Raw genomic sequence first — 47925 nt, 5'->3', positions numbered from 1 at the left:
CCGCTCGCTCGCTACGGCGCTGTTGAGGGCGCGCTCGCGAGCGGCTTCGCTACCGCCGAGCTACACCACGTCTGGGGACACGACCCCTGCAGGCGCTGTGGTGGGATGCAAAGGGCGATTGGGCTAAGGCGCACGAGTGCGCGCAGCAGCGCGACGATACGGCGGGCATGCACGTGCATGCCTATCTCCACCGCAAGGAAGGCGACCAGTCGAATGCGGAATATTGGTATCGCCGCAGCAAGGCGGCGCCGTCGACCTTAACGCTTGACGACGAATGGCAAGAGTTGGCACGTACACTTTTGCAGCAAAGCTGACGCTTGCTCAGTCATTGTAAAATAGCCGGTCCTGCATCCACTCTCCGGGGTTTCAGCTGGCGCCCTGTGGCTTGTCCCTGCGGTTCCATTCCGCATTGCGCGCCTGCGCCTCTTCGGCGATCAGCTTGAACTCCCGCATCTTCGCAGCTTCGATGGCGAATGCGCGGCTTGGCAGGACGCCAGGGTCCTCCTGACTGTTCTGAAACTGAAAACGGGCCTCCAGTTCGGCCCATATTCGCTCGGGTGCCGTATCCTTGCTGGCAAGCAGCGCAACGACCAGCGCCAGAGTCTCGCGCTGGGCGTTCAGCCGCCCTTCGATCTCTTCATTCGGCAATTCGGACATGCGGGTCGCTTCCAGTTTCTGGCTCAACGGCAAAATCGCACCCTTGTTCCGGAACTCGGGGCTGGCGCGGTCCGGCTGGGCAGCAGATGCTCGCAATCGCAATCGAGATGATCTCTCCTCCTCGATCCTGTTGACTCGGGCCGATGGCACTTCTCGCGCCGCTTGCGTCCAGCCTCTTCGAATGCAGCATGCGGACAAATCTTGAGAGCCTGAAGCGAATTCTCGAGACCGCAGCAGGTGATGCTTTGTTGCAGACTGACCCGCAGCCGACGCTCGGCGGTCTGCCCCGCAACGATCAAAGCCTGTCATCGAGAACGACCATAGGCTGCTGCGAGCACCGGAACAGCTGAGAAGCCTTGGCGTTGTTGGCATCTGGGATCTCGAGCGGACGCTATGAAACCTTCTGATTTTTAAGCCGTTATCGCCGGATGCCCGAGGCTAAATTTAAGCTGAAATCGGTTGACGGCGCCCAATCGCGCGATGCCGAGAAGTCGCGCCGCGAGAAACAGTCGACTGTCGAAGTCGCGTCCGAGGTCGTCGGCGAGCCCGCGCCGCCGCCGGATGTCACCGAACCCGATCCTGAGCTGACACCTGAAGAGGCCGAGCGGGCGCGCAAGAGATACCTGCTTAAGCGCTTCTGGATCAGCGCGCGCGGTTACTGGAGCGGCAGTGGCGACAGGGTCGCCTGGCCGTTGACGATCGGGCTGTTGGTCCTGATCGTCGCCAATGTCGGCTTCCAGTATGGGATCAATGTCTGGAATCGCGCAATTTTCGACGCCATTGAGCAACGCAATGCCCACACCGTATATTGGCTGAGCGCCGTATTCCTGCCACTCGTGATCGGAAGCGCCAGCCTTGTGGTGGCACAAGTCTTCTTTCGCATGAGGATACAGCGCCGCTGGCGGTCCTGGCTCACCACCGCGGTCATCGCGCGCTGGCTCGCAAGCGGCCGCTACTATCAGCTGAACCTCGTCGGCGGCGATCATAGCAACCCCGAAGCCCGCATCGCCGAGGATTTGCGGATTGCCACCGAATCGCCCGTCGATTTCATCGCCGGTGTCATCGTCGCATTTCTGTCGGCCTCGACCTTCATCGTGGTGCTGTGGACGATCGGCGGCGCCCTGACCCTGACGATTGCAGGTTCGACGGTCACCATTCCCGGCTTCCTGGTCATCACCGCAGTGCTCTATTCCGCGATCACGTCCACTTCGATGGCGGTCATTGGCCGCCATTTCGTCCACCTCTCCGAGGGAAAAAATCAGGCGGAAGCCGAGTTCCGCTACACGCTGACGCGCGTGCGGGAAAACGGCGAGAGCATCGCATTGCTCGGCGGCGAGGAGGAGGAGCGCAGCGGCATGGACAAGACATTTGCCCATGTGCTCAGGCAATGGGCGCTCCTTGCAGGCCAGCACATGCGCACGGCGCTGGTGTCTCAGGGGTCGAGCCTGTTTGCGCCTGTCGTGCCGGTCTTGCTTTGCGCTCCAAAGTTCCTCGAAGGCAGCATGACACTTGGACAGGTCATGCAGGCTGCCTCGGCCTTTGCCATCGTGCAGGGCGCGTTCGGATGGCTGGTCGACAACTATCCCCGTCTCGCCGATTGGAACGCCTGTGCACGGCGCATCGCCTCGCTGATGATGTCGCTCGACGGGCTCGAGCGCGCGGAACAGAGCAACACGCTGGGACGCATAAAGCGCGGCGAGACCGGCGGCGATGCGATGCTCAGCCTGAACAATCTCTCCGTGTCGCTCGACGACGGCACCGCCGTGGTCAAGGAAACCGAGGTCGTGATCGAACCAGGCGAGCGGGTGCTCGTCGCCGGCGAATCCGGCTCGGGCAAGAGTACGTTGGTGCGGGCCGTCGCGGGTCTGTGGCCATGGGGTAGCGGCAGCGTCAACATCCGCGCCGACAGACGGTTGTTCATGTTGCCGCAACGGCCCTACATCCCGACCGGGACGCTTCGCCGCGCTGTCGCCTATCCAGGCGCCGCCGACAACTGGACGCTGGATAAGATCAAGGCTGCCCTCGACAAGGTGGGACTCGACTACCTCAACGACCGGATCGAGGAGGACGCGCCATGGGACCAGACCTTGTCGGGTGGCGAAAAGCAGCGCCTCGCCTTCGCGCGTCTTCTGCTGCACCGCCCCGATATCATCGTGCTGGACGAGGCAACGTCGGCACTCGACGAGAAGAGCCAGGACAAGATGATGGAGATGATTATTCGCGAATTGCCGAAGGTCACCATCATAAGCGTAGCGCACCGCGCCGAGCTGGAGGCCTTCCACAGCCGCAAGATCACATTGGAGCGGCACAAGGGCGGCGCAAAACTTGTCAGCGATATCGAACTCGTCCCGCGCAAGGACAGACGGAACTTGCTCATGCGCCTTCTGAGGCAACGGCGCGCCAACGGAAAGCCAGCGCGACCTTGAGCAAAGCGGCGCTGCCCTACGCAAAGAGTGAGGCCGCCGGTCGGAGCAGGCGGACCATCGCCGATTCGAGTCACTGCCCGCATCTGGTCCTGAAAGCACCAGCCGTGGTACCTTGATTCCGGGCAGCTGCTGCTGCCGGAACGTCGATGGCACGAGCGCATTTCCATGTCCGGTGCAACGCCGAGGCCAGCTGTGAAAAACCCGGGTTGATTTCAAAAGCCCCGATTGATTTCGAAAGCAAAGGGACCAGCAATGACAATCGCCAAGAACACGATCTGCCTTTGGTACGACAAGGACGCCGAGGCTGCGGCCCGCTTCTATTCCGAGATTTTTCCCGACAGTTCGGTGAAATCCGTCCACCGCGCTCCCAGCGACTACCCGTCCGGCAAGGCAGGCGACGTGCTGACGGTCGAGTTCACGGTCGCCGGCATCCCCTGTCTCGGCCTCAATGGCGGGCCCGCGTTTAAACACAACGAAGCCTTCTCCTTCCAGATCGCCACCGACGATCAGCAGGAGACCGACCGCTATTGGAACGCCATCGTCGGCAATGGCGGCCAGGAAAGTGCCTGCGGCTGGTGCAAGGACAAATGGGGCATCTCCTGGCAAATCACGCCGCGCGTGCTGACCGAAGCGATGGCCGCCGGCGGCGATGAAGCAAAGCGCGCATTCAAGGCGATGATGGAGATGAAGAAAATCGACGTTGCAGCGATCGAGGCGGCGCGGCGCGGCTGACAGTTCGGGGGTGGCCCGACGCGAAAAGATCAGGGCAGAGCGGCCGGAAATGCTGCCGGCCCATCATCTCCAGGCAGGCGTGCGATGGTGCTGAACTGCGCTGCGTTTTACGACGCCGAACTGCGACGGCACAACGAGGTCTTCAGGGCTGCGGTCAAGGTGGGAACGCGCGATCGCGTGCTCGATATCGGATGCGGTTCGGGACAATCCTCTCGTGATGCTGCCCGTGTCGCGGTGGAAGGCAGCGTGCTCGGCGTGGACGTATCGGCCGAGATGCTCGAGATCGCCCGGAAGTGTAGCGCGAAAGAGGGATTGCGAAACGTCGCCTTTGAGCGCGGCGATGCGCAATTGCTGGTATTTCCGCCTGCCGGCTTCGATCTGTGCATTAGTCGATTTGGAGTGATGTTCTTTGCCGATCCGGCGGCGGCGTTCGCCAATATCGCCCGGGCGATGCGACCAGGGGCACGTCTTGTGTGGATGGTATGGCGATGCCAGGACCGTAACGAGTGGGCAACTGCCATTCAGCGGGCAATTGCGCCGGGGACCGCCATATCGGGGGGCGCCGCCACCCCGTTTTCGCTTGGCGACCCCGCCATCACCGCGGAGATCTTGCGTGCATCCGGTTTTGTTTCGGTCGACTTTGCCGAAGTGCATGAGCCGGTCTTCTACGGCCAGGACGTCGATGTGGCCTATGACGCTTTGCTTGGCCTGCAACTGGTCAAGGATCCGCTCGCCCGCGCAGATGTGGATGTCGACGCGCCGCTGCGGCGGTTGCGCGATCTGCTCGACGCGCATTTGACCGCGGACGGTGTGCTTTTCGACTCGCGTGCCTGGATCGTCACCGCGTTTCGGGCGAGCCGATGGTGACTGCGCGATGTAGACGATCCTGTTCTCTCGGCCTTCCCGTCAGTCCATTTGCGGCGCGACTTCTGAGAGCAGCCAATCCCGAAAAGCCTTGACTTTGCGCTGACGGATCGCCTCTGGCGGGTAGACGAAATAGAAGCTGGAGGGGGATTTCAGGGCGTGGCCGAAGGGGCGGACGAGCCGCCCGGCGGCAAGGTCGGCCGCAACGAGCATGGTCCGGCCGAGCACCACCCCCTCGCCTTGTGCGGCCGACTCCATGGCAAAGGTGGCAGAGTCAAAGGTAATCCCGCTCTGCGGGTCAACGCCCTCGACCCCGGCGCTTGCTAGCCAGGTCGCCCAGTCGATCGGAAAGCTGTCACGGATCAGCGTGTGGTGTTTGAGGTCCTGAGGCGTGCGGAGCGGATGTGCACCCTCAAGAAGCTTTGGGCTGCACACTGGAAACACCTCCTCGCCGGTGAGGAACTCCGACGTTAGCCCCGGATAGTTTCCGTTGCCATAACGGACGGCAACATCGATGCCGTCGCCGAGGAAGTTGGTCAGCTTCCCGCTCGTCGAAACCCGCACATCGAGGTCGCCATGCGCACGGTGAAAGCGATAGAGGCGGGGCACCAGCCATCTCCCCGCGAAGCCATCGGAGGTGCTGACGTTCAATGTCGAACTCGAATAGCGGGCTGTTGCTGCAGCGGTGGCGGTGGCCAACTGGGCGAGCGCCTCGCGCACCGCCCGCGCATAGGGCTCGCCAACGGCTGTCAGACTCACCGAACGCGTACCGCGCTCGAACAGCTGCACACCGAGCTGATCCTCAAGATTCTTGATCGCCCGGCTGATCGCACCGTGGGTGACATGAAGTTCCTCTGCCGCCTTGGAGAAACTCAACAGGCGCGCCGCGGCCTCGAAACTTGGCAAGGTGGTGAGGGGAGGCAGCTTCCGGGGCATGGATCGATACCTGTACGTGTGAGTGATGCTCACACATTGTCGCCGATAAGTCGTTTGTCGTCCAGGCCAGAAGCCGGCATGTTTGCTCGCGTAATCAGTCATTCACCGCCGCTGCAAAAGGCGAGTTTGATGTGACTGATACTCTCGCTGACGAAAGTCGCGGGGCAACTGCTGAAACCAAAACTGCCGCCACTCTGGGAGAGCACCATGAACGCCAAACGAGTTGAACCCATCGTCGACGTACTGACCGGCATGGCCGGCCGCATCCTCGCCTCGAGCAGCCGGCGCCGGACCGGGCGGCAGATTGCACGCTTCTCGACCCGCCGGCTCGAAGACCTCGGATTTGCCCGCGACTGGGACGGCTCGGTCTATCGGCCGTCGGACTACCGCTAGCCTGAACGAAAGCAACAGCGGACAGGCTCTTCGCAAAAGATCGCTGTCGCAAGGAATTAATGGAGAACGGACATGGCCACCATCCACCCATTCCTCTGGTTCAACACCGATGCGGAGCAAGCTCGCGATTTCTATCTCTCGGTCTTCAAGAACAGCAAAGCGCTCCAGACCATCGAATACACCGACTGGGTGTCCGGAACCAACAAGACGGTCCCGCATGCCACCTTCGATTTCGAGCTCGAAGGACTGCACCTTACAGCGCTCAACGCCGGGCCGCAGCCGCCTTTCAACGAGCGGCTCTCGCTCTACATCGAGACCAGGGACCAGGCCGAGACCGACTACTACTATGAGGCGCTCACCGCCGGCGGCGGCAGGGCACAACCCTGCGGCTGGCTCACCGACAGATACGGCGTCTACTGGCAGGTCATCCCGGAAATCCTGCCGCGGCTCAGTGCCGATCCGGACCGCGAAAAGGCCAACCGCGTCCGGCAGGCGATGTACGGGATGCGCAAGATCATCATCGCCGACCTCGAAGCCGCCTATGCCGGCAAGGCCTGACCCTCACCGCAATCGCAACGAACGGAGAACCCTCATGACATCGCTCGTGGACAGGAAAGTCATCGTCGTCGGCGGTAGTTCCGGCATCGGTCTCGGCGTCGCGGAAGCTGCTCTCAACGGCGGAGCGAAGGTCGTGATCGTCGGACGCTCGCCCGAGAAACTGCTGGCTGCCGAACGGACGCTCAATGCGGGCCGCGTGACCAGCGTGGTCGCCGACATGACCGACGAAGCGGACGTCGCTCGCCTGTTCGACGAGGTCGGTCCCTTCGATCACCTCGTATCGACCGCCGGAACACTGCCGCCCGGCGATCCGATCGGCAGTACCGACATGGAGGCTGTGCGAGGCTTCGTCGATAACAAGCTGATTGGCGCTGTCATGCTCTCCAAGCATGCTGTGCGCACCCTGAAAGCCGGCGGCTCGATGACCTTCACCTCGGGAATAAATAAGGATCGGCCGCCGGTGCCGGGAGGCTCGGTCGTCTCCGCGATTGCCGGTTCATTCAGCTACTTCGCCCGCGCCCTGGCGCTCGAACTGGCCCCGACGCGCGTCAATGTCGTGTCGCCCGGATGGGTCGACACACCGATGTGGGACATTGTTGGAGAAGCCAAATCCAGCTTCTTTGCCGACATGGCTGCCCGGTTGCCATCGAGAAAAATTCCGACCGCTGCGGACGTCGCCGCCGCCTACCTCTACCTCATGGAAAGCGACTTCACGACCGGCGAGACGATCCGCATCGATGGCGGCCATAACCTGATCTAGCCGCCATTTGCACGCCGCCTGGATGGGCTGAGCCGGCATGACTGCTAGACCGGTGCACTGCTGCCGAAGGCGACGAAGGCCGGCGGGTCATGCCGGCGTCGCGCAATCGGGGTTTACATCGGCAGCCAGGTCCCTAGTTTTAGCGTTTCGCGCCGCGCACCTAAGTGTGTGGATGATCGAGGACGGGACCGTGAGCTCTGGCCGGCCCCTCGAAACTTTCAAAGGATGGCTATCATGACACAGGCCAAGAATGGCGACACCGTGCGCATCAATTACAATGGCCGCCTGGCTGACGGCACTCAGTTCGATTCTTCCGGCAACGAACCGCTGCAATTCACGTTGGGTGAAGGACAAGTGATCGCCGGTCTCGAAACCCATGTCGAGGGTATGGAGGTGGGCGCGAAAAGCACCGTCACCATTCCCGCCGACGCCGCCTATGGCCCCCACCGCCCCGAAGCGGTCATGACCGTCGACCGCGCCCGCGTACCAGACAACATCAATGTCGATATCGGCGCTCGACTGCAGGTCAGAACCCCGGAAGGGCGCCCGATGCCGGTAACAGTCGTCGGCGTGGACGACACCAGCGTCAAGCTCGACGGCAATCATCCGTTGGCCGGGCGCGATCTCGTGTTCGACGTTGAACTGGTCGAGATCGTTCAGGCGGCGTAGGGCACGGCAAAGCGCGTGACGGCCATGATTTTCGGGTGACGCATTTCGACCGGCGGTTCCGGCGGTGCGTCACCTGTTTGGAGGCAAAGACCGCGACGGCGGAAATCGTGTAGCGTGCAGCAACCCATAGAGACATTCGGCATCTGGAATGTCCAATTCAGCGTCGCGGTCTCGAAGACCTGTGGAAGGGTAGTGTCTCAGTTTGAAATTAAGACGACGGTCCATCGTAGTCAGGCGGTGGCGGCGTGCCTGGCCACCGAAGCACGACTTCCTCGCAGGAGTCTTGCATGCGCATGACGCGGACGGCGTTGCCGATCACATCGGCGGGGCGCTTCTGGCCTTTAGGTCCGGTGGGCAATTGCTGCCTCCTGAATTGGCCAGCGCTTATACGCGACGACCCAGAGAATGATTATCATTCCCAACGGGACCACAGAGAGAAGCACCCACGCCCGAGACATTCTTAGTCGCCCAAACAGCACCCACGCGGGGATTGCTGTGAGGACTGTCAACAAGGCGAATGGTAGCAACTGAATCGGATCTGACATTGGGTGCCTTCCATGCTTTCCGCTGAGCACATAGGCGGTTTCGCCTAGGCGAGCAAACCGGGATAGGCGCTTTCGCATATTTCAAATTTCAAACTGAGACACTACCTTTGGAAGACCTCGCTTGACAGCCGACTTCTCGTGACAGCAAAGTCTCGTGATGCGGGCGATTGGTTGGAATAGAATTGCGCGTGCCGGGGCAATCGTGCTGATGATTGGCACAAATGTTCCTGCGCCGGCACGTTCCGACTCGCTCCTTCTCACAAGCCCGTCCCAGCCAGCCAATGTCGGCGATGCGATGCTGGCGGCTGCCAATTATCATGATTCCGGCGACTATGACCGCGACCTTGCCGCTGTGGCGAAGCAGGCAGGCGACTGGGTCATCAAGCGCGCAATGGAGGTGCCTCGCCCCGCACTGGTGCTCGATATCGACGAGACGGCTTTGGCCAACTGGGAAGTGATCACACGTGACAATTTCGGCCGCCCGATCGGCGGCGCCTGCGACATCGCAATCGATGGTCCCTGTGGCTGGGCCGCCTGGGATCAGCTTGCGAAGGATCCGGCCATCGACGCCGTGCTGGAGGTTTTCCGGCAGGCGCGAACGGCGAAAGTCGCGGTGTTCTTCATCACCGGACGTCCGGAGGACCAGCGTCAGGCAACCGAACAGAACCTGCAGTCGGCCGGCTATGCCGGCTACGAGCACCTTTACATGGTCCAGCCTGGGGCCAAATACGGCTCCGCCGCAGATTTCAAGTCACCCATAAGGGCCGAAATCGAAAAGGCCGGCTACACGATAATTGCCAATGTCGGTGACCAGCCATCCGACCTGTTCGGCGGGCATGCCGAGAGGCTGTTCCTGCTGCCAAATCCGTTCTACCGGGTTCGCTGACGGCCTGTACGGCACAACCCCGGATCCTTGCGGAGCACCTACTAAGGTATCAAGACGACCTTGCCGGTCGCGCCGCGCTCCTCCAGCAGGCGATGCGCCTGGCTGGCCTGGTCGAGCGGGAAGCGGCCACCTTTGGTCACCACAAGCTGACCACCAGCGGCCAGATCGAAAAGCTCCAAAAGGCCGTCACGGAGCCCGTCCCTAGACAGCAACGGCAGCAGGGCAAAACCCTTCAGCGACTGGTTGCGGCCGATCATCGCCTCCATCTCCGGGGCGCCGAGCGCGTATCTGCCAAGTGCTGCAAACACCAACTCTCCGCGAGGTGCCAGAGCCTCCAGCGCAACCGCCGTCAGCGGGCCGCCGACAATGTCGTAGATGATGTCGACGCCGGCGCCGTCTGTGGCTGACCGGACGTGCACCGGCCAATCCGTGTTGCTGTAGTCGACGGCAGCATCGGCTCCCAGCGACAAAGCAAGGTCGAGCTTGGCCTTGCTGCCGGCTGCCGCGATGACACGGCTCGCGCCGGCGCGCTTGGCAAGCTGGACGAGCAACGAACCGACGCCGCCCGCGGCAGCGGCGACCAGCACCGATCTGCCGGCCGGCGGGCTTTGCCGCGATAGATACAATGCCGTCAGTCCTTGCACCATCAATGCCGTCGCGTTTTCGAACGAGAGCGAATCCGGCAAGGGCACGGCCAGGCTTGCGTCGATCGTCACATACTCGGCATAGCCGCCAAACGGGCGGCTCGAGGCGAACAACGACGCGGCGACGCGCGTGCCGAGCAAGGAAGCGTCCACCCCCTGCCCAAGCGCCTCCACGATCCCGGCGGCCTCGACGCCAGGGATCATCGGCAGTTGCGGCGTCACCGCATAGCGATCCGCGCGCATCAGCACTTCGAAGAAATTCACCCCGGCCGCATGAACGCGGACCAAGACCTCGCCGGCTTGCGGCTCAGGCTTCGGCACCGCGACTATGTCGAGAACGTCGGGCCCGCCGAAGCGGCTCAGTTGAATGGCTATCATCGCATGCACCGATCGCTGTTGGCATCGGCCGCTGTTTGCCACTATCTGCCTGGCTTCGACTACATACCGATTTGTCCGCTGCTGACCGGGAGGTGACCATGGCCAAGCTGATCAAGAGACTGCCGGCGCTGCCGGCGGAGCGCGCGCTGAAAGTGATTTCGGGCCGCTGGAAGGCGGTCATCCTGTACCATCTCTTCGACGGCCCCCGGCGGCTGTCGGCGCTGCAGGCGCTGATGCCCGATATCACCCAGAAAGTGCTGATCCAGCAGCTTCGCGAAATGGAAGAGCACGGCCTCGTCCGCCGCGAGATCTTTGCCGAGATACCTTCGCGCGTCGAATATTCGGCGACGCGGCTCGGCCTCAGCCTCGAGCCGATCCTGCTGGCACTTTGCCAGTGGGGCCAGCATCACGCCGACGAGCTGAATGAGATGGACCGCCTTGCCGATTGCATCATCAGACCACGGCAAGCGCAGTACGCCCATGCCGTGTGAACGAAAAGGGCGGCGCATGCGCCGCCCCAATGCTTGGGAGAATTAATCCTTGGGAGGACTGCTCGAACCTGTGCTCAGGCCGCCTTGACTTCCTCGGCGACGGCATCGGCCTGACGCGCCGTCTTCAGCACCCTGGCCCACCATGCAATGTCGTTGACCAGCGCGGTTGCCGCCTGGTTGAGGTGCTCGAACTCATCGAGCTTCTTGTCGCCTTGCTTGACCGCAAGGAAATCGGCCCAGGAGATGTGTACGGCGGACTTCACCGGCGCCATCTGCAACTCGACCGCATGCAGCCTCAGCTGCTCGACCGCGCGCGCGCCACCGACGCTGCCATAGCCGACGAAGCCGGCCGGCTTCTTGTTCCACTCGTTGGCGGCGTAGTCGATGGCGTTCTTCAGCACGGCCGTCGGGCCATGATTGTATTCCGCAGCGGTGAAGATGAAGCCGTCGAATCCGGCGACCTTCTTTTGCCAGCGCTGCGCCACTTCGTTCTGCGACGGCGCCCAGGCGGAGGATGCGACCTCATCGAAGAACGGCAGCGGGAAATCGCGCAGGTCGACGACTTCAACGTCGATGTCGGCGTGCGACTTGGCTATCTTGGCAATCCATTGGGTCGGGACGTCGGCAAAGCGGGCCGCGCGGGTTGAACCAATGATGATGGCGATTTTGGGTTTTGACATAGAGGGGGCTCTCCTTACGGGAATACTGGTATCGTTTAGATACCTGAGCTATATGAGTAACTGGCCGCTCAATGTGCAAGGAGGCACTTTTTTGTTACCAAGGCACCCGCACCGCACCGAGGACTGCCGCGCCATCTCGGAAATCCTGCAGCGCGTCGGCGACAAATGGACGGTGCTCGTGGTCGGCAAGCTTGGCAACGGGCCGCTGCGTTTCAACGAGTTGCGCAGCGCGGTCGGCGGCATTTCGCAAAAGATGCTGACCACGACCTTGCGCGGGCTCGAGCGCGACGGCTTCGTTACGCGCACCGTGTTCCCGACCATCCCACCGCGGGTCGACTACGAATTGACCGATCTTGGCTACGAACTGCTGGTGCCGGTCGATGCGCTCGGCGAATGGGCACGCAAGAACACCGAGCGCGTCAAGGCGGCGCGCGAGAAGTTCGACGCCATGCACAGCTGAACCCTTGTGCTGCAAGGGTTTGAACCTGTCGGGGAGCCTCGGATGAGCGCTACTGCTGTAACTGCATCTTGCTCTTCGGCAGCTTCTCGATCCGGTTCCATTTCGGGTTGGGACTGACCACCCTGCCGCCAATCGTGCAGGTCGTGGTCGTCTCCTTGCGGCAATTGCTCACCGTCGTGCCGCTGGTGTCGCATTTCGTCGCCGAGCAGATCTCGCACTTGGCCGCTTGCCCGTTGATGGTGCGGTTTTCCGACGTGCAGGTGGCGCCTGGATCGCCTTTTTTGACCTCGGCCAAAGCGCTTGCTGACGACAGGCAGAGCAAGGCTGCAAAGGCACCCGCCAGGGCAGCGTTCAGCATGTGTTGACGCATTGTCTTTCCTCCCAAGATCCCGTCGGTCGCGCTGCAGGCGCGCATGCGGGAACCCGTTAGCCAAAGACCACGCGGGATCGCTGTCCGCATCCCCCGCGCGGGAGAGACGGCTGTTTAAATCCGTCTTCTGGAATCAGGCCGGGTCAGCCTTCGGCCGGAACCGCCTTCGGCTTGCCTTCGCCGTCCAGCGCCACCATGACGAAGTCGGCATGGGTGACCTTCTCCATCAGGTCGGAGAGATAGCGCTGCGCCCAGGCCTCGACCTTGAGCGTCATCGAGGTGCGGCCGACGCGTTCGACATGCGTATAGATGCACAGCGTGTCGCCGATCTTCATCGGTTTGGCGAAGGACATTTCCTTCACCGCCGCCGTCACCACGCGGCCCTTGGCGCGCTCGGCGGCGCGGATGCCGCAGGCGAGATCCATCTGCGCCATCACCCAGCCGCCAAAAATGTCGCCTGCCGCATTGGCGTCGGAAGGCATGGCCAGCGTCCTGAGCGTCAGATCGCCGATCGGCCGCCCGTCCGCGTAATGCACCATTTGGCCAATCCTCTCGAAGCCGATTGTCCCGATCCCGTATCGTCATGGCACGGACAGGTCAACGCGCCACTGAACAGGTCGCGGCCTGAGGTTCGGCTATCGGTCGACAGTGTTGAAAAGATGCTGTGCGGAGCTAGACGAGCGCACCAGCAGGATTGCATTCCATGGCCGAGGTAAGAAAGCTTACCAATAGGCGTGCTTCACAAAGCGGGCCAGGGCGTTGGGACGTAGGCGTAGGCGTTGCCCTCGCGAATAACATGACCGATGCCTGGAAAGGGCAGGTGCATGCCTGCGACGAGCAGGCCATCCGCCGACACCATGTCGAGCACCTTCTTGCGTGTGGCGATTGCGGCCTGCTGGTCCACGTCGAAGGCGATTGCCCATTCCGGATGCGCAAATTGCAGCGCGGAGGCGTGGATTACGTCAGTGAAGAGCAGCAGGTTGGCGTCACCAGAGCCAATTCGAAGCGCGAGATGCCCCGGCGTGTGTCCGGGCGCAGGCAATGCCCTGATCCCGGGCGCGATCTCGACCTCGCCTTCGATCTTCCGGACCTTGCCATGGTAAGGCACCAGCGATTTGCGCGCTATTTCGAAGTACGGTTTCATCTGGTCGGGCGCCTTGGACCGGATCCCGTCATCGTGCCAGAAAGCGAATTCCGGCGCGGCAACCACGACCTCCGCTGCCGGGAAGGCGGCCTTGCCTCCAATACCGACAAGGCCGTTGGCATGGTCGGGATGGAGGTGGGTGATGATTACCGTGTCGATTTCTTCCGGCCTGACGCCAGCGGCGGCGAGCGCCTCGGGTATATGTCCCAGTATAGGCCCCATCGCCGATGCCGTGCCGGTATCGATCAGCACCCGTCTGTCGCCTTTGGTGACAAGGTAAGCATTGACCGAGGTCGGGAGTGGTTTTGGCAGGAATGCCTTTGCCAGCAGCGCTTCGGCGGCAGCCGTATCTGCGGAAGGGAAGAGTTCGAGGCCGAGATTGAGGTAGCCGTCGCTCAGTGCTGTGATCTCGAGGTCGCCGAGCATGAACCTGTCGGCGCTCGCAAGCGAAGCCGGAGACCGGGCGGCGATAGCCGCAGCGTTGCTCCCAAAGAGGCTGATCGGGGAAAGTAGCAGGGCACCGGCACTAAAGGTGCCGATGCCGAAGGTTCGACGGTCGATATTCATGGTCTTGTCCTTCGAATTGCAGATGAAGCTAGTCCCAGACTACGTCGTCGCTGCCGGGGCGGATGCCGACCGCTCGGACCGCTCTTGGGCGGGGGTCGGCGCGGTTCATGGCCAACTCCTTGCGACATCAATAATCCGCCTCACAAACTGCGGGAATAGCGATGGGATGCAGTTCACTGCTGCAGATTATGCAGCAGTGAACTTAAGCGAGTAAGGCCGCTGGTTCGGCCCTCCGAACGGCCTCGCTGAGCCCCGGCTTCACCTACTGGACAGGTTGCCGGGGCTCGAGCGCTCGGCGCAACGTCGGCGCCTCTTGCTCGATATAATCCCACAGACGGTTCGAGATCGGCCCGTGCGGCCGGTCGCGGCGGCGCGCCACCACCAACTCCTCGGTACGGCCTGGCAGATGACGGCCGGCCATGGATTGCAGGCGTCCGTCGCGCAGTTCCTCCTCGATCAGGAAGCGGGGCATGTGGCCCCATCCGAGGCCCTGCAGGATGATTTCCTTCTTCATGCCCTGATCGGCCACCATGCATTGAGGCGCACCCTCGATCATGAAGTAGTCTTGTTGCGGTGAATGGCGGGCCGTGTCGCGCATGACACATTGGGTGAACGCGTGCATCTGATCCGGCGTGATGGGGTGCTTGATGCGCTCCGGCAGAAAGCCCGACGCCACTACTGGGACGAAGGGCACCTTGCACAGATCGATCCATTCCACCCGCGGATCGCTCTTGTCGATCCAGTGCAGGATCAAATCGGCTTCGTCGTCGAAGAGGCGCTCCCACGGGCCGCCCACCGCCTCGAAATGCAGATGCAGGCGTGTGCCCGGACACTGGGCGAAGAACCGTCCGAGCATGCCCAGTGCCTGTGGGCGCGGGCACAGGTCGCCGATCACCACATGGATCTCGCTTTCTTCGCCCATTGACAGCTGAGCAGCATGAAGCCGCAAGCCTTCCAGCTCGCGCAGCAGCGATTGTGCCCTGTGATGGAACGACAGCCCTGCCTCGGTGGGGCGCACGCGATAGCCGCTGCGATCCAAGAGAACGAGGTCGAGTTGCCGCTCCAGCTTTGCAACGGCTGCGAACACCGCCGGGTGCGAGCGATGCAGCATGGCCGCCGCAGGCTGAAAGCCGCCGCAGCGGACCACGGCATCGAAGCATTGCAGGTCGTGCAGGGTGAATTCGGCCATGTCAGCTTCTATTACAGAGATAGTCCTATCTTTGTAATATCATCAAAAGCGCGCCGCAGCTAGGCTTTGCCACACTCAACGCTCCAAGAAGGAAGGTGTATTCACCATGAATGAGCTGGATTTCGTGACCGTCGGCGATGGTACCCGCATCGCCTACCGCATCGACGGCGACGCCGGGAAGCCCGTGCTGATGCTGTCGAATTCAATCGCCACCACACTGCGGATGTGGGAAATGCAGGTCAACGAACTGTCGAAGCATTTCCGTGTTCTGCGCTATGACTTTCGTGGCCACGGAGGGTCGAGCGTTCCGGCCGGCGCTTATTCGCTCGACCGGCTTGGCCGCGACGTGATCGAGTTGCTCGACGCCCTGGGCATTGAACGCGTACACTTCCTCGGTCTGTCGTTGGGCGGCTTCGTCGGGCAGTGGCTCGGCATCCACGCGCCCGAGCGGATCGAGCGCTTGATCCTGAGCAACACCTCATCCTACCTCGGACCGGCAAAGCAGTTTGACGAGCGGATTGCCGCCGTGCTGCAGGCGCCGGATATGTCCGAAACCGCCGAGATGTTCCTGGGCAACTGGTTTCCTGCGCGTATGCTGGCGGCCAACGAGCCCGTCATCGAAGAATTTCGCACCATGCTGCTGGCCATCGACCGGCAAGGCTTGGCTGGCTTGTTCGCGGCGGTTCGCGATGCGGACCTTCGCCGAACCGTAGCGCTGATTTCCAGGCCAACGCTGGTGATCGCCGGCCGGCACGACACTGTGACAGCCGCCAGCCATAGCGAGTTGATCGCGGCGATGGTGCCCGGCGCGAAACTGGTTGTCCTGCCCGCGGTCCACTTGTCGAATGTCGAGTACCCCACCGAGTTCATGGAGGCCGTGCTTGGTTTTCTGCGCTGAGATGGAGCACGACAGGGACGCTGAGTGAAACCCCGGTTTGAACATCCCCGCATGGACCGCAACCTATGATGCGCTAGCGCGCAGTGCAGGCTAGACTGGGCAATATCAATAGCGGATGACGGCTGACATGGAACTTGGCTTTCGCCCATTAACGCCCGATCTGTGGCCGGCGCTCGAGGACCTGTTCGGTGACAGCGCCGTCTGCAGTCGCTGTTGGTGTATGTACGGACGGATCGGCAGTTCTTATCGAAAGCGACCCGGCGAGGAAAACAAGGCAGCGTTCCGGCAGGCCGTCCAGCATGGTCCGCCTCCGGGTTTGCTCGCTTTCGACGGCGATACGGCTGTCGGCTGGTGCCGGGTGACGCCGCGAGATGCCCTGCCCTGGCTCGATCGGCTATGGCAGCTCAAGCGCGTGGACGACAGGCCGGTCTGGTCCCTGTCCTGCCTCTACGTGCGAAAACGATACCGCAGGCGGGGCGTAACATTCCAGCTGATTGCGGAAGCACTGGAAGTCGCAAGGCGCGCAAATGCTCCGGCACTCGAAGCCTATCCTTTCGAGGCCGACGTATCGCCGAGTGCTTCCGGCAGCGGATATGCCTCCACCTTCGCGCGCGCCGGGTTCAGGGTCGTCGCTCGCAGAACGCCGGCCCGCCCGATCATGCGCTATGATTTCAAGATTGCCGATCTTCGTCTGTGATCGCAGCTTGAAGTTTCGGCTATGGGTGGAAAGTTGCCATCCAGCCGCTATTGCGCCCGCTTCGCTGTCACCGGCGAACATTACTGAACGCAAACAGATTAATCAAAGCCGTAGCGAGGCTCACCGACATTGCAACAGCAAGACTAGACTTCCGCAGCGGATCGCAGCTTGGCAAGTCTCACGTCTCCGGCCGAACGAACTGGCTGGCGACCTTAGGTTGTAGGCGCGAAAGTCACCGTCGGGCGTGATTACCAACTCTGTGATGTTCGCCCGTTGTTTTCGATGTGATAGATCAGGTTGACAAGGTAGACCCTAGAACCCGTCAAAAGTGGGTAAATGGAGCTATTAGGGACAATGCGTTCGCAGGAAGAATGGTCAAGCAATGAAGACGCTCGTGCATACAGAGAGCTCCGAACCCTAGTCGATAAATGGAAACGCCTCGGGCAGAAGACCTATCCGGATGGAACCGAGTGGATTGGCCATACCCCACATCGAGCGCCTCAAGCGTATTTGCATCAGCTGTACGCACCACTTGACGCCATCGGAATTGGGCAGATGGAGTCTGAAATTTCGCGTCGACTCCCAGATAATTTCCGTTGCTTTCTCATGCTCCACAACGGGATAGGTCTGTTTGCGAATTATATAAACGTCTATGGGCTGCGACGTAGCTGGTCACGCACAAATTTAGTGGAGGCAGGTCAACAACCCTTCTCCATACTGGAACCGAATGTGCAGAGACGACCAAGCAATGCACCAGACGAAGTTCTTTTTATTGGTTCGCTCGGAAAAAATAGAAATTTAATTGGCATGAATCCGGACGGGAGGGTCTTTCGCTGGGAGAGTGATGATCCTCTGTTCGGTTCGATCAACTCCTACTCAAGCGTGTTCACCTTCCTGCTGGAAGAAGGCAATGAGGTTGCGGCCTTGTTCGACCCGGATGGGCGCAGACGCGACTGAACTCGGGCAGCAGGCGTCAGGCTGACATTCAAACTGAATATCCCCGGTCGCTTTTTTCACATCGGATGCCGGAAGACCCGGCGACGCCGCCTCGCGCCCAAGCCTAGGTTAGAGCCGAATTCCGGAGCCAGCCGCAGCCACCATGCAGACCTATGATTTCATCATCGTTGGCTCCGGTTCGGCCGGCTCGGTCCTGGCCGAAAGATTGTCGGCTTCCGGCCGGTCGCTAGAGCCACTTGGTAAAGTTTTCGATGCGATGGATGCGTTCGACAGGTTAGACCCTACGGACCCGTCGAACTGGGTAAATGGAGCCTATTAAGGATATTAAGGAAATGCCTAAGCAGGAAGAATGGTCAAGCGAAGAAGACGCTCGTGCCTACCGAGAGCTCCGAACCTTGGTCGATAAATGGAAACGCCTCGGATACAAGACCTATCCGGATGGAACCGAGTGGATTGGCCATACCCCGCATCGAGCGCCTCAAGCGTATTTGCATCAGCTGTACGCACCACTTGACGCCATCGGAATTGGGCAGATGGAGTCTGAAATTTCGCGTCGACTCCCAGATAATTTCCGTTGCTTTCTCATGCTCCACAACGGGATAGGTCTGTTTGCGAATTATATAAGCGTCTATGGGCTGCGACGTAGCTGGTCACGCACGAATTTGGTGGAGGCGGGTCAACAACCCTTCTCCATACTGGAACCAAATATAAAGAGACGACCAGGCAATGCACCAGACGATGTTCTCTTTATTGGTGCGCTAGGGGACAATGACGATTTAATTGGCATGAATCCGGACGGGGGGGTCTTTCGCTGGGAGAGTGATGATCCTCTGTCCGGTTCGACCAAGTCCTACTCAAGCGTGTTCACCTTCCTGCTGGAAGAAGCCAATGAGGCGGCGGCCCTGTTCGACCCGGATGGGCGCGAACACGACTGAACTCGGGCAGCAGGCGACAGGCTGACATTCAGACTGAATATCCCCGGTCGCTTTTTTCACAACGGATGCCGGAAGACCCGGCGACGCCGCGTCGCGCCCAAGCCTAGGTTAGAGCCGAATTCCGGAGCCAGCCGTATCCACCATGCAGACCTATGATTTCATCATCGTCGGCTCCGGTTCGGCCGGCTCGGTCCTGGCCGAAAGATTGTCGGCTTCCGGCCGCTTCTCGGTGCTGGTGCTCGAGGCCGGCGGCAGCGACCGTCGCTTCTACGTGCAGATGCCGCTCGGCTACGGCAAGACCTTCTTCGACCCGGCGGTCAACTGGAACTACAAGGCCGAGCCGGATCCCGGCCTGGCCGGCAATGCCGACCACTGGCCGCGCGGCAAGCTGCTCGGCGGCTCGAGTTCGATCAACGCCATGGTCTGGATCAGGGGCGCGCGTGAGGATTTCGACGCTTGGGCAGCGGCCGGCAATCCCGGCTGGGGCTTCGATGACCTGCTGCCCGCCTTCAAGGCGCTGGAGGATAATCAGGCCGGCGCCGACCAATGGCGCGGCGTCGGCGGGCCGCTGCATGTCACCGACTGCTCGACCTCCGTCCATCCGCTCACCAAGCGCTATCTCGCCGCCGCCAACCAGGCCGGCCTGCCGCTCAACCCGGATTTCAACGGCGCCTCGCAGGAAGGCGTCGGCGTCTACCAGATCACCACCAGGAACGGCCGCCGCATGTCGGCGGCGCGCGCCTTCCTGCGCCCGGCGATGAAGCGCAAAAATGTCCGCGTCGAGATCAACGCGCTGGCGACAAAGATCCTGTTCGAAAGCAAGCGTGCCGTCGGTGTCGAGTATCTCCAGAATGGCGCGACGAAAACCGCCCGCGCCGGCCGCGAGATCATCCTGTCGGGCGGCTCGGTCAATTCGCCCCAATTGCTACAGCTTTCAGGCATCGGCCCGTCGGCGCTTCTTGGCGCGCTCGGCATTCCCGTCGTTCACGCCAACGAGAATGTCGGGGCAAACCTGCAGGACCATGTCGGCATCAATTACACTTTCAAGGGCAGGCTGCCGACGCTCAACCAGATCCTGCACCCATGGTGGGGCAAGCTGCTGGTCGGCATGCAATACGTGTTTTTGCGCTCAGGCCCGCTGTCGCTGTCGATGAACAATGCCGGCGGCTTCTTCCGCACCGATCCGGCCGCGGCGCGGCCCAACATGCAGCTCTATTTCCAGGCGTTTTCGACCGTCATTCCGAAGAGCGGCGAACGCCCGATCCTGACGCCCGATCCATGGCCGGGCTTTTCCATCGGGCTGTCCAATTGCCGTCCGTCGAGCTGCGGCGAAATCATGATCCGTTCCGCCAATCCGCGCGATTATCCCAAAATCGTCGCCAATGCCTTTTCGACCGAGGCGGACGTCGCTGAAATGCTGGCGGCGGTGAAATTCGTCAGGAAGATCGCCTCGATGCCGGCGATGGCCGAGATTATCGAGGAAGAGGTTTTGCCCGGTCCCTCGATCACCTCCGATGCGGATCTCATTCAGGATTTCAGGAAGCGCTCGGGCACCGTCTATCACCCGGTCTCGACCTGCCGCATGGGGCCGGACGCGGCGCGCGCCGTCGTCGATCCGCGCCTCAAGGTGCACGGCATCCAGGCGTTGCGCGTCATCGATGCCTCGATCTTTCCCGACAACATAACCGGCAACACCAACGCCGCCGCGATCATGACCGGATGGAAGGGCGCCGAACTGGTTCTGGAGGATCAGAAATGAAAATCACCGACGTCAAGACCTGGGTGGTCGGCAATCCGCCGCCCGGCATCGGCGGCAAGTATTTCATCTTCGTCAAGCTCACCACCGATGGCGGCGTCGTCGGCTATGGCGAAGCTTACAACGCCACCTTTTCGGCTCATGTCACGGCGAAAATGGTTGAGGACATGGCCGAACGCTATCTGATCGGCCGCGATCCGCACGACGTCGAGAATTTCTTCCGCCGCGCCTATTCGTCCGGCTTCACCCAGAGGCCCGACGTGTCGGGCATGGGCTGTTTCTCGGCGCTCGAAATCGCCTGCTGGGACATTATCGGCAAAGAGGCCGGCAAGCCGGTCTACAAGCTGCTTGGCGGCCAGGTACACGAAACGCTGCGTTCCTATACCTACCTCTACCCGCACAGCGGCAGCGTCCACTCCGAGGACGCCCGCGGCAAGAACGTCTACAATGATCCTGACCTGGCCGCCGCCTGCGCGCTCGAATATGTCGAGCAGGGTTTTAACGCGGTCAAGCTCGACCCAGCCGGCCCTTACACCGCCTTCGACGGCCACCAGCCGCGCCTCGTCGACGTCGACCTCTCCGCCCGCATGGTCAAGGCGATCCGCGAGGCGGTCGGCACCAGGGCCGACATCCTGTTCGGCACGCACGGCCAGTTCACCGCATCGGGCGCGCTGCGCCTCGCCCGCGCCATCGAGCCCTATGATCCGCTGTGGTTCGAGGAGCCGGTGCCGCCCGACATGCCCGAGGTGATGGCGCAGGTCGCCCGCGCGACCTCGATCCCGATTGCCACCGGCGAGCGGCTAACAACCAAATTTGAGTTCGCCCGCGTCATCGAGAACCGTGCGGCGACCATTCTTCAGCCCGACCTTGGCCGCTCCGGCGGCATTCTCGAAACCAAAAAGATCGCCGCCATGGCCGAAGCCTACCACATCCAGGTCGCGCCGCACTGCTACTGCGGACCGATCGTCGGCGCCGCCAACATCCAGCTTGCGGTGACGCTGCCCAATTTCCTCATTCTGGAATCGCTGAAACAGTGGGACGGTTTTCACGCGAAGCTGCTCAAGAAGAAGATCGAATGGCGGGACGGCAACGTCATCCCGTCGAAGGAGCCAGGCCTCGGTGTCGAACTCGACGAAGCCGTCTGCGAGGCGCATCCCTGGACCGGCAAGGACCTGCATTTGCAGATGCTGCAGACGCCGTTGATGCCGTGACCTGTCGAGCGGGATCGACAGACAATATCACGCGATTTCAACGTGTTGGACGCAGGATCGGAATCACCGCCGAAAGGATTTGAATCAATCCCTCAACACCTTGATTCAATATCTCAGCGTCAATGCGCCGGGCAGGATCTCGAAAGTTGCTGGTATGCGACCCGGCGATTCGCCGTCTATGTCGATCAGCGCGGCGTTCTTTTGCACATCGCCGAGCGGCTCGACAACCACTTTCTTGCCGCGCAGGATGGTGATCGCCGGATGGTTGCGGTGCCGCCCGCCATAGAGCAGGCGGATGTCCCAGATCAGCTTCAGCTTGCCGGCGGCGCGCAGGATGACGATGTCGAACTCGCCGTCGTTAAGCTCGGCGTCGGGCGCGATCATCATGCCGCCGCCGAAGAATTTGCCGTTGGCCACCGCCACCAATGCCATGCGCGCCTCGACCGGGGCACCGTCGTCGATGGTGATCGCAACCTCCTGGAACCGATAGCGGAGGAATTCCCAGACCGTGCGCCAGTAGAACAGTGCCTTGGCCGAAACCTTGCCCTTGCGCCTGTCGGCGTTGACGGCACGGTCGGTGGCGCCGGAAAGCCCGAGGCTGGCGATGTTGATGAAATGGCGGCTGGCCAGTGCGCCATGGTCGTCGACATAGCTGATGCAGCCGGCATCGACCTTGCGCGGCTTGGCCTCGGCAATCCGCTTCAGCGTCAGATCGACATTGTTCGACAGGCCGAGCCCGCGGGCGAAGTCGATGCCGGTGCCGCAAGGCAGCAGCCCAAGTTCAGCCGTCCGGCCGCTTTCCCGGAAAGCCTTCAGCAGCCCGTCGGCGACTTCGCTGGCGGTGCCGTCGCCGCCGGCCGCGATCACCAGCTCGAAGCCGATGGCGGCAAGGTCGAGCGCCAGCCGTTCGGCATCCCCCTCGGCCTGCGTTTCACGCAGCTCGAAATCACCGAAATGTCTTTTCAGCGAAGCCGCAACCTCCGGCCAATGCCGCTTGAGCCTGCCGCCGCCGGCGATCGGATTGAGAACCACCGCGACCTTCAAGCCTGCCTCCCCAAGGCCATCGAACACGCCTTCCAATCATTTGCCGGCATTGAAGCCCGCGCAGGGCCGCGGGGCAAGGGTCGATTACCCGACAATGCGGCTTCGGCATCGAGGCGGCAAATCCCGACCGGCGGCGGCAGAGATCGGAAAGTCGCTATTTTGGCAGGGTCAGTCCCCGATAATCCCGCTATCCACAGGCATGCGGCAGTTCCGCCAAACGCTTATCCGACGTACGTTAAAACCCATCTCAGGCGGCTACCGATCGCCACGCCGAAAGGCAAAGCGGAACGGCGGATTTCCTGAGGCCCGTACGGCCCTGAACGAGAACAGGCTTGCTTGTTGGAGGGATGGACGCCGAGACCTACGGGGCCGCGGGAAGCGTGCGAACGCCGACGGCGGACCGATGCTGCCATGAAGGACGGCAAAAACCTTCGATGGCGCGCTGGGCAAAGCTCGCAAGAGTGGAGACCGGCGTGGTCCGGAACGGACGCTGCCCTCGGGTGGCGACTGGCAGGACCGTCAAAATCAAGGCCGGCATGGCGCGACATCTTTCGGGAGTTGCTGCCGCGACCGTGTCCTGATCTGACAGGGAGGCGCTGGGAGAAATCCCGGCGCCGACTGTCTTTGTGGCCCCGCCTGACGATTTTGCCGGCGACGCTTCACGCTGCGCCAAAATCAGCTACTATCCATTTGCCGTCGGGGGCCGTTTAAAGGGGCTGACGGCAGGGGGACATTTCATGACGCTCATCCAGAAGCTTGCTGTTGCCTATGCTTTCCTGTTCTTCGGCGTTGTTGCCATCGGCTATGTGCCGGCTTTCAACGACGCCGGCGGCAATCTGTTCGGCCTGTTCTCGCTGCAATGGTACGACGATTTGCTGCACGCCTTCTCCGGCGTCTGGGCGCTGGCCGCCGCCTTCATCTCGCACCGCCAGGCGGTGTTCTATTTCAAGCTGTTCGGCTCGGTCTATCTGTTCGACGGCGTGCTCGGGCTGGTCACCGGTTCCGGCTGCCTCGATGGCGGCATTTTCATCAACGGCTTCCGCTCCCTGAACGACATCGAATTCCCGGCCCGCTTCTTCGCCAACCTGCCGCACATCGTCATCGGCGGCTTCGCCGTCTACGTCGGGTTCTGGCTGTCGAAACGTGTGTACGACCATTTCGCCACGGCCTGACCGGCCATGTTCCTGTTTCGCTGGCTGAAGCGCATCATCAAGGCGATCCTCTGGCTCGTCGTCATTGTCGTGTTGATCCCGATCGCCGGGCTGGCCTACGGCTTTCTCACCACGCCGTCGCTGGACACAACACCATTGCCGGGCATCGCCGGGGGTGCTCCGCCAAAGGCGCTGGCCGACAAGGTCCGTGCCGAGATCTCCGGCTACCAACGGCCGGAGGAATCGACCTTTCTCACCTATCCGGAATGGGCCATCGTCTACGCCGCGCGTGAATATGCCGGCTTTGTCGACAAGAACCAGCCGAGCGGCTTCCCTTATCTCTCCTATATCGGCCGCTTCTGGCAGGATTACGCGATGGTCACCCGCGCCAGCTCCGCCTACAAGTTCAACCTCGACAACCACCAGATGCTGGTGGTCATCGGCACCAGCCACACGATCGAGCACGCCATCCAGTGGGCCTATGAAAATACGGTCGGCCGCATTACCGAAGCGACAGCCGGCAAGCGCACCACCGTCGACATCTACCAGGCCAAGGTCGCGGCCGACTACGCCGGTTTTCTCGATCAGGTGCCGTGGTACCAGTTTCCCTATGCCGAAAAACGTGCCGGCCTGTTAGCCGTCCAGCCGGCGCCGGACGACAGCGCCGTCCGCGCCGGCGAACGCAAGCTCGCCTTCGGCCTCGCCGACACGATCAAGCAGGGCTATGCCGATCTGATCAAGTCGGCGCTCGCCGCCACCACCGATCCCGCGTTGCTCGACATTCATGTCTGGGCCAAGGGTCCGGTCGGGGAAGTGACGCGCAACGAGCCCGACACCTTGCTGGAGCGCGATCTCGGCGCCGACGGCACGGTCTTCGTCACCAGGCGCTATCAGGTGTTCACCGACATGATCCCGCGCCTGATCGACAAGGGCGTCTCCTTCGTCGAGATCGGCGGCAATGACGAGATCATGGTCACCATGCTTTCCAATGACGAGATCAATGTTCCCGAAGGTGCACGCACCTTGTTCAGCTACCCGCTTCCGGCGGAACCCTCCACGCGCCGCACCGGGCTGACCGTCGCCGTGCGCAAGCTGCACATCGTGCTGCCGGCGCTGATGACGGCGGGCGCCAGGCTCGAGCATGTCTACGATTACTGAGGCCTTTCGGTCACAGCCGGCCTCGGCAAGACGTTGCGTGATGCTCCGCCACGCTCATTCCACAATCGCGGCCAAATCCCGCCTTGTTCCGCAACGATTGATGATGCCGTAGACACGTTGTCTTGCGCACATGTGCCAGGCAACTCGGAGGGACAAGACTGTGATCAAGACCGCCCTTGTCGCCATGACCATCGTCGGCTGCGATTGCGACGCCAAGCTTTGCGAATATATCGGCGAGACGCCCGCCAAATGGTCGACCATCGCCGAATGCGAAGCGGCGATGAAAAGCCAGATGCTGCACGAGCGCAATTTCGACTATCCGCTGGTCTCCGGCATCTGCCGGACACAGAACTCGTCTTCGTCATCGCAGCTCGCTGCGACCGCTTCCGAGCCTGAATTGACGACGGCCAGCACCGCAGCGACAGACCCGCTGCCACCGGAACTGAGCCATCGGCCCAGTGCTGCGGTCGGAACGCAGGCCGCGGCGACGGAAACGGAAGCCGTCCGGCCGGTCGCCTATGAAGCGGCGGTCGATGGCGGCAGCGCCCTGCTCTACCGCACGAAGGCCGGCTACGCCGTGGTCAAGACCGATCTCGGCCGCGCCGCATCGGCAACGATCGGCATCGCCAGGCGTTCGGCGAACTGGCTGGCGGCGAAGCTGCCTGACGGTCTGTAGCCGCCGCTTCAGGCCGTGCCGATCAGTGCCTTGACGGCGCGATAAAAAATCGACGAAAACAGCTCGCCCGGATCGTATTGCAGCTTCTTCGCCAGGAAGGACGGCAATTCCGGATAGCAGGCAAGCAGTTCCTTGCCTGTGTAGTGGAGCTGGTAGGGCAGAAAAAAACGCCCGCCATGCTTGATCGTCACGTCGATCAGCGCCCTTGTCAGCGCCCGCATCCTGGCATTGCCGTCGGCGTCTGTCGGCTGATTGATGTAGAGCACCAGCGAATAGGCCGGCTCCGGCGCATAATTCAGCGCCACATCCTCCTTGTGGACGATGCGTACCGACGCGTTGAGCACCGGCAGGGTCTGGTTGCGCAGGATCTCGCGCGCTTCCGCGATGAACGGGTTATAGGCCGCCCGCGGGATGAAATACTCGTGCAGGATGTCGGTCTCATCGAGCAGATCGTTGAACAGATAGGGCACTGAATCGTGCATCGGATTGTTGCGCGTGACGAGGCAGGCCTCGCCCTCGGCCATTGCCGTCGTCCGCGCCACCGTGCAGCTCTCGAATTGCGGCTCCAGCGTCTTTTCGGTGAACCATTTCAGCTCCTGGAACAGGCTGCCCCATTTCGCCAGGTTGATGATCACCCGCTTGAGCCCGACCGAACCCGGTTCACCGATTGCCGGCTGGTCGGCCGGCGGCTGGTCGGCCACCTTGTCATAGCGGTAGACGATCATATCCTCGAGGAAATTGCCCGGCGCAGTCGACAGATGCCCATAAAACAGACCGATCGCCCTGTTTGGCTCCAGAACCTCGGCGAAGAACGTCGGGAAATCGTCCGATTTGATGATCTCGCGCGAGGTCCGGTAGACGGCGTTCTCGACGATGTCGAGTGTCGCCTCCAGCACCACGCCGAACAGGCCGTAGCCGCCGACGACGTGGCGGAACAGCTCGGTATTTTCGGCCGGTGAGCAGGTCGTCACCGAACCGTCCGCCAGCATCACCCGCATCGATCGGATCGAGCCGGCGACCGAGCCGGCCTGGTGGTCCATGCCATGCGCGTTGACCGACAGCGAGCCGCCGACCGAAAAGATGTCGGTCGACTGCATCGCCTTCACCGCGAAGCGCGGGTGCAAAAGGTTCTGGATGTCGTGCCAGCGCGCGCCCGGCTGCAAGGTGATCGTCTTCGCCGTCGGGTCGACACTGACCTTGTTGAATTTGCGCATGTCGAGGACCAGCGCGTTGTCGTCGAAGGCGTGGCCGCCCATCGAATGGCGCACCGCCGCGACCGAGACCTTCAGGCTATTGGCGCGGGCAAGGGCCAGCGCGCTCGCGATGTGGTCTTCCTCGCTGACTTCGATAACGCCGTAGACCGGTGTCATCGACAGGCCGCTGGCATCGTTGATGTTGCCGCCCTTGGTCAGCCATGGCAGCGCCGGATCGTAGGCTGGCGGGCCCTCCAGCGGCTTCTGCGCCAGGTCGATCCCGTCAATGTCGGCGATGCGCCCGGAATTCTTCTGCCCCGACGGACCGCGCGCCAGCCGCGCCACGGTCGTCCCGCCCCAGAGCATCGCGCCGCCGACCACCGCCGCACCCAGCAGCAGCCGCCGCGACAGGCGAAACCCCTTGCGTTCCTCGACCATAGCCCCACCCCACTGTCCCAGGAATAGCGCCAGATGGAGACAAAAACCAGTTGCCATCAGACGTTCGGCAAATGATGATCACAGTCGTTCTGGCGAAAGCGTCGAAAGCAGCCGCACCATGAAGCTTGCCGTCCGTGCCACGATTGCCCTGGTACTCGCGTTTGCTCCGGTCTCAGCCGACGCCCAAAGCGGTGAAAAGGGAGTCCTCGGTGTGGCAAGGGACGATCCGGAGATGGCGGCGGCGATTGAGCAGGCCCGCGCCAGCCTGGATGACTTCCTGATCCTGTCCGAGGCGCCGCCGTCCGGAACAGCCACGTTCAAATTGAAGGTAAGGATCGAAGACGGAACCGCGACGGAACATTTCTGGATCATTCCCTTTCACCGAACGGCGAGCGGATTTGCCGGAATTTTAGCAAACGAGCCGCAGGCAGTGCACAACGTCGTCGCCGGCCAGGAGATCGAATTCACCCGGGACGAAATTTCGGACTGGGGATACACCAAGAACGGCCATCAGGTGGGCAGCTTTACCGTCTGTGTGATGCTCAAGAAGATGTCGAAGGAAGACGCGGACTATCTCCGCGACAATTACGGCTTCGACTGCTGATGTCCGAGCGCGAGGCGCTTTAGCCGCTACCCCGCCTCCTCGTCCTGCGCCCCGATCTTGCGCACCAGCGCCGCGGTCGCCAGGATCGTGGCCATGTCGGCGATGATCGGCGCAACATGCTTGACATAGTCGAGCGGCACAGAGATGTCCGGCAGCTCGAAGAAGTTCTTCGTCTGCGGAAGCAGCAGAAAGCCGTCGCTGCCGTTGAGCGCGACGCGTGCCGGTTCCTTCGGCCATGTTTCGCCAAGCCATTCGAGTGCCTGCGCCAGCCGGCCGGTCACCAGCGGCCGCGCCGCCTCGATATTGTCGGTGCGGAACTCGTAGGCGGCATCGAGCTCCGGCACGCCGCTGGACAGTTCCTGCATCTTGCTGCCTAAGATGCCGCGGAAGAAGCCGACGACCTTGTTGGTCCGGCGCGCGGCCACCAATGTGCCGGGGAACGGCACGATCGTCTCGAAGGCGACGATGACGCCCTTGAACACTGCCGTCGTGCTCTTGCCCGTCCCTTCCCGGAGATCTGCTTCGTAAAGCTCGAACGGAAACCCCTCATAACGGCCGGAAAAAACATCATCGAAAGATTGCCGGTTGAACGGACCAACCGTCTCGCGCGGCAACCGGTCGAACGAATTCGGCTTGATGTTGTGCCGGTACCGCATGTCGTCGATGAAGCCGAAGATGATCGGCAACAGCGTGCTGCGAAACGACTGCTGCAATTTGCTCGCCGGCTTGATCGCCTGGAAATAGAGCAGGATCGCGGCCAGGAATCCGCCGATATAGAGGAACACATGCGGGGTCGAGAACCACTGCTCGTTGGGGTCGGCAACCCCGTTGAAGAGCCAGGCCACAAGCGCCACGAACACCAGCACCAGCCCGATGAAAAGTGGCACCCGCCAGCGCGTCCGGCGATGGGCCGAAGCTCGTTGCGCCTCATAGGCCTCGATGTTCTTCCTGAGGCCGGCGATCACCGCTTCGTTCGGCATGAAATCCGCAGTTTCCATCACCCACCCGCCGCCACAAGCCTGCCCGCGCTGGGCATGATAGCCGGTTTGGTGGACTGCGTCAGCGCACGGCACCGAAGACCGCATCGAGGCGGGCTAGAACCCTTTGCCTGGATTTTCCCGCCAGCGTTTCAAGCGGGACCAGCCGCTCGTGATCGCCGGCGCGCAACCGCATGAAGGCATGCAGCCGGTAGGCGGCGATGGCCCCGCGCGTGCCGGGATCGTCGCTGATCTCGACGACGAGAATGGCGCCGATGCGGCCGGGCCATGGCTGCCGCGCGAAGGCGGTGCCGATGAAATCGCCGAGCCCATAGGCAACGAGCGTCTTGCCGATCCGCTCGATCGGCTGCACGACATGGGCATGATGTCCGGCGATCAGGCCGACGCCATGTTCGGCCAGAAGTCGCGCCATTGCCCGCGTCTTCGCACGTGGAAAATGCCGGAATTCCCAATCCCAATGCGGCACCGCGCAGAGGAGGTCGACACCCAAAGCGGCAGCGTGCGGCCATTGCGTCGGATCGGCTTGCATCGAGACTCGGCCCGCGAACTGAGCCTCGTCGGTATTGCGCCACAAGGTAAAGGCGGCAAGGCCTATGGTCAGCGAACCAACCGCAAACCGCTCGACCGGAGCCGCAGTGCCGATCGTGCGGATGCCTAATTGCTCCAGCGCGGCGACGGTCTCGTCGAAGCCGGCAATACCCTGGTCGAGCACATGGTTGTTGGCCAGCGACAGCACCAGTTTTTCACGCGAAATGCCGGCGGCGGCCAGCGCCTCGGCAAGGAACCGCTCGCTCATCGCGTGGTGCGTGCCAAGCCTGGTGCCCAAAACAGCGCTCGGCCGCTCCACCACCGGGCTTTCGCAATTGCCGACCACCAGATCGGCCGAGGCAAGCAGTGCCGCAATCGCCGGATCGCAGTCCGGCGCGCGGCGATTGGCCACCGCCGAGATATCGCCGACGAAAACCAGCCGCACCGTCCGCGCCGGCAGTGGTTCGAGCACGGCTGCGGCCGCCGGAGCAAAGCCGCGCGCGTCGCCATCGAGCGAAGGCCGGAGGAAGCGTGGCAGCCACGACAGTTTGTAGGAAAGCGGATAGTTCGACACGCGACGCCCAATCGTTTGCCTTGTGTAGACCGTCCGCCGGATTGATTGAAGCGTCGACTGTTGTGGGTGAACCACAGGGCCACAGGCGCAGCGAACCAAATGCGTGTATGATCCACTGCGGAGCGACAAAAGGGGCGATCACGATGAAGCGTTTTTCCAGGCTGGTGGCGTGCGCCATCATTCTTCTCCTGCCGCTGGCTTTACCCAGCGCCGCGGCTCCCGAAGCGGCGGCCCTGTTTGAGGCAAAAATCGTAGCCGAACGCGACAGCGCTCTTGCCGCTCTGGAAGCCGCCGCGCCAGGCGATCCGGCAGCCGCCTACGCCGCCGGCGCCGGCGAATTCTTCACAGCGCTGGAGATCCTGGCCGGCGGTCTGCACCGCCACGGTTTCGACAGCCCGCAATCCTTCATGCTGCCGCTGATGCGGCTGCCGGTGCCGGACAATGCCAATCCCGAGCCGCTGACCTACGAACAATTCCGCGCCATTCTCGTCGCCTTCCGCGACCGGCTGGAGAAATCCGCAGCCACGCTGGGTTCGGTACCCGCCGACGCGGACATCGGCATGGTCATCGACCTCACCCGCCTCGGCATCGACCTCAACGAGGACGGTACGATTGCGCCGGACGAAAGCGCCGCGGCGATCATGGCGTCTCTGTCACGCGGCGGCGGTGCGCCAGACGCGGCCGCACCCGCCCTCATCTTCCGCTTCGACCGCGCCGACGGCTACTGGCTGCAGGGCTATGCCGAGTTCCTGATGGCGCAGGCCGACTTCTGGCTGGCGCATGATTTCAGGGACACGTTCGACGGCTCCTTCCACATGCTGTTCCCGCGCGCCAAACTACCGCTGCAGGACACGCTCGTTCCGCCGGACGGCGGCATGAGCGGCGGCATTCTGTCGTCCGAATGGCGCATCGCCGATTTCATCTCGCTGGTCCATCTCATCAACTGGCAAGTGGTCGAGCCGGAGCGCCGGCAAGCGGCGCGCCGCCATCTCATGGAAATGATCCGGCTGTCGCGCGAGGACTGGAAAGCCATCCGAGCCGAAACCGACAATGACCGTGAATGGCTGCCCGGCCCGCAGCAAAAAGGCGCCAGCCCGCTGACCGGCCTCGAAGTCGGCGAGCAGCAGGTGCAGGCCTGGCTCGCCGCCTTGGCCATGGCCGAGGATCTGCTGGAAGGCCGCACCTTGCTGCCGCATTTCCGCATCGCCGACAAAGGCATCAACATGAAGCGCTTCTTCGACGAGCCGAAGCCCTTCGACCTGGTGCTGTCGATCACCGGCCCGGCCATCGCGCCCTATCTCGAACGCGGGAAGATTCTCACCAGCGAGGAGTTCGATCAGATCCAACGCCAATTCGGCGGCGCCGGGTTTCTGACGTTCGCGCTTTGGTTTAATTGAGCGGGAAACGTGGAGGGTGCTCCTGACACCCTTCTGTCAGCAGCTGGATTGCGCCTCGCGCCACCCGCCACTCCGCTCTTTCCATTTTGGCCGATACCTCCCATATTCGGGCCATGGCCAGACTGTCCGACAAGAAAACGCCTCCGCCGGCGAATGACGAGCGCGCTTCACCGCCCAAGCGGCGCAGTCCGCTGACCGATTTCCTCGATGCGTCGGAGCCCCTGTACAAGGGCGGCTTTGCCGAGGCGCCGCAGACCGAGTTCACCGGCGCCCCGCTGACCGGCTCGATCGCCGACTGGGCCGAGCAGATAGAGCAGGAAGCCGAGAAGGAAGGGCGCCAAATCTCCCCCCTCGAGGGGGAGATGTCGCCGAAGGCGACAGAGGGGGTCGCCGGAGGCAGCGCGGGACGCAAAGGAACGTCGAGTACTGCCGCACCGACCCCACCCGGCGGCTCCGCCGCCACCCTCCCCTCGAGGGGGAGGGAAGGCGCCAAGTCTGCCAAGAAAATCCCCGAGCGCTCCTCTTCCCCCGGCCGTACGGCACGCGGTACCTCGATGGGCGGCGCGGCTTCGGCGCGGGAGCGCACTGCGGCCGGTCTCAACCCTGTCGCCGGCCTCGATGTCTCACTGGAAGAGGCCGAGACAATGGCCTCGGGCGGCGTCACCGCCACCGTCGCGGCGCTGTCGGCGCTGATCGAATCCGGCAATCCGTTGCATAAGGACGGCGTGCTGTGGACGCCGCACCGTCCCGCCCGGCCGGAAAAATCCGAAGGCGGCATCGCCATCAAGATGGTCTCGGATTTCGAGCCCGCCGGCGACCAGCCGACGGCGATCAAGGATCTCGTCGAGGGCGTCAGCAGCAACGACCGCACCCAGGTTCTGCTCGGCGTCACGGGCTCGGGCAAGACCTTCACCATGGCCAAGGTGATCGAGGAGACGCAGCGCCCCGCTCTGATCCTGGCGCCCAACAAGACGTTGGCCGCGCAGCTCTATTCCGAATTCAAGAAATTCTTCCCGGAAAACGCCGTCGAGTATTTCGTCAGCTACTACGACTATTACCAGCCTGAGGCCTATGTGCCCCGGACCGACACCTACATCGAGAAGGAATCCTCGATCAACGAGCAGATCGACCGCATGCGCCATTCGGCGACGCGCTCGCTGCTCGAGCGCGACGACGTCATCATCGTCGCCTCGGTGTCCTGCATCTACGGTATCGGCTCGGTCGAGACCTACACGGCGATGACCTTCCAGATGCAGATCGGCGACCGGCTCGACCAGCGCGCGTTGCTCGCTGACCTCGTCGCCCAGCAGTACAAGCGCCAGGACATCAACTTCGTCCGCGGCTCGTTCCGGGTGCGCGGCGACACGATCGAGATCTTCCCGGCCCACCTCGAGGACCGCGCCTGGCGCATCTCGCTGTTCGGCGACGAGATCGAGGCGATTACCGAATTCGACCCGCTGACGGGACAGAAGACCGGCGAGCTGAAGAGCGTCAAGATCTACGCCAATTCGCACTATGTGACGCCGCGTCCGACCCTCAATCAGGCCATCAAATCGATCAAGGAAGAGCTCAAGCACCGGCTGGTCGAACTCGAACGGGCCGGTCGGTTGCTGGAGGCGCAGCGACTTGAGCAGCGCACCCGCTTCGACCTGGAGATGCTGGAAGCGACCGGCTCCTGCGCCGGCATCGAGAATTACTCGCGCTATCTGACCGGCCGCCAGCCGGGCGATCCGCCGCCGACCTTGTTCGAATACATCCCCGACAATGCGTTGGTCTTTGTCGACGAAAGTCACGTCACCATACCGCAGATCGGCGGCATGTATCGCGGCGACTTTCGCCGCAAGGCGACGCTGGCCGAGTATGGGTTCCGCCTGCCGTCCTGCATGGACAACCGGCCGCTGCGCTTCGAGGAGTGGGACGCCATGCGCCCGCTTTCCGTTGCGGTTTCGGCAACGCCCGGCGGTTGGGAGATGGAGCAGTCCGGCGGTGTCTTTGCCGAACAGGTCATCCGCCCGACCGGCCTGATCGATCCGCCGGTCGAAGTGCGCCCGGCCAAGAGCCAGGTCGACGACGTTGTCGGCGAAATCCGCGAGACCACCAAGGCGGGCTACCGCACGCTGGTCACCGTGCTGACCAAGCGCATGGCCGAGGATTTGACCGAATATCTGCACGAGCAAGGCATACGCGTGCGCTACATGCACTCCGACATCGACACGCTGGAGCGCATCGAGATCCTGCGCGACCTGCGCCTCGGCGCCTTCGACGTGCTGGTCGGCATCAACCTGCTGCGCGAAGGCCTCGACATTCCCGAATGCGGCTTCGTCGCCATTCTCGATGCCGACAAGGAAGGTTTCCTGCGCTCCGAGACATCGCTGATCCAGACCATCGGCCGCGCCGCCAGAAACGTCGACGGCAAGGTCATCCTCTATGCCGACCAGATCACCGGCTCGATGGAGCGGGCAATGGCCGAGACCAACCGCCGTCGCGAAAAGCAGATGGAGTGGAACGCGGCCAACGGCATCACCCCGGAATCGGTCAAGTCGCGCATTTCGGACATCCTGGACTCGGTCTACGAGAAGGACCATGTCCGCGCCGACATTTCGCAGTTCACCGACAGCGCCGGCGCGATGATGGGCAACAATCTGAAGGCGCATCTCGACGCCCTGGACAAGCAGATGCGCGACGCCGCCGCCAACCTCGATTTCGAGAAGGCCGCCCGCATTCGCGACGAGATCAAACGGCTGCGCGAGATGGAACTGTCCATCTCCGACGATCCGCTGGCCAAATATGCCGACATGGAAAGCCCGGTCTCGGGCCGCGAAAAGGGCAAGCACAACAAGGGCATGGCCAAACATCGTACGGCTGAGGAACAGGAGCGTTTCCGCAAGCTCGACGAGGCACGTGCCGCCGAAGAGGCGGCCCGGCCCAACCTCTTTCGCAAGCCCGCGCTCGACGAGATGGGCGCCGACGGCGCCGTACCGGTCAAGAAGCCGCTCTTTGCCAAACCGTCGCTCGACGCAATGGGGCCGGGCACCGACATGCCGACGCCGGCCGGCGCGGTGTCGCGTTCACTGTTCAAGAAACAGTCGGCCGAAGAAGCGCACGGCTCCGATTTCGGCATCCCCGGTGACTCCACCAAGCCGCTGTTCAGGAAGAATTCGCTGGATGAGATGACCGTGCGGCGCACAGAAAAGCCTGTTGAGGGAAGAGTGCCGGCGAAGCCGCAGCCGATCTCCCCCCAAGTGGGGGAGATGCCCGGCAGGGCAGAGGGGGGCGCGAAGGAACGCGACGATTCCGCCAAACCTGTTGCCCGCCAGCGCGCCGGCATCGGCTCCTACGAAGACCCCGCCGACGCCCGCCGCGAAAAGCGCCGTCCCGGCAAGACGGGACGGCCGGGACGGTAGCGAGCTTCCCTTCTCCCCTTGTGGGAGAAGGTGGATCGGCGCGCAGCGCCGAGACGGTTGAGGGGTGCTGGACGGATCGCCGTCGGTGCCAAGCTGGAGCACCCCTCATCCGACCGCTTCGCGGCCACCTTCTCCCACAAGTGGAGAAGGGGGAGCCTAGCCACTTGCCATCGGCCCTACCCTTGGTGTAGCCAGTTTCTACAACTCGAACGTCTTGAAAGGAGGGCTGCGTGTTATTTTCTCACCACCGTCAGCGCGGCCCTGTCCCTGCCCTGCGAGCTTGCTTGCAGGGCTGACCAGAGACGGTCCGGGTTTTTCTTCCCGCTTCGATTTTTTTGGTCCGCCCTTCGTGGTGCTGCAACGCTGAGCCTGATGGCCAGCCTGCGCACCGTCAAAGTGCATTGAACCGGAATTCACTCCGGACAGACCAGAGAAATCGACATGGCCCTGATCAGCCTCAAGTCTCTCGGCGTCACCATGAGTGCGCCGCTCTTGTCCAACCTCGACCTCACCATCGGCACCGGCGACCGGCTCGGCATCGTCGCCGCCAATGGTCGGGGCAAATCCACTTTGCTGAAGTGCCTGACCGGCGAGATCGAAGCCACCACAGGCGACATCACCCGCACGCGCGGCCTGCGCGTCGGTTATGTCGAGCAGGTCGTCCCCGCAGCCTTGGCCGGACGTAGCTTTCATGAGGTGGTGGCCGACGCCTTGCCGGCCGAGCAGGCCGAAAGCGAGCAATGGCGCGTTGACGTGGTTCTCGACTCGCTCGACGTGCCGGAGCCGATGCGCGAGCGGCCAATCCAGGCGCTGAGCGGCGGCTGGCAAAGGCTGGCGTTGATCGCCCGCGTCTGGGTCACCGATCCCGACGTCCTGCTTCTCGACGAGCCGACCAATCACCTCGATCTCGGCAAGATCAGCCAGCTCGAGACCTGGCTGAACGCGCTGCCACGTGAGGTGCCGCTGGTGATCGCCAGCCACGACCGGGCGTTCCTCGACGCGACGACCAACCGGACGCTGTTCCTGCGCCCCGAACAGTCGCCGGTGTTTTCGCTGCCCTATTCGCGGGCGCGGCTTGCACTGGACGAGGTCGATGCCGCGACCGAACGCAAGTTCCAGCGCGACATGAAGATGGCACAGCAGTTGCGCCGGCAAGCGGCCAAGCTGAACAATATCGGCATCAATTCCGGCAGCGATCTTTTGACGGTCAAGACCAGGCAACTGAACCAACGCGCCCAGCGCCTCGAGGCGGTCGCAGCCCCCGCGCATCGCGAAAAGTCGGCGGGCGCGATCAAGCTCGCCAACCGCGGCAGCCATGCCAAGGTGCTGATCACGCTCGACGAGTTGGTGGTCGGAACACCTGACGGCACGGTTCTGTTCAGCACCGGCAAGCGCCACATCCGCCAAGGCGACCGCATCGTCCTGCTCGGCCGTAACGGCGTCGGCAAGTCACGGCTGATCGGCCTGATCCGGAACGCCATCGTCGAGCCGGAAACGGCGGCGCGAAGCCTGAAGGTGACGCCGTCGACGGTGCTCGGCTATAGCGACCAGGCATTGTCGGGCATCGGCGGCGACGACACGCCGCTGGCGATGCTCTCGCGCAGATTCGATGTCGGCGAGCAGCGCGCCCGCTCGCTGCTGGCGGGCGCCGGCGTCAGCATCGACATGCAGGAGCGCAGGATCGGCGTGCTGTCGGGCGGACAGAAGGCACGGCTGATGATGCTGGCGCTGAGGCTCGCCAATCCCAATTTCTATTTACTCGACGAGCCGACCAATCATCTCGATATCGATGGTCAGGAAGCACTGGAAGCGGAATTGCTGGAACATCAGGCGAGCTGCCTGCTTGCCTCGCACGACCGCTCCTTCATCCGCGCGGTTGGCAACCGCTTCTGGCTGATCGAGAAACGGCGATTGACCGAGATCGACAGCCCGGAGGAGTTCTTCCGGGAGGTTGCCGAAGCCGGCGGCTGAAGGCTTGCGGAAAAAAATTCCGGCGCTCTGTCGGATGATGATCGCATGCCACGTCCTTGGGTTGCCGACACGGTGATGCCGGCGCCAATCGAGGAGAAAGCATCATGTCTATTCTGTCATCCATAGGTCACGCCGTGACGCGTTACTCGGCGGCTCGCGCCCGTTATCGCAGCGAACGCGCCATCCTTTCATTGCCGATCGAGCTGCGCAAAGATATTGGCTGGCCGGAAATCGTCGTCGACGCGCAAAACAGCCCGCGGATTCGCATCGAAGGTTGAAAGGTGGCATTTTGCCGTCGCGGCAGGCGCCATTTCGAATCCAAAAACCATCGGCCGTGTAGGATCGTCGCCGTTCCGTTCGTCCTGTGGTTCGCAAAGGCAAACCAGACGCAAAGAGGAGCATGACATGAATGACCAGCCGCAGACCCAGCCCGCCGCCAAAGTGCTTGGCGGATTGACGCCCTACCTTCAGCTGGACGGCGCTTTCAAAGCCGCAGAATTTTACCAAAAGGCCTTCGGTGCCGAGCAGGTCTTTGCCTATCCGCCGGACGAACAGGGCCGCACCATGCATATCCATCTCCACATCAACGGTTCGACCCTGATGCTTTCCGACTTCTATCCCGAGCATGGAATGGCCGCTGTGAAGCCGCAGGGCTACACCATGCAGCTCCATCTCGGTAGCGACGACATCGACGCCTGGTGGCAGCGAGCCGTCGAGGCGGGCTGCGAGGAAGTCGTGCCGTTGCAGGTGATGTTCTGGGGCGATCGCTGGGGCAATATGCGTGATCCGTTCGGCGTCGAATGGGCAATGAACGCACCGGTGAAGAAGGCTTAGCACATTCTTTCCTTCGCCCCTTGCCGGAGAAGGAAAACCTACCAGGAGGAAATCCAAATGTCTTATGTCGATGGTTTCGTTCTCGCCGTACCCAAGGCCAATCTGGAAGCCTACAAGAAAATGGCCGAGACGGCAGGTTCCGTCTGGAAGGAGCACGGTGCTCTTGCCTATGTCGAATGCGTCGGCGACGACGTCCCTTATGGCGAGCTCACCTCGTTCCCGCGCGCCGTTCAGGCCAAGGACGACGAGATCGTCATCTTCTCGTGGGTGGTCTATGAATCGCGGCAGAGCCGCGACGTGGTGATGGCCAAGGTGATGGCCGACCCACGCCTCAAGCCGGACTGGTCGACGATGCCGTTCGACGGCAAGCGCATGATCTTCGGCGGCTTCCAGCCCTTCATCGAGCTGTAGGCGCCCCTCGATCAAGTTTGTTGAGCAGCGGCTTCAGCCGCTCGCCATAGCGCTTCCACAGGTCGACCGAGCCCTGATACATCGGCTGGCGCACTTGCGCAGCCGACGCCGTTCGCACCGGCCGGTCGGTCTGGTGGAACGACAGCACGGCGTCGTCCCACGGCAGGCCGAGATGGGCGATCAGCGCCCGCGACTGGCCTTCCTGGTCGGCGACGAAATCCTCGTAGCGAACGTCGTGCACGACATCAGGCAGCACGGCGTGCCAGTGCGCCATGATGTCGGTGTACAGATTGTGGAAATCGGCGAGCTCGTCGAGATCGTAGCCGTAGCGATGGCTGTCGCCTCGGAAGTGCACCTTGTAGATCGACAGGCAGGTCGCCGCCGCATCGCGCGCGCAATGGATGATCTTGGCCTTCGGCAGCATCAAATGGATGAAGCCCACCAAGAGGAAATTGCCGGGCATCTTGTCGGTGACGTGCCGAGAACCCGGATAGCGGGCGTGCAGCATGTCGAGATAGGCCTGGCCGGCCTCGGCATAGGCCTTGTCGGGCATGTCGGCGATGCCCCAGGGAAAGCCGCCCTTCATGCTGAGCGGAAACTGCTTGCCGACCGCCGTCTTCAATATGCTGAGCTCGCCGGCGCCATAGACCTGCGGATGGCTGGCGATGATCTGCTCGACCAGCGTGGTGCCGGAACGCGGCATGCCGACGACGAAGATCGGCGTGTCGTCGGCTATCCCGCTCGGCCTGTGCCTTTCAAAAAAGGCCTTGTCGAACACCGCCTTCATCGCCTCGAACTCGCCGCGCGTCTTGCCGGCGTCGTAGTCGATGCCCTGGCGGCGGATCGCGTTGCCTTCGGCGAAATAGTCGAAAGCGCGGCCATAATCCCTGAGGTCGTCATTGGCCTTGCCGAGGCCGAAGGAAAGCTGCATGCGCGCCAGGCTGCCTTGCGGCGCCTTGGCGTGCTCCGCCTCCATGCGGGCAAACTCGGCGTCGCGCTCCTTCTGGCGCTTGACCTGGGTAAGCATCAGCCAGGCCCTCGCCATGCCGGGGTCCACAGCCAGCGCCTGCCTGAAAAGATCCGCAGCCTCGTCGAGATTTCCCTTTTCCATCAGCCCGACACCCAGGCCGTGCAAAAGATCGGCATCCTTCGGCCGGATCGTCAGCGCCTCGCGAAAGACAGCCAGTGCCTCATCCAGCCGGCCCGCTTCCTGCAGCGTTTCGGCAAGCCCGACGCGGGCGCGGACATGGAACGGGTTACGGCCGATCGTGCCGCGATAAATATCCTCGGCGCCTTCGAATTGGCCGAGCTGCTTCAGCGACGAGCCGAGATTGTCACGCGCCGCCAGCTGGTCCGGCCGAATCGCCACCACCTTGCGGAAGAGATCGGCGGCGGCCGCGACCCGGCCGAGGTCGCGCAGCACGGTGCCGAGATTGTTGAGGAAATCCGGATTGTTCGGTTGCAGACGCACCGATTGTTCGATCAGCGCCAGCCCCTCGGCGCTGCGCCCGGTCTGGTGCAGCAGAAGCCCGAGGAAATGCGCAGCAGCCGGGTGGTTGGCCTTTTGCGCCAGCACCTGTCGGTAAAGCGCCTCGGCTTCCTGCCGGCGCCCGGCCTGGTGCAGCTGCAGCGCCTGCTGCACGTGCTGGTCGAGCCCCAGCGGCGGCTGTCCGCCTGAGCCGTAACGTGCGCCTGCCGGTTGTCTCGGATCTCTGTTGATGGGAAACCTGCCGTGTTGTCCGCCTGCCGCGATCTAGGCCATCGCTGCGGCGCGTGCAAGAGCAGACGGCGGTCGCTACGAAGCAAAACTTCGAACCCGGGGGAGCCTACCGAAAGTCGGCCGGCGTCAGCACATACATGTTCCTGCGGCCGTGCGAGTAGGCTTGGCGCGCAATCTCGTGGATCGACGAACGCTTGGCGTCGAAGGCGCTGAGAAATTCGGCCTCGGCTCCGCTTGCTGCCGGGTTTGCCGCCGAAAGTGCCGCGACCTCGACAAAGAACGGGACTTCGAACATGCCGTCATGGCCGACGAAACGAATGCGCTTGGCCGCCGCGTCATAGGAGCGGCTGGGATTGGGAAAATTGAGCGTCATGGCTTGCGCGTCAAATCAGGCGGTTGCTTTCGGCAAGCTGGCGCGCCCGCCGCGCCGTGCCGTCGGTGTCGGCAATCCTTCGCCTTGCCGCCTCGTCGCTTCTTATCGTGAGACGCGGCGACAAGACCTTTATCGGCTTTGCGACAGGACTGACTGCAACTGTCGGGACATCCGGTGTTCTTGCGGAGTTCATGACTCTCTTCCTTCCATTGCTAGATAAATACAAATGCCGGAGGAATTTTTTCGGAAGTTCTTCAAACAATTTTTGAGGTGCACCGGGACCGTATCATCGTTCTGCGGATAACTATAGAAAAGTAATTTGACGTTGGTAGGGGTAAGAGGCCGAAAACTTCTTGAATAAGCCGCATTTTCAGACTATTGGTATGAAACCGTTTTGGGCCATGCTTGGCCCCGCGGTGTCAGGGATTCTCGGCCCGCCAAACTTATCCAAATCGCCGACACCTGGTACCGCAATGCAGGCTCCGCTTCCGGGGCAGGCCGGAAAGAAACTTCAAGGCACGAGAACTTCAAGGCACAAGCGAGAACTTCGAGGCACAAGAATGTCTGCTCGCACCACCCATTCCATAGCGCATTTCGCGGCACCTTTCGTGCTTGGCGGGCTGGATGGCGTGCAGCCGGCCGGCGACTATGACATCGACCACGACGAAGAACTGATCGACGGCATGTCCTGGCCTGCCTGGCGCCGCGTCGCCACTTTCATCCATCTGCCGGCAAGGACAGTGAAAAGCGCGACCAGCCAGCTTGTCGCCATTGACCATGCCGAGCTCGACGCAGCGCTTCGGCACGACCGGGAGAATGTCACATGATCCGCTTCCAGCAGAATGCGCGGCGCACGGACACGCCGGCGCATATCTTCACCGTCGGCCAGACCGTCCGCATGAAGAGCCGCACCGGCCTTGCCCAAAAGACCGCGGAGCTGTTCCAGATCAAGAGCCGGCTGCCGGTCAAGGACGGCTCGCCGCAATATCGCATCCGCAGCGATCAGGAGACCTATGAGCGGGTCACCACGGAAGACAATCTCGAACCGGTCGACAACCCGGCCAACTGAGCCGACGCGCCGCAACGCTGCTTCACATGCTGATGGTGCCGCAGATCTGCGTCGCCTGCGCATCTCCAACGGGAACGGCGCTGAGCTCTACGCCGGCCCCCAGATGGTGCTTATCCGGCCAGGCTGTAGGTCGGTGCGCTAGCAGGGCCCGTCATCGACGACGCGATAATCCGCCGCGCGGGCTTCGCATTCGTTGGGGAATGTGCGCAGTTCGCCATGGCGACGGGCACAGACCGGGCGGTATTCGCGGGTGCAGAATGTCTGCTCCTCACCGCCACCACCACCGCCGCGGCACTCGCCCTCGCGAATGATGCGGTATCCGGCCCGTTCGGCAAGGCAGGCATTGGCGAAGGTCTGGCGGTCGCCGCCGCGCCGGGCACAGACCGGGTCATATTGCCTAGTGCAGAATTGCGGCCCCGGCCGTGGCGGGCGCGGCCCCGGCCCCTCATCATCCACCACGACGGTGCAGGCTGCGAGAATTACCGACAGGAACAGGATGGAAAAAACCTGCCGCGGAAAGATTGCCGCAAGAAACCGCATGAATGTTCCCTCCCTCGAAACTCCTGCCTGCACAAATGGTGCCTGGGTCAGGCCGATCCTCGTCATTCCGCTGCCAGATGCAACCCCTGTTTGCAACTGGCGAGCCAGGGCGGTATGGCGGCGCAAGCCAAGACAGCACCTGCCCCGCTGGCTGGACCATGCCTGGGTGAAGTCTGGCCGATGACCGCGCAGAGAACCGGGACTATCGGTGCGATGCGTCGGGATGCGCCTGTTGGGGCCGCCCGCGGCTGTGTCTTGCAAGGATCACGTTTCCGTGCGATAAATTTTGTGTTCGGGCATTTGCGACCCGGAGAGCGGAACGTTTTGGACGACCTTTCCCCGATACTGTGAATCTCTGACAGCCCCGTTTTCGGCGGGGGGTTTTACCCATGCGCCAATGCATGACTGCCGAAGCAACCACCGGGACTTGCCCACGGCGCCAGGCGGCGGGCGGAACCACCAAGACTGACACGGGTGAAGGAGTTTCCCCAATGGCCCAGACCGGCACCGTTAAATTCTTCAACGCTACCAAAGGCTTCGGCTTCATCACGCCCGATGGCGGCGCCAAGGATGTGTTCGTCCACATCTCGGCGATCGAGGCTTCCGGGCTGCGCACGCTCGTCGACGGTCAGAAGGTCACCTTCGATGTCGAGCCCGACCGTATGGGCAAGGGTCCGAAAGCGGTCAATCTCCGCGCTGCCTGAAACCACAGCGTGCCGCGCGTCCTTTCGGGGTGAGGATGCTGCAAGGCTTTTGGAGTGAACTTGAATTCTGTAAAGGCGCGGCGGTTTTCGTCGCGCCTTTTGTGTTCCGGGATGCTTGCCCGCAGCCGCAAAACTTTCTCTTGCCGATGGCACTAAAATAAAGGACAAATTTCCGTCCGGGCATTTGCCGGCCCGAGACTGGACTTGTGGGATCAAAGGAGCTTCCCATGCCGCAGACCGGCACCGTCAAATTCTTCAATCACGCCAAGGGCTTCGGCTTCATCACGCCGGACGACGGGGCAAAGGATGTCTTCGTCCATATTTCGGCCGTGCAGGCGTCGGGTCTTCCCGGTCTTGAGGATGGGCAGAAAGTGACATTCGACACCGAGCCGGACAAGCGCGGCAAGGGTCCGAAAGCCGTCAACCTGTCGATCGGCTGAACCACCCCCGGACAGAATGGACGTGGGCCGGTCTGGCCTGCGGTGTTTGCCGCACGCTTGAACCGCCCAGTTAGATGAACCGCCTGGTCAAATTTCGTTCAGCCCCCGTTCAGCCACGGTCGCATATTAATCTTCGTTAAAGCCGGACCGCATCCCCCGAAAACGACCCGGGCCGGCACGAAGGAGACCGACATGAACCGAATTTTCAAGACTGCCATCCTGTCCGCCGCGGTCGTTGCGACCACGCTTGCGACCTTGCCCGCGGCCAATGCCGACGAATGGCGCCATCACCGCCGCCACCACGGCCACGGCGACGCCGTTGCGGCCGGCGTGCTCGGCCTTGCGGCCGGTGCCCTGATCGGCGGTGCGCTCGCCAGCCCGCAGCCCCGCTATTACGACCCGGCCTATGATGATGAATACTACAGGCCTGCCCCGGTGCGCCGTTATTACTTGCAGCCGCGAGTGGCCTATGCCGAAAGCTATGCGGAGCCGTGGACCCGCGGCTGGTACGAATACTGCTCGGACCGCTACCGGAGCTTCAACGCCCGTACCGGCACGTTCACCGGCTATGACGGCGAACAGCATTTCTGCACCGCCAATTAGCGGAGGCAGTTTCCCGTCGGAAAAAAGCGCGGTCGCACAGGCCGCGCTTTTTGTTTCCGGCAAGCGGTTTCAGACCAGAAAAGGATTGCTCCGCCGCTCCTCACCAAAACGGCCGCTGGGACCATGGCCGCAGATAAAGCCGATGTCGTCGCCCAACGGCAAAAGCTTCTCCTTGATCGAGGCGATCAGCGCGGCGTGGTTGCCGCCCGGCAGATCGGTGCGGCCGACCGAACCGCGGAACAGCACGTCGCCGACATGGGCGAACTTCGCAGCCCGGCTATAGTAGACGACGTGGCCGGGTGCATGGCCCGGACAATGGAGCACCTCGAACTCGTGTGAGCCGAACGAAACGGTCTCGCCTTCGGCAAGGAACCGGTCGGGGACACAGTTGCGCACGGGATCGGTGATGCCGTAGCGCTTCGCCTGGTTCTCGAGATTGGCGAGCAGCGGCCGGTCGGCGGCATGCGGACCGATGATCTCGATACCGAGCGCCTCCTTCAGTTCCATGGCCCCGCCGGCATGGTCGATATGGCCATGCGTAATCCAGATCGCGCCGGCAGTGATCGCATTGTCCTCGAGCGCCGCCAGCACCTTGTCGATGTCACCGCCCGGATCGACGACAACGCCTTGTCTGTCGTCCATGTCGAAGAGGATGGTGCAGTTCTGCTGGAACGGCGTGACCGGCACGATGCCGGCGTTGAGCTGACCCATATTCGTCCTTTCACGCTGTCGGAGTGCTGCGCTTCCCCTCGAACGCGTCAGGAGAGCTCCAACCTTGAACCATACACTGATGTAGAGACACACGCGAACGGCGTCCACCGCTCCACAAACGGCAAACGAAATGGGCGGCCGAAGCCGCCCATTTGAAAACCTGAATCGTCGAAGCTTATTTCTTCATCGCGTTCATGACCGCACCGATGATGCCGGTCAGGATGGCGCCGCCGCCGGCACCGCCAACGATATTTGAAATGTTCAACGCGCTGCCGGCCCCTGCCGCCGTGGCGGCTGCTGCCGGATCGACCGCGCCACCCAGCAGACTGTTGAGGATGGCCGCACCGCCGACGCCGCCGACAGCGCCACCCAGGATTTTGGTAAGCTGCCCCATCGCCGCACTCTTGATAGCCGCACCCACCGCCTGGCCACCGATGATGCCCGTAATCACCTGAATAATGATCGGAAGAAGCGTGTTCATATCCATATTTCCAGTCCCTCCATAGCTGCCAGCCTCCCAGGCCGACGCCATCATGAGACGCCGAATTGAATGAAAGTCAAATGCGCAAACGCTTAAATAAAAGGCGCGGCCCGAAAACCGCCCCTACTTGATAAAAAACCTGTGACTTTCGTTATTCTGCAGCAATCGCGTGGTTGGGTTGAACCGCCGCAGAATAGTCGTTCATCAATGTCTTGGCGATATCGCCGACCTCGAATCGGTACGGACCGATCTCCGAAACCGGTGTCACCTCGGCCGCCGTCCCGGTGAGGAAGCACTGGTGAAAGCCTTCAAGCTCCTCCGGCATGATGGCGCGCTCGATCACCTCCACACCGCGGTCCTTGGCAAGGTCGATGACCGTGCGGCGGGTGATGCCGTCGAGGAAGCAATCAGGCTTGGGCGTGTGGATCTTGCCGTCCTTGACGAAGAAGATGTTGGCGCCTGTCGCTTCCGCCACCTGGCCACGCCAGTCGAGCATCATGGCGTCGGCATAGCCCTTGGCCTCGGCGGCATGCTTGGACATGGTGCAGATCATGTAGAGGCCGGCCGCCTTCGATTTCGACGGTGCGGTGCGCGGGTCGGGGCGGCGCCATTCGGCCATGTCGAGCCGGATGCCCTTGAGCTTCTGCGCCGGGTCGAAATAGCTTGGCCACTGCCAGATGGCGATGGCGCAGTTGATCCGGCTGTTCTGTGCGGAAACGCCCATCTGTTCACTGCCGCGCCACGCGATCGGCCGGACATAGGCGTCCTGGAAACCTTGCTTCTTCAACAGCGAGCGGCAGGCGTCGTCGATCTCGGCGACCGAGTAGGGTATCTTGAAGCCGAGCAGGCGCGCCGATTCATGCAGGCGTTCGGTGTGGTCGGTCAGCTTGAAAATTTCGCCGCCGTAAGCGCGCTCGCCCTCGAATACCGCGCTGGCGTAGTGCAGCCCGTGGGTCAAGACGTGGATCTTGGCGTCGGCCCATTTGACGAACTCGCCGTTCATCCAGATAAAGCCGTCCAGTTGGTCGAAGGGAACGGATGCCATGGTAACCTCCCGCGGGCGGCGGCCCGCACATCATTGTGTCGTTGCGTGTTTCGTTTCGGCCGCTGTGGGCGGCCATTGTCTCAAAGCGTAGGCGGATATTTAAGGTCTGGCAAACTCAGGAAGTTCCGGAAAAAACGGCTTCGCTTGCCTTTTCGTTCGCAATCCGCCGAAAAGCTTGCCAAAAATTAGCATCGCGCGGAAAATACGTCAATAGTGCTGACATAATTTCCTGCTTCACACGGAGAAAAGATGACGAGCCACGCAGCCGCAGAACCGATCAGGACGGCGATCACCGACGAGGACGGCATCGATTTCGCCATCATCGAGTTGTTCTTCTTCGCCTATCGCGACTTTACCTCCGATCCGGACCAGATCCTGGCCGAATACGGTTTTGGCCGTGCCCATCACCGGGTTCTGCATTTCGTCAATCGCCGGCCCGGTCTGACGGTCGCCGAACTCCTCGACGTGCTCAAGATCACCAAGCAGAGCCTGGCGCGCGTGCTCAAGCAACTGATCGACACCGACCATATCGTGCAATTGCAGGGCCCTCGCGACCGCCGCCAGCGCGAGCTTTATCCGACGGCCAAGGGCCGTGCGCTGGCACTGGCGCTGGCGCGGCCACAGTCGCGCCGCATCCATGCTGCATTGGAAGATTCCGGAGCCACCGAACGCGCCGTTATCGAACGGTTCCTTGAAGCGATGGTCAATCCGGAACTAAGGGCGCAGATCGACATTGTGCCCGCAAAGATGTCAGGGAAAAGCCATGGAGACCATTGAGAGGGTTGATCATCCGACAGCACCGGAAGACGATGCGCCGCATCTGCTTGTGGTCGACGACGACACCCGTATCCGCAATCTTCTGAAACAGTATCTGACCGAAAACGGCTTTCGCGTCACCGTCGCCGGAAATTCCGGCGAGGCGCGGCGCAAGCTCGGCGGCCTCGACTTCGATCTGATCGTGCTCGACGTCATGATGCCGGGTGAAAGTGGCGTCGACCTCACCAAGGCGCTGCGGGCGGAGAAAAACGTGCCGATCCTGATGCTCACCGCACTGTCCGAAACCGACAGCCGGATCACCGGGCTCGAGGCCGGCGCCGACGACTATCTGCCTAAACCGTTCGACCCGCGCGAGCTGATCCTGCGTATCAACAATATCCTGCGCCGCGGCGGCCCCGCGACAACGCCTAAGGTCGAACAGCTGGTCTTTGGCCCCTATACATTCCAGATCGCCAGGCGTGAGCTGAAGCGCGGCGGCGAGGCGCTCAAGCTGACCGACCGCGAGCAGGAAATCCTGGCGATCTTCGCTGCGCGTGCCGGCGAAACGATACCGCGGCATGAGCTTGTCGGCGATGAATCCGAGGTCGGCGAGCGCACGATCGACGTCCAGATCAATCGGCTCCGCCGCAAGATCGAACGCGATCCGTCCAATCCGGTCTGGCTGCAGACAGTGCGCGGTATTGGGTATCGGCTCAGCGTGGAATAGAATGTCGCCGACAGCGGTCCTTTGCCGGGCCGCCGGTGAGCGAAAAGACGAATGGCGACCAGGCAACTCGAACGGCCGGGAGATGGCGGCTTGAGCGCTCGCGCGACGCGGGCGCTCAAGGCCGTGCCGCGCGCCTGGAACCGTTTCTGGCGCCTGGTGTCGCTTTACATGCCGAAGCGGCTCTATGCCCGCTCGCTGATCATCGTCATCGCGCCGATGATCATGCTGCAGTCGGTCGTCGCCTTTGTCTTCATGGAGCGCCACTGGCAGACCGTGACGCAGCGCCTGTCGCAGGCCACGGTGCGCGACATCGCCGCCATCATCGACCTGATAGAGACCTATCCTCACGACGCCGACTACGCCAACGTCATTCGCATCGCCCAGGATCGCATGCAGCTGAAAGTCGACCTCCTACCGCCCGACCCGCTGCCGCCTCCCGGGCCAAAGCCGTTCTTCTCGATCCTCGACGAGATCCTTTCGTCCGAGATCACCCGCCAGATCAACCGTCCGTTCTGGATCGATACGGTCGGCAATTCCAATATCGTCGAGGTCCGCGTCCAGCTCGAGAACAA

General features: G+C 62.3%; 54 protein-coding genes (1 of these 54 only partly in view). 35 read left to right on the top strand and 19 right to left on the bottom strand.

Annotation, left to right across the window (positions count from 1 at the left end; genetic code table 11):
* Nucleotides 1–71 precede the first annotated feature (71 nt).
* The gene (locus NKI70_RS22365) at nucleotides 72–314 is read left to right on the top strand and encodes a hypothetical protein (protein ID WP_352724908.1); all 243 of its coding nucleotides are present in this window, start codon (nucleotides 72–74) and stop codon (nucleotides 312–314) included.
* 52 nt (nucleotides 315–366) lie between these two features.
* On the opposite strand, the gene NKI70_RS22360 is transcribed toward NKI70_RS22365, so the two are convergent.
* Entirely contained in the window at nucleotides 367–657 is a 291-nt protein-coding gene (locus NKI70_RS22360; RefSeq protein ID WP_352456962.1) for a hypothetical protein, read from the bottom strand.
* Between the two features lie 428 nt (nucleotides 658–1085).
* On the opposite strand from NKI70_RS22360, the gene NKI70_RS22355 reads away from it, so the two are divergent.
* From NKI70_RS22355 to NKI70_RS22345, 3 genes are all read left to right on the top strand, one after another.
* Nucleotides 1086–3083 (top strand): ABC transporter ATP-binding protein/permease, encoded by a 1998-nt coding sequence (locus NKI70_RS22355; protein WP_352456961.1) that lies wholly within the window; start codon nucleotides 1086–1088, stop codon nucleotides 3081–3083.
* 258 nt (nucleotides 3084–3341) lie between these two features.
* Nucleotides 3342–3815: a VOC family protein gene (locus NKI70_RS22350; RefSeq protein WP_352724906.1), complete on the top strand. Its 474-nt coding sequence runs from the start codon at nucleotides 3342–3344 to the stop codon at nucleotides 3813–3815.
* A gap of 84 nt (nucleotides 3816–3899) precedes the next feature.
* A complete protein-coding gene (locus tag NKI70_RS22345; RefSeq protein ID WP_352456960.1) occupies nucleotides 3900–4682 on the top strand; it encodes a class I SAM-dependent methyltransferase in 783 nt (260 codons plus the stop codon).
* Nucleotides 4683–4721: 39 nt separating this feature from the next.
* On the opposite strand, the gene gcvA is transcribed toward NKI70_RS22345, so the two are convergent.
* The gene (gene gcvA, locus NKI70_RS22340; protein WP_352456973.1) at nucleotides 4722–5615 is read right to left on the bottom strand and encodes a transcriptional regulator GcvA; all 894 of its coding nucleotides are present in this window, start codon (nucleotides 5613–5615) and stop codon (nucleotides 4722–4724) included.
* Nucleotides 5616–5822: 207 nt separating this feature from the next.
* Between gcvA and NKI70_RS22335 the strand changes: the two genes are divergently transcribed.
* From NKI70_RS22335 to NKI70_RS22315, 5 genes are all read left to right on the top strand, one after another.
* On the top strand, nucleotides 5823–6008 hold the full coding sequence (locus NKI70_RS22335) for a DUF1127 domain-containing protein (protein WP_352637203.1): 186 nt from the start codon (nucleotides 5823–5825) through the stop codon (nucleotides 6006–6008).
* Between the two features lie 72 nt (nucleotides 6009–6080).
* Entirely contained in the window at nucleotides 6081–6566 is a 486-nt protein-coding gene (locus NKI70_RS22330) for a VOC family protein (protein WP_352697605.1), read from the top strand.
* Nucleotides 6567–6600: 34 nt separating this feature from the next.
* Complete coding sequence (locus NKI70_RS22325) at nucleotides 6601–7326, top strand: SDR family oxidoreductase (RefSeq protein ID WP_352586823.1); 726 nt, start codon at nucleotides 6601–6603, stop codon at nucleotides 7324–7326.
* 234 nt (nucleotides 7327–7560) lie between these two features.
* Nucleotides 7561–7995, top strand: coding sequence for an FKBP-type peptidyl-prolyl cis-trans isomerase (locus NKI70_RS22320; protein ID WP_352450461.1), 435 nt, complete (start codon nucleotides 7561–7563; stop codon nucleotides 7993–7995).
* Nucleotides 7996–8835: 840 nt separating this feature from the next.
* Complete coding sequence (locus NKI70_RS22315; RefSeq protein ID WP_352645022.1) at nucleotides 8836–9426, top strand: HAD family acid phosphatase; 591 nt, start codon at nucleotides 8836–8838, stop codon at nucleotides 9424–9426.
* Nucleotides 9427–9467: 41 nt separating this feature from the next.
* Here the strand turns inward: NKI70_RS22315 and NKI70_RS22310 are convergent, their stop codons facing one another.
* Nucleotides 9468–10448: a quinone oxidoreductase family protein gene (locus tag NKI70_RS22310; protein ID WP_352697603.1), complete on the bottom strand. Its 981-nt coding sequence runs from the start codon at nucleotides 10446–10448 to the stop codon at nucleotides 9468–9470.
* 98 nt (nucleotides 10449–10546) lie between these two features.
* On the opposite strand from NKI70_RS22310, the gene NKI70_RS22305 reads away from it, so the two are divergent.
* Nucleotides 10547–10939, top strand: coding sequence for a winged helix-turn-helix transcriptional regulator (locus NKI70_RS22305; RefSeq protein ID WP_352697601.1), 393 nt, complete (start codon nucleotides 10547–10549; stop codon nucleotides 10937–10939).
* A 74-nt stretch (nucleotides 10940–11013) separates the two neighbouring features.
* Here the strand turns inward: NKI70_RS22305 and NKI70_RS22300 are convergent, their stop codons facing one another.
* A complete protein-coding gene (locus NKI70_RS22300) occupies nucleotides 11014–11619 on the bottom strand; it encodes an NADPH-dependent FMN reductase (protein WP_352697599.1) in 606 nt (201 codons plus the stop codon).
* A 91-nt stretch (nucleotides 11620–11710) separates the two neighbouring features.
* On the opposite strand from NKI70_RS22300, the gene NKI70_RS22295 reads away from it, so the two are divergent.
* Entirely contained in the window at nucleotides 11711–12079 is a 369-nt protein-coding gene (locus tag NKI70_RS22295; RefSeq protein ID WP_023678378.1) for a winged helix-turn-helix transcriptional regulator, read from the top strand.
* Between the two features lie 49 nt (nucleotides 12080–12128).
* On the opposite strand, the gene NKI70_RS22290 is transcribed toward NKI70_RS22295, so the two are convergent.
* From NKI70_RS22290 to NKI70_RS22275, 4 genes are all read right to left on the bottom strand, one after another.
* Nucleotides 12129–12449: a hypothetical protein gene (locus NKI70_RS22290; RefSeq protein ID WP_352567975.1), complete on the bottom strand. Its 321-nt coding sequence runs from the start codon at nucleotides 12447–12449 to the stop codon at nucleotides 12129–12131.
* Between the two features lie 143 nt (nucleotides 12450–12592).
* Entirely contained in the window at nucleotides 12593–12988 is a 396-nt protein-coding gene (locus NKI70_RS22285; RefSeq protein WP_023678380.1) for an acyl-CoA thioesterase, read from the bottom strand.
* 200 nt (nucleotides 12989–13188) lie between these two features.
* Nucleotides 13189–14160 (bottom strand): MBL fold metallo-hydrolase, encoded by a 972-nt coding sequence (locus tag NKI70_RS22280; protein ID WP_352697597.1) that lies wholly within the window; start codon nucleotides 14158–14160, stop codon nucleotides 13189–13191.
* A gap of 262 nt (nucleotides 14161–14422) precedes the next feature.
* Complete coding sequence (locus NKI70_RS22275) at nucleotides 14423–15349, bottom strand: LysR family transcriptional regulator (RefSeq protein WP_352697595.1); 927 nt, start codon at nucleotides 15347–15349, stop codon at nucleotides 14423–14425.
* Between the two features lie 106 nt (nucleotides 15350–15455).
* Between NKI70_RS22275 and NKI70_RS22270 the strand changes: the two genes are divergently transcribed.
* The 6 genes from NKI70_RS22270 (at nucleotide 15456) to NKI70_RS22245 (ending at nucleotide 21803) form a co-directional block, all read left to right on the top strand.
* Nucleotides 15456–16247, top strand: coding sequence for an alpha/beta fold hydrolase (locus NKI70_RS22270; RefSeq protein ID WP_352697593.1), 792 nt, complete (start codon nucleotides 15456–15458; stop codon nucleotides 16245–16247).
* Nucleotides 16248–16374: 127 nt separating this feature from the next.
* On the top strand, nucleotides 16375–16944 hold the full coding sequence (locus NKI70_RS22265; protein WP_352697591.1) for a GNAT family N-acetyltransferase: 570 nt from the start codon (nucleotides 16375–16377) through the stop codon (nucleotides 16942–16944).
* Between the two features lie 354 nt (nucleotides 16945–17298).
* Complete coding sequence (locus NKI70_RS22260; protein ID WP_352567980.1) at nucleotides 17299–17901, top strand: SMI1/KNR4 family protein; 603 nt, start codon at nucleotides 17299–17301, stop codon at nucleotides 17899–17901.
* Between the two features lie 332 nt (nucleotides 17902–18233).
* Complete coding sequence (locus NKI70_RS22255; RefSeq protein ID WP_352567981.1) at nucleotides 18234–18836, top strand: SMI1/KNR4 family protein; 603 nt, start codon at nucleotides 18234–18236, stop codon at nucleotides 18834–18836.
* Nucleotides 18837–18978: 142 nt separating this feature from the next.
* Nucleotides 18979–20595, top strand: coding sequence for a GMC family oxidoreductase (locus NKI70_RS22250; protein WP_352697585.1), 1617 nt, complete (start codon nucleotides 18979–18981; stop codon nucleotides 20593–20595).
* On the top strand, nucleotides 20592–21803 hold the full coding sequence (locus NKI70_RS22245) for a mandelate racemase/muconate lactonizing enzyme family protein (protein WP_352697583.1): 1212 nt from the start codon (nucleotides 20592–20594) through the stop codon (nucleotides 21801–21803). The genes NKI70_RS22250 and NKI70_RS22245 overlap by 4 nt, the downstream gene beginning before the upstream one ends.
* 105 nt (nucleotides 21804–21908) lie before the next feature.
* On the opposite strand, the gene NKI70_RS22240 is transcribed toward NKI70_RS22245, so the two are convergent.
* A complete protein-coding gene (locus NKI70_RS22240) occupies nucleotides 21909–22847 on the bottom strand; it encodes a diacylglycerol/lipid kinase family protein (RefSeq protein ID WP_023719156.1) in 939 nt (312 codons plus the stop codon).
* A gap of 737 nt (nucleotides 22848–23584) precedes the next feature.
* Between NKI70_RS22240 and NKI70_RS22235 the strand changes: the two genes are divergently transcribed.
* The 3 genes from NKI70_RS22235 (at nucleotide 23585) to NKI70_RS22225 (ending at nucleotide 25832) form a co-directional block, all read left to right on the top strand.
* Nucleotides 23585–24019: a DUF4383 domain-containing protein gene (locus NKI70_RS22235; RefSeq protein ID WP_023719157.1), complete on the top strand. Its 435-nt coding sequence runs from the start codon at nucleotides 23585–23587 to the stop codon at nucleotides 24017–24019.
* Nucleotides 24020–24025: 6 nt separating this feature from the next.
* Complete coding sequence (locus NKI70_RS22230) at nucleotides 24026–25156, top strand: hypothetical protein (RefSeq protein WP_352697581.1); 1131 nt, start codon at nucleotides 24026–24028, stop codon at nucleotides 25154–25156.
* Between the two features lie 160 nt (nucleotides 25157–25316).
* Nucleotides 25317–25832 carry a hypothetical protein gene (locus NKI70_RS22225; RefSeq protein WP_352645045.1) on the top strand — a complete coding sequence of 172 codons (516 nt, stop codon included), beginning with the start codon at nucleotides 25317–25319 and terminating at the stop codon, nucleotides 25830–25832.
* A gap of 8 nt (nucleotides 25833–25840) precedes the next feature.
* On the opposite strand, the gene NKI70_RS22220 is transcribed toward NKI70_RS22225, so the two are convergent.
* Complete coding sequence (locus NKI70_RS22220) at nucleotides 25841–27520, bottom strand: FAD-binding oxidoreductase (protein ID WP_352697580.1); 1680 nt, start codon at nucleotides 27518–27520, stop codon at nucleotides 25841–25843.
* A 61-nt stretch (nucleotides 27521–27581) separates the two neighbouring features.
* On the opposite strand from NKI70_RS22220, the gene NKI70_RS22215 reads away from it, so the two are divergent.
* Nucleotides 27582–28067, top strand: a complete 486-nt coding sequence (locus tag NKI70_RS22215) for a YegJ family protein (protein WP_352697578.1) — start codon at nucleotides 27582–27584, stop codon at nucleotides 28065–28067.
* Between the two features lie 26 nt (nucleotides 28068–28093).
* Here NKI70_RS22215 and NKI70_RS22210 read toward each other — a convergent pair whose 3' ends face one another.
* Nucleotides 28094–29065, bottom strand: coding sequence for a hypothetical protein (locus NKI70_RS22210; RefSeq protein ID WP_352697576.1), 972 nt, complete (start codon nucleotides 29063–29065; stop codon nucleotides 28094–28096).
* Between the two features lie 61 nt (nucleotides 29066–29126).
* Nucleotides 29127–30167, bottom strand: a complete 1041-nt coding sequence (locus tag NKI70_RS22205; protein ID WP_352697574.1) for a CapA family protein — start codon at nucleotides 30165–30167, stop codon at nucleotides 29127–29129.
* Nucleotides 30168–30310: 143 nt separating this feature from the next.
* On the opposite strand from NKI70_RS22205, the gene NKI70_RS22200 reads away from it, so the two are divergent.
* The 6 genes from NKI70_RS22200 (at nucleotide 30311) to NKI70_RS22175 (ending at nucleotide 38184) form a co-directional block, all read left to right on the top strand.
* Nucleotides 30311–31564 carry a hypothetical protein gene (locus NKI70_RS22200; RefSeq protein ID WP_352697572.1) on the top strand — a complete coding sequence of 418 codons (1254 nt, stop codon included), beginning with the start codon at nucleotides 30311–30313 and terminating at the stop codon, nucleotides 31562–31564.
* Nucleotides 31565–31677: 113 nt separating this feature from the next.
* Nucleotides 31678–34968, top strand: a complete 3291-nt coding sequence (uvrB, locus tag NKI70_RS22195) for an excinuclease ABC subunit UvrB (RefSeq protein ID WP_352697571.1) — start codon at nucleotides 31678–31680, stop codon at nucleotides 34966–34968.
* 441 nt (nucleotides 34969–35409) lie between these two features.
* Nucleotides 35410–36939, top strand: coding sequence for an ABC-F family ATP-binding cassette domain-containing protein (locus NKI70_RS22190; protein ID WP_352697569.1), 1530 nt, complete (start codon nucleotides 35410–35412; stop codon nucleotides 36937–36939).
* A 104-nt stretch (nucleotides 36940–37043) separates the two neighbouring features.
* Nucleotides 37044–37217, top strand: a complete 174-nt coding sequence (locus NKI70_RS22185; protein WP_023719167.1) for a hypothetical protein — start codon at nucleotides 37044–37046, stop codon at nucleotides 37215–37217.
* Nucleotides 37218–37344: 127 nt separating this feature from the next.
* The gene (locus NKI70_RS22180; RefSeq protein WP_352697567.1) at nucleotides 37345–37773 is read left to right on the top strand and encodes a VOC family protein; all 429 of its coding nucleotides are present in this window, start codon (nucleotides 37345–37347) and stop codon (nucleotides 37771–37773) included.
* Between the two features lie 57 nt (nucleotides 37774–37830).
* Entirely contained in the window at nucleotides 37831–38184 is a 354-nt protein-coding gene (locus NKI70_RS22175; protein WP_352697565.1) for a DUF1428 domain-containing protein, read from the top strand.
* Here the strand turns inward: NKI70_RS22175 and NKI70_RS22170 are convergent.
* The 3 genes from NKI70_RS22170 to NKI70_RS22160 form a co-directional block, all read right to left on the bottom strand.
* Nucleotides 38171–39826, bottom strand: coding sequence for a tetratricopeptide repeat-containing sulfotransferase family protein (locus NKI70_RS22170; RefSeq protein ID WP_352697563.1), 1656 nt, complete (start codon nucleotides 39824–39826; stop codon nucleotides 38171–38173). The genes NKI70_RS22175 and NKI70_RS22170 overlap by 14 nt on opposite strands.
* Nucleotides 39827–40010: 184 nt before the next feature.
* Nucleotides 40011–40277, bottom strand: coding sequence for a DUF1488 family protein (locus NKI70_RS22165; RefSeq protein ID WP_352567998.1), 267 nt, complete (start codon nucleotides 40275–40277; stop codon nucleotides 40011–40013).
* A gap of 10 nt (nucleotides 40278–40287) precedes the next feature.
* On the bottom strand, nucleotides 40288–40470 hold the full coding sequence (locus NKI70_RS22160) for a hypothetical protein (protein ID WP_023678406.1): 183 nt from the start codon (nucleotides 40468–40470) through the stop codon (nucleotides 40288–40290).
* A 367-nt stretch (nucleotides 40471–40837) separates the two neighbouring features.
* Between NKI70_RS22160 and NKI70_RS22155 the strand changes: the two genes are divergently transcribed.
* Nucleotides 40838–41104 (top strand): hypothetical protein, encoded by a 267-nt coding sequence (locus NKI70_RS22155; protein WP_352697561.1) that lies wholly within the window; start codon nucleotides 40838–40840, stop codon nucleotides 41102–41104.
* Nucleotides 41101–41346, top strand: a complete 246-nt coding sequence (locus NKI70_RS22150; RefSeq protein ID WP_023678408.1) for a hypothetical protein — start codon at nucleotides 41101–41103, stop codon at nucleotides 41344–41346. Before NKI70_RS22155 ends, NKI70_RS22150 begins: the two co-directional genes overlap by 4 nt.
* Nucleotides 41347–41484: 138 nt before the next feature.
* Here NKI70_RS22150 and NKI70_RS22145 read toward each other — a convergent pair whose 3' ends face one another.
* Complete coding sequence (locus tag NKI70_RS22145) at nucleotides 41485–41886, bottom strand: Kazal-type serine protease inhibitor family protein (protein ID WP_352456930.1); 402 nt, start codon at nucleotides 41884–41886, stop codon at nucleotides 41485–41487.
* 491 nt (nucleotides 41887–42377) lie between these two features.
* Between NKI70_RS22145 and NKI70_RS22140 the strand changes: the two genes are divergently transcribed.
* From NKI70_RS22140 to NKI70_RS22130, 3 genes are all read left to right on the top strand, one after another.
* Nucleotides 42378–42590: a cold-shock protein gene (locus NKI70_RS22140; RefSeq protein WP_006202520.1), complete on the top strand. Its 213-nt coding sequence runs from the start codon at nucleotides 42378–42380 to the stop codon at nucleotides 42588–42590.
* A 227-nt stretch (nucleotides 42591–42817) separates the two neighbouring features.
* On the top strand, nucleotides 42818–43030 hold the full coding sequence (locus tag NKI70_RS22135) for a cold-shock protein (protein WP_006202521.1): 213 nt from the start codon (nucleotides 42818–42820) through the stop codon (nucleotides 43028–43030).
* A 192-nt stretch (nucleotides 43031–43222) separates the two neighbouring features.
* A complete protein-coding gene (locus tag NKI70_RS22130) occupies nucleotides 43223–43633 on the top strand; it encodes a BA14K family protein (RefSeq protein ID WP_352697559.1) in 411 nt (136 codons plus the stop codon).
* A 69-nt stretch (nucleotides 43634–43702) separates the two neighbouring features.
* Here NKI70_RS22130 and NKI70_RS22125 read toward each other — a convergent pair whose 3' ends face one another.
* From NKI70_RS22125 to NKI70_RS22115, 3 genes are all read right to left on the bottom strand, one after another.
* Complete coding sequence (locus NKI70_RS22125) at nucleotides 43703–44344, bottom strand: MBL fold metallo-hydrolase (protein ID WP_352697557.1); 642 nt, start codon at nucleotides 44342–44344, stop codon at nucleotides 43703–43705.
* A 175-nt stretch (nucleotides 44345–44519) separates the two neighbouring features.
* Nucleotides 44520–44831 (bottom strand): hypothetical protein, encoded by a 312-nt coding sequence (locus NKI70_RS22120; protein ID WP_023678412.1) that lies wholly within the window; start codon nucleotides 44829–44831, stop codon nucleotides 44520–44522.
* Nucleotides 44832–44976: 145 nt separating this feature from the next.
* The gene (locus NKI70_RS22115) at nucleotides 44977–45870 is read right to left on the bottom strand and encodes a branched-chain amino acid aminotransferase (RefSeq protein ID WP_352456927.1); all 894 of its coding nucleotides are present in this window, start codon (nucleotides 45868–45870) and stop codon (nucleotides 44977–44979) included.
* A 249-nt stretch (nucleotides 45871–46119) separates the two neighbouring features.
* Between NKI70_RS22115 and NKI70_RS22110 the strand changes: the two genes are divergently transcribed.
* The 3 genes in view from NKI70_RS22110 to NKI70_RS22100 are tightly spaced (at most 51 nt apart) and all read left to right on the top strand, a layout consistent with a single transcriptional unit that may run on beyond the window.
* A complete protein-coding gene (locus NKI70_RS22110; RefSeq protein WP_352697555.1) occupies nucleotides 46120–46647 on the top strand; it encodes a MarR family winged helix-turn-helix transcriptional regulator in 528 nt (175 codons plus the stop codon).
* Nucleotides 46634–47353, top strand: a complete 720-nt coding sequence (locus tag NKI70_RS22105) for a response regulator (protein ID WP_352697553.1) — start codon at nucleotides 46634–46636, stop codon at nucleotides 47351–47353. Before NKI70_RS22110 ends, NKI70_RS22105 begins: the two co-directional genes overlap by 14 nt.
* Before the next feature lie 51 nt (nucleotides 47354–47404).
* Nucleotides 47405–47925 carry the 5' end (the start) of an ATP-binding protein gene (locus NKI70_RS22100; protein WP_352724905.1) on the top strand. The gene runs 895 nt beyond the window's last position, so the window shows 521 of its 1416 coding nt (coding positions 1–521); its start codon is at nucleotides 47405–47407; its stop codon lies off the right edge, out of view.

The organism is Mesorhizobium sp. M0500, assembly GCF_040321165.1.
Classification (GTDB): Bacteria; Pseudomonadota; Alphaproteobacteria; order Rhizobiales; family Rhizobiaceae; genus Mesorhizobium.
This window is presented reverse-complemented; position numbering and strand designations above follow the sequence as displayed.

Coding starts and splice junctions, on each gene's coding strand:
- NKI70_RS22360 (WP_352456962.1), bottom strand. CDS start 657: ATGTCCGAATTGCCGAATGAAGAGATCGAAGGGCGGCTGAACGCCCAG.
- NKI70_RS22355 (WP_352456961.1), top strand. CDS start 1,086: ATGCCCGAGGCTAAATTTAAGCTGAAATCGGTTGACGGCGCCCAATCG.
- NKI70_RS22345 (WP_352456960.1), top strand. CDS start 3,900: ATGGTGCTGAACTGCGCTGCGTTTTACGACGCCGAACTGCGACGGCAC.
- gcvA (WP_352456973.1), bottom strand. CDS start 5,615: ATGCCCCGGAAGCTGCCTCCCCTCACCACCTTGCCAAGTTTCGAGGCC.
- NKI70_RS22335 (WP_352637203.1), top strand. CDS start 5,823: ATGAACGCCAAACGAGTTGAACCCATCGTCGACGTACTGACCGGCATG.
- NKI70_RS22330 (WP_352697605.1), top strand. CDS start 6,081: ATGGCCACCATCCACCCATTCCTCTGGTTCAACACCGATGCGGAGCAA.
- NKI70_RS22325 (WP_352586823.1), top strand. CDS start 6,601: ATGACATCGCTCGTGGACAGGAAAGTCATCGTCGTCGGCGGTAGTTCC.
- NKI70_RS22320 (WP_352450461.1), top strand. CDS start 7,561: ATGACACAGGCCAAGAATGGCGACACCGTGCGCATCAATTACAATGGC.
- NKI70_RS22315 (WP_352645022.1), top strand. CDS start 8,836: ATGCTGGCGGCTGCCAATTATCATGATTCCGGCGACTATGACCGCGAC.
- NKI70_RS22310 (WP_352697603.1), bottom strand. CDS start 10,448: ATGATAGCCATTCAACTGAGCCGCTTCGGCGGGCCCGACGTTCTCGAC.
- NKI70_RS22305 (WP_352697601.1), top strand. CDS start 10,547: ATGGCCAAGCTGATCAAGAGACTGCCGGCGCTGCCGGCGGAGCGCGCG.
- NKI70_RS22300 (WP_352697599.1), bottom strand. CDS start 11,619: ATGTCAAAACCCAAAATCGCCATCATCATTGGTTCAACCCGCGCGGCC.
- NKI70_RS22290 (WP_352567975.1), bottom strand. CDS start 12,449: ATGCGTCAACACATGCTGAACGCTGCCCTGGCGGGTGCCTTTGCAGCC.
- NKI70_RS22285 (WP_023678380.1), bottom strand. CDS start 12,988: ATGGTGCATTACGCGGACGGGCGGCCGATCGGCGATCTGACGCTCAGG.
- NKI70_RS22280 (WP_352697597.1), bottom strand. CDS start 14,160: ATGAATATCGACCGTCGAACCTTCGGCATCGGCACCTTTAGTGCCGGT.
- NKI70_RS22275 (WP_352697595.1), bottom strand. CDS start 15,349: ATGGCCGAATTCACCCTGCACGACCTGCAATGCTTCGATGCCGTGGTC.
- NKI70_RS22270 (WP_352697593.1), top strand. CDS start 15,456: ATGAATGAGCTGGATTTCGTGACCGTCGGCGATGGTACCCGCATCGCC.
- NKI70_RS22265 (WP_352697591.1), top strand. CDS start 16,375: ATGGAACTTGGCTTTCGCCCATTAACGCCCGATCTGTGGCCGGCGCTC.
- NKI70_RS22260 (WP_352567980.1), top strand. CDS start 17,299: ATGCGTTCGCAGGAAGAATGGTCAAGCAATGAAGACGCTCGTGCATAC.
- NKI70_RS22255 (WP_352567981.1), top strand. CDS start 18,234: ATGCCTAAGCAGGAAGAATGGTCAAGCGAAGAAGACGCTCGTGCCTAC.
- NKI70_RS22250 (WP_352697585.1), top strand. CDS start 18,979: ATGCAGACCTATGATTTCATCATCGTCGGCTCCGGTTCGGCCGGCTCG.
- NKI70_RS22245 (WP_352697583.1), top strand. CDS start 20,592: ATGAAAATCACCGACGTCAAGACCTGGGTGGTCGGCAATCCGCCGCCC.
- NKI70_RS22235 (WP_023719157.1), top strand. CDS start 23,585: ATGACGCTCATCCAGAAGCTTGCTGTTGCCTATGCTTTCCTGTTCTTC.
- NKI70_RS22230 (WP_352697581.1), top strand. CDS start 24,026: ATGTTCCTGTTTCGCTGGCTGAAGCGCATCATCAAGGCGATCCTCTGG.
- NKI70_RS22220 (WP_352697580.1), bottom strand. CDS start 27,520: ATGGCAACTGGTTTTTGTCTCCATCTGGCGCTATTCCTGGGACAGTGG.
- NKI70_RS22215 (WP_352697578.1), top strand. CDS start 27,582: ATGAAGCTTGCCGTCCGTGCCACGATTGCCCTGGTACTCGCGTTTGCT.
- NKI70_RS22210 (WP_352697576.1), bottom strand. CDS start 29,065: ATGGAAACTGCGGATTTCATGCCGAACGAAGCGGTGATCGCCGGCCTC.
- NKI70_RS22200 (WP_352697572.1), top strand. CDS start 30,311: ATGAAGCGTTTTTCCAGGCTGGTGGCGTGCGCCATCATTCTTCTCCTG.
- uvrB (WP_352697571.1), top strand. CDS start 31,678: ATGGCCAGACTGTCCGACAAGAAAACGCCTCCGCCGGCGAATGACGAG.
- NKI70_RS22190 (WP_352697569.1), top strand. CDS start 35,410: ATGGCCCTGATCAGCCTCAAGTCTCTCGGCGTCACCATGAGTGCGCCG.
- NKI70_RS22185 (WP_023719167.1), top strand. CDS start 37,044: ATGTCTATTCTGTCATCCATAGGTCACGCCGTGACGCGTTACTCGGCG.
- NKI70_RS22180 (WP_352697567.1), top strand. CDS start 37,345: ATGAATGACCAGCCGCAGACCCAGCCCGCCGCCAAAGTGCTTGGCGGA.
- NKI70_RS22175 (WP_352697565.1), top strand. CDS start 37,831: ATGTCTTATGTCGATGGTTTCGTTCTCGCCGTACCCAAGGCCAATCTG.
- NKI70_RS22165 (WP_352567998.1), bottom strand. CDS start 40,277: ATGACGCTCAATTTTCCCAATCCCAGCCGCTCCTATGACGCGGCGGCC.
- NKI70_RS22160 (WP_023678406.1), bottom strand. CDS start 40,470: ATGAACTCCGCAAGAACACCGGATGTCCCGACAGTTGCAGTCAGTCCT.
- NKI70_RS22155 (WP_352697561.1), top strand. CDS start 40,838: ATGTCTGCTCGCACCACCCATTCCATAGCGCATTTCGCGGCACCTTTC.
- NKI70_RS22150 (WP_023678408.1), top strand. CDS start 41,101: ATGATCCGCTTCCAGCAGAATGCGCGGCGCACGGACACGCCGGCGCAT.
- NKI70_RS22145 (WP_352456930.1), bottom strand. CDS start 41,886: ATGCGGTTTCTTGCGGCAATCTTTCCGCGGCAGGTTTTTTCCATCCTG.
- NKI70_RS22140 (WP_006202520.1), top strand. CDS start 42,378: ATGGCCCAGACCGGCACCGTTAAATTCTTCAACGCTACCAAAGGCTTC.
- NKI70_RS22135 (WP_006202521.1), top strand. CDS start 42,818: ATGCCGCAGACCGGCACCGTCAAATTCTTCAATCACGCCAAGGGCTTC.
- NKI70_RS22130 (WP_352697559.1), top strand. CDS start 43,223: ATGAACCGAATTTTCAAGACTGCCATCCTGTCCGCCGCGGTCGTTGCG.
- NKI70_RS22125 (WP_352697557.1), bottom strand. CDS start 44,344: ATGGGTCAGCTCAACGCCGGCATCGTGCCGGTCACGCCGTTCCAGCAG.
- NKI70_RS22120 (WP_023678412.1), bottom strand. CDS start 44,831: ATGGATATGAACACGCTTCTTCCGATCATTATTCAGGTGATTACGGGC.
- NKI70_RS22115 (WP_352456927.1), bottom strand. CDS start 45,870: ATGGCATCCGTTCCCTTCGACCAACTGGACGGCTTTATCTGGATGAAC.
- NKI70_RS22110 (WP_352697555.1), top strand. CDS start 46,120: ATGACGAGCCACGCAGCCGCAGAACCGATCAGGACGGCGATCACCGAC.
- NKI70_RS22105 (WP_352697553.1), top strand. CDS start 46,634: ATGGAGACCATTGAGAGGGTTGATCATCCGACAGCACCGGAAGACGAT.